The organism is Streptomyces sp. NBC_01508, assembly GCF_045040315.1.
Classification (GTDB): domain Bacteria; phylum Actinomycetota; class Actinomycetes; order Streptomycetales; family Streptomycetaceae; genus Streptomyces.
This window is the reverse complement of sequence record NZ_CP109419.1, coordinates 6172237-6227927: the sequence shown is the minus strand read 5'-3', so window position 1 is coordinate 6227927 and position 55691 is coordinate 6172237. Positions and strand designations below refer to the sequence as shown.

Genomic DNA, 55691 nt, shown 5'->3' with positions numbered 1-55691 from the left:
CCGCCCGTACCTGGTCGAAGAGGCTGTCGCCGGATCCGCCGCTCACGGCGACGGTGCGCACGAGGGCGTCGGGGTCGCCGGCCACCCGGATGCCCTGCGCGGTGGCGGGCAGCCGGTGCGCGGCACGCGCGGCGAAGTCGCGGAGGGTCGCCGGGCGGTCGAGTTCACAGATCCGGCCCAGACCCCGGCGGCCGGCCGGGTCGGTCGGGTCGGGCACCAGGGGGCGTACGACACGCAGGTCGAGCGCGCCGGCGAGGGCGTCGGAGACACCCGGGTCGGCGCTGTCCGCGTTGGTGTGCGCGACGTGCAGCGCGATGTCGTGCTTGATGAGCGTGTGCACGACGCGGCCCTTGAAGGTGCCGGCGGAGACCGTCGTCGTCCCGCGCAGATAGAGCGGGTGGTGGGTGAGGATCAGATCGGCGCCGAGCCGCAGGGCCTCGTCCACGACGTCCTGGACGGGGTCGACGGCGATCAGCACACGGGTCACCGGGGCGTCGGGATCACCGCAGACGGTGCCGACGGCGTCCCACTGTTCGGCTCGCTCGGGCGGCCAGAGGGCGTCGAACTGGGCGAGGACTTCGGACAGGCGGGGCACGGTGCAAAGGCTACCTGCCGGCCATGGTGCTCCCACCATGGCCGGTGGCACGCATTCGCCCCGCCCGCGTCACTTCGCCAGATACCCGCGCAGGTCGTCCAGCACCAGCTCCGCCGCCGTGACGCCGAGGCCCAGGTACCAGGTCTCGTCCGGTACGTCCTCGGCCTGTCCCGACTCGACGGCCTTGAGGTTCTTCCAGAGCGGGTTGGAACGCGCGGTGTCCCGCTGGGTGGCCTTGGGGTCGCCGTACACGCCGGTGAAGATCCAGTCGGCGTCCGCCTCGTCGATCTTCTCGGGGCTGACCTCGACGGCGAGATCGTTGATCTGCTGGTTCGCGGGCCGCGGCAGGCCGGCGTCGTCGAGGATCGTGCCGATGAAGGACGCCTTGGCGTACAGCCGGATCTTGCCCGGCATGTAGCGCACCATCGAGACGGTCGGCTTGTCGGCGCCGATGTCGGCGGACAGCGCCTTGACCTTCGTGTCGTACGCGCCGAGCGCCTTCTCGGCCGCCGCGCCGCGGTCGAGCGCCGCGGCGTTGAGCCGGAAGTTCTCCTTCCACGTGAAGCCGGGGCGGATGGAGAACACGGTGGGGGCGATGGCCGACAGCTCGTCGTACTTGTCGGCGGCGCGGAGCTGGCTGCCGAGGATGAGGTCGGGCTTGAGGGCCGCGATGGCCTCCAGGTTGAGGCCGTTGATGGTGCCGACGCTCGACGGGCTGCCCGCGCCCTTCTTCAGGTAGGCGGGTATGCCCTCGTCGCCCTCGGTGGGCGCGTAGCCGACCGGTTCGACACCGAGCGAGACGACGTTGTCGAACTCGCCGACGTCGAGCACGATGACCCGCTCCGGCCGCGCCTTCAGGACGGTCTCGCCCATGGCGTGGGTGACGGTACGGGGGAACTCGCCCGGCTTGGCGTCGGTGCCGTAGCCCGCGGTCTTCTTCGCCGCCTCCGCGAAGTCCTCGCCGCCCTGCGCGACGGCCTTCTTGTCCGCGCCGGCGCCGGGGGCCGACTTCTCGTCGGACCCTCCGTCGCTTCCGCAGGCCGCGAGGGAGAGGGCGGCGGCGAGGGCCACGAGTGCGGCGGTGCCGCGGCGTCTGACGGACATCTGCGCTCCAAGCATCTTACTTAGGGGTACCTTACTTACGGTCCACAGGAACGTAGCAGGTCAGGACGGCTACGCGACAACCGCTCCCCCGTCTGCCGACGCCGGGAGCGGCCGGGTCCGCGTCCCGTGCCACCGGCGTCCGTAACGTGGTTCGTCAACTCGCCCGGAGAACGGCGCACATCACCACAGCGGAAGGGCGCTGCGCCCTACCCTGGAAGCGACGAAGCTGCGCAAGGAGAGGCAAAGCCGTGATGTCTCCAGATGCCACCCCTGACCCGTACGCCGATCCGTTGGTCTTCGGCCAGCGCCTTCAGATCCTCCGCACGCGCAGGGGCGTGACCCGTGAACAGCTCGGGGGGTTGCTCGGGCGCACCGGATCGTGGGTCAAGGGTGTGGAGAGCGGACGGCTCAAGACGCCCAAGCTCGCGGTGATTCTGCGGATCGCCGAGATCCTGCGGGTTCGGGAGCTGTCCGAGCTCACCGGGGATGAGAGCGTCCGGATAGATCTGTTCGCCGGCCCGGGACACCCACGGCTTGGCGCCGTCAGGGCGGCCGTCGACGCGTACCCCTTCGCCGCTCCGCAGGCGGAGGCCCCACCCACCGCGCACCTTCGCGCACGGCTCGCCCGTGCGTGGGCGGCACGGCACTCGGCCCCCAATCACCGAGATGTGGTGGGGGCTCTGCTGCCCAACCTCATCCGGGACGCGCAGTTGGGCGTACGACAGGCCGAGCGGGCGGTGGAACGGCGCGCGGCACAGGCCGTGCTGTCCGAGGTCTACTCGCTGGCGCAGTTCTTCGTCGCGTACCAGCCGGACGCGCCCCTGTTGTGGAGGGTCGCCGAACGCGGCCTGGTCGCCGCTCAGGAGTCCGACGATCCGCGCGCCATCGGCGTAGCCGCGTGGCTCGCCGCGCAGGCGCATCGGGACTCGGGTCCCGCGCACTTCGACGCGGCCGACGCGGTGAACCTGGAGACTCTGCGGTACTTGGAACCCCTTTTGCCTGACGCACCGCACACTGTGCTGGCTATCGCGGGAGCGCTCACCTTCGAAGCCGGATACACGGCCGCACGGCGCGGTGAGACGGGTACCGCATGGCGCTACTGGGACCAAGCGCGGGACATGGCAGCGCGTTTGCCGACCGACTACTTCGACCCGGTCACGTCCTTCTCCCGGCCGATCATGGCCGCCCACGCGGTGACCGTCGCTGTCGAGCTTCACGCGGGCGGCGAGTCCGTACGGCAGGCGGCGGCGACCGACGCCGCCACCATTCCGTCCCGCCCTCGCAGGGCGCGGCACCGTATCGAGGTAGCGCGCGGCTATCACCTCGACCGGCAGCCTGACGTCGCACTGGCCACGCTCGACAAGGCGCACGAGGCGGCACCCGAGACGATCAAGTACAACGGCTACGCGAAGCGGATCGTGCTGGAAGAGGCAGAGTCGAAGAGCCCTGAGCGCAGGCGCCGTGCGGCCACTCTCGCCGTGAAGATGGATCTTCTCGCCGCATGAGCGAGGGGGCACAATCCGTGCCCCCATCAGGTCCCTCACGCTCCTAGGGCATGTTTCGAAAGTCCCGCCTGGCCGACGACGCCTGGCACGCGCACTCGCCGCGTTGTCGGAATCATCCAAGTACGTCCAGTACGAGAACGATCCTCCGCCTTGCGATCGCACGCACCAGACGCCGTCGGCCCCGCCCTTCGGGCGGACGGCGCTACTTTCGCAACACGCCCTAGCGTTGATGGCCAGCAGACCCCCGCAGCCGCGCCACGGCGGTTGGGGGCATGGCCAACGCCTCCGCAGGAGCGATCGACGTGTACGACAGCCATCTGGTCCCACGTGACCGTGAGTCACGAACACCCCCGCCTCCCCCGCTCCAACAACCGCTCACCGGGGCCGAGTTGGTGATCGCGCATCGCGGGTTCTTCCGGGAGCGCCAGGTACCGGCGTGGGTACCGAGCACGTACGCCGTGCCGACACCCGGGATCCTGCGGGCCGTTGAGGCCGCCCTGCGTCGGATGTCGGTGTGACCGGCGGGACGTTCAGCCAATACCACCAACTGGCCGCGCTGCGAGCCGTCGGCGAACAGGCGCTCACGGACTGCGTGAACCACTCGCAGGGGTGCCCGCACTGCCGCACACCCGGAGTGATCTGTCTGACGGCCGAGAACATCCGCGCCGCCTGGCTGGATTCCAAGCGCGCCGCCGACGCCTTCGCGTGGACCGGCTTCCTCTCCCACACGCAGAAGTGCGCCGTCTGCCGGGCCACCGACAGGCTCTGCGGGATCGCCACCGAGTGGAAGGAGACCGTCCGCGTTACTCAGAAGGCGGTGGAGGCGGACGGATGAACGACCGACTCGCGGCGATCGCGGCCGGGTTCCGTGTGTTCGGCGTCGCCGTCTTCTGTGGCGCGATCGCCGCCCTGGTCGGCAGCGGTCGCCTCTGATCCCGCACCCAGACCCTGTCGCACACCGAGGGCCACCGCCTGCGCGTGGCAGTGTGCCAGCGCCGCCGTCACCTCCGGCCGGTCCGGGCCCGCGTCGTTCGCCAGTAGTTCGCCGGCCGTCGTCATGGCTGCCCAGAAGTCGGGCGGCGAGCCCCGCCCGTCCCGGAACCGGGTCTTGGCGAAGTACAGGAAGATCTTCCTGAGCTCCCCGCCGCGAAACCACCCGAGCAGGCTGCCGGGCCAGCCGCCGCGGGCACCGGCGGCGGTGCCCAGCAGGTCGCGGATACGCTCACCGCGCTCGTCAAGTACTCGGTCCACGACGAACATGTGCCCCCAGCGGAGGACGTCGGCGACGAGTTCTTCCTCTCCCACCGCGAACTCCACGAAGATCGGCTGGAGTTCGCGCAGCCGGGCTTCGGCTTCCGGCCGGGGTATGCCCAGGGCAGAGCACACGGCCAACGCGCAGACACCCCACTCGCCCGTCCGCGCGGCCAGCTCGGCGAAGACCTCCTCCTCGCTCCGCCCCGCGGCAAGCATCTCCTGGGCCGCCAGGGCCGGCGCATCCTCGTCCGCCCCACTGTTCATGGCGCGAGGTTACTCGGCCCGGTGGCGAGTGGTCCGGGGCGGCTCCTGCGGCACGCGCTCACCCCTGGCGGCCGGCGGCCAGAGGGTCACCCCGGGTGGCCCGCTCACGGGTACGCGCCCCGCCTCCGAGCACAACCACCCCCTCTCCCACAGCCGAACCCTCGACCGGCCACCCGTACGTGTGAAGCGAGTGGTCACGTGTTGTTCGGCAGCGAGTGCGAACCTAGCGTCGTCGCCGGAGGTGACGGAGCGATGACAGTCTGTGTCATTGACGGCGTGCAGAGCGTGCAGGGTGTCGCGGCGGACGGAGACGTCCCGCGGGCGGGGCTCGCGATCGCGGCGGACGGTTCGTACGCGGCCCGGCTGACTCTCGGTAACGGCCCTTTCGACGGCGCCGCGTGGTTCCCCGAGCGGTGGACGCTCGACGGGCCCGAGCCGTACGCGGTGCCGCTCCCCCTCAATCAGCCCGAGGAGCCCGGCACCGACGTGCTGCCGCTGGCCGACGGGCGGGTGCTGATCCATCGGCGGGTGGCGGAGCGGCAGGCGTTCTCGCTGCTGTATCCGACCGGGCCGGGGACGGGTGAGCTGCCGCTGGGGGCGGTCGAGTGCCCGGAGTTGACTCTCCTGCCGCCGTCGCCGGACGGCACGAGCGCCTACGCGCTGGCGCCCGGCGACGGCGGCACGACCGTCTGGCTGGTGGCGGGCGGCGCCTTCGGGCCGGAGCCGGTCGCGACCGTGCGCGGGCGCTGTACGGGCGGCGTCTGGCTGGACCGTACGGGGCGGCTGCTCACCGTCGACCGTGAACTGGACGGTGTGGTCAAGGCGGTCGCCGTCGATCTGGAACGGGGCGGCGAGGTCAGCCCGTTGCTCCAGATCGCGGAGGGCAGCAACGACCGGCTGCTGCTGGCCGACGCCGACAGCGGTCTGCTGCTGATCCGTTCGGACGCGCCCGGCCGCGACCTGCTGGGCTGGGGCGTGTTGGGCAGCGCGCGGCCGGTGCGCTTCCCGGAGTGCCTGCGGCCGGCCGGCCGCGTGGTCACGCCTTTCGCCGTGCAGCCGGGGCAGGTTCTGATGCCGGAGAGCTGCGCGGTCGCACTGCGGATCGACGGACCGGACGGTACGCGGGTGGGGACATGGCGGCCGTCGGTGCGACAGCTCCGGGAACAGGCTCCGCCCGAGGGCTGGTTGACGGGGACGGGGCTCTGGTCCAGGGACGGCGTGCTCCAACTGCCCTACGCCACCGGCACGATGCCGTGCGGCGTGGCCCGGCTGGGGGTGCCGCGCGAAGCCCCCCGCGACGTACCGATGGACACCTGGCACGGCGCGGCGCAGAACCTACGGCCCGAACAGAACCTACGGCCCGAGCAGAACGTACGGCCCGAATTGACCACACAACCCGCACAAGTGGAAGCCGCAGGTGGGAATGGGTCCCCACGTCGGCCAACTCACCTGGTCCGCAAGCCGGTTCCGTTGCAGCAGGCCCCTCTCACCGGGCGTACGGCCCCCGGATAGGGCTGGTTAGTATCTTGGCTCGGGTCCGGCCGGTAAGAACGGGGACGGCCGGTTCCGTGTGCCAGAGAACAGCCACAGCAGCGATGCTGCGATTTATCGGAGTGACTTCCCACATGTCTGAAAGCCGAACAGACACGGCCCAGGACCGTCCGCATCAGGCGGCCGGCGACCGGGACGAAACCGGCCACGGAAAACATCGGGGCGGGGCCGCCGCGACGGACGACTCGCAGTCGTCCGCACATGGCCGCCACCGCCGTCCCGGGAGCAGCATCGAGACGCTCTGAGTCTCGCCCTCAGCCACCGGACGGGGCGAACAGCCCCGTCCGGGGCCGGGGCAGGACATTTGTCCCGGCCGGGTCCGTACATGCGCATCTGCCGAGGCCCGGCCACTCTGCGTAGCGTCGTCGGCATGACACAGCCAACGGCAACGGCAACACCAGCAGCAATGACGGCGACCACGCCGCCCGCACCCGCGGTGAGCGTCGAAGGAGCCGTCAAGTCCTTCGGCACCGTACGCGCGGTGGCCGGCGTCGATCTGCGCATCGCACGCGGCGAGACCATCGCCCTCCTCGGACGCAACGGCGCCGGCAAGTCCACCACGATCAGCCTGCTGCTCGGCCTCGACGAGCCCGACAGCGGACGCGTCCGTCTCTTCGGCGACACCCCCGAGCGCGCCGTGCTCTCGGGGCGGGTCGGCGCGATGCTCCAGGAGGGCGGGCCGATCCGCCGTACGAAGGTGCGCGAGCTGGTGTCGTTCGTCGCGAGCACCTACCCGCACCCGCTGCCCGTCGCCGAAGCCCTGGACCTCGCCGGGCTCACCGAACTCGCCGGGCGCCGCGTCGACAAGCTCTCCGGCGGCCAGTGGCAGCGCGTCCGCTTCGCGATCGCCCTCGCCGGCAGCCCCGAGCTGATCGTCCTCGACGAGCCGACGGCGGCACTCGACGTGGCGGCCAGGCGCGCGTTCTGGACATCCATGCGCGCCTACGCCCGCCGGGGCAACACCGTCCTGTTCTCCACGCACCACATGGACGAGGCGGACGACAACGCCGACCGGATCGTCGTCATCGACCGCGGCCGGATCGTCGCCGACGGCAGCGGCGGGCGCATCAAGCGCGCGGTCGGCGGCCATCTCGTCGCCTTCGACCTCGCGGGGCGCGGCACGGAAGGGCTCGGCACGCTGCCCGGAGTCGTCTCGGTGGAGGTACGGGGAGACAGGGCCCGGCTGCGTACGGACAACTCCGACGCGACCGTCATGGCGCTGTTCGGCCTCGGCAGGGTCAAGAACCTGGAGGTCGCCCACGCCACGCTGGAGGACGCCTTCCTCACGCTCACCGCCGCACAGGACGCGAAGGAGACGGTGTGATGCCCGACTACGTCACGCTCGAAGTACGGCGCACACTGCGCGACCCGGGCTTCGTGATCTTCAGCGCCGGGATGCCCGTGCTGATGTATCTGCTGTTCACCAACCTCGGCCCGGCGGGCGACGACACAGACGCCTGGAAGACGACCGCCATGGTCGGCATGGCCGCCTACGGCGCGCTCGGCGCCGCCGTCAGCGTCGGCACCGGCATCGCCGACGACCGTTCGCTCGGCTGGCTGCGCCAGTTGCGCATCACCCCCATGCGGCCCCGTCAGGTCGTACTCGGCCGCGCGGTCACCAGCTCGGTGACCGTCCTGCCCGCGATCCTGGCGGTCCTGACGGCCGGTGCCGTGACCAACGGTGTACGGCTCGACGCGTGGCAGTGGGCCGTGCTGGTGCTGCTGCTGTGGGCGGGCACGCTGCCGTTCACGCTGTTCGGGATCGGCAACGGCTACCGGCTCTCCGCGCAGACCGCCGGAGTGATCAACATGGCCGCCCTGATGGGGCTGGCCGTGCTCGGCGGGCTCTGGTTCCCGATCGAGGCGTTCCCCGGCTGGCTGCGGAGCGTCGCCGCGTACACACCCGCCCACAGCTTCGCCGAACTCGGCTGGGCCACCACCGCCGGCCACGCCCCGGGTATGGCGGCGGTCGCGGTACTCCTCGGCTGGCTGGCCGTGTTCGGTTCGTACGCTGTGACGTCCTACCGCAAGTCTGCGAGGACGGTATGACCGGCAAAGGAATCAAAGGAATCAAAGGGACCAAGGCAAATAGAGCGACCAAGGGGCGGCGCGGGCAGCTGCCGGGGCCGCCCTCCGGCTACGCCCTGCTGCCGTGGCTGCTGCTGGGCCTCGGCTCCTTCTCCAACCTCGTCCAGGGCGAGACCCCCAACCCCTGGTTCGGCGCCATCGGTCTGCTGGTCTTCAACTCCCTCTACATCAACGTGGTGTTCCGCGCCTTCCACCCGGTCTCGCGGCACAGCCGGGGCACCTGGTGGGCGCTGGCCGGGCTGGCCGCGACGACGTTCGGTCTCGGCGGCACCTACGGCGGGAGCTGGCTGCTGTTCTTCCCGCTCTTCGGACTCGCCTGCGGCACCGTGCTGCGCGGCCGGAACCTCGTCCTGGTCGGTGCGCCGCTGACGGCGACGGTCGCGGTCATCGCGGCGCTCCACGACGGCTGGGGCGCGATCACCATCGCGTACGGCACGGTCATCTCGATGTCGGTCACCGCGGCGATCCTCGCGCTGTCCGAGACGGTCGTCCAACTGCGCGCCACCCGGCAGGAGTTGGCGCGTTCCGCGGTCGAGGAGGAGCGGCTGCGCTTCTCGCGTGACCTGCACGATCTGCTCGGCCACACCCTGTCCGTGATCGTGGTGAAGTCGGAGGCCGCGCGCAGGCTCGCGCCGCGCGACATGGACGCGGCGCTGGCGCAGGTCACCGACATCGAGTCCGTCGGCCGGCAGGCGCTGACCGAGATCCGCGAGGCCGTCACGGGCTACCGCGACGGCAGCCTGTCGACCGAGCTGGACCGGGCGCGCTCCGCGCTGACCGCCGCCGGGATCGAGCCCCTCGTACGGCAGTCGGGGCCGCCGCTGGGGCCGCGTACGGAGGCGCTGCTCGGCTGGGTCGTCCGGGAGGCCGTCACCAACGCCGTACGCCACAGCGGGGCGACGCGGTGCGAGATCACGGTGGACGGCGCGCCGGAACAGGTCCGGCTGGTGATCACGGACGACGGTCGCGGCGTACGCTCTGGACCGGCCGAGGACGTGGGTGGGGGGACGAGCGGCGGTACGGGGCTGAGGGGCCTCACCGAGCGGCTGGCCGTGGCGGGCGGTTCACTCGAAGCGGGCTCGGCGGGCTCGGCGGGACGCGGCTTCCGGGTGACCGCCGTACTCCCGGTGGATCCCGCGACGGACGTGCCGACGACAGCGACAGCTTCACCCCAATCACCGACTTCACCGACTTCACCGACGGAATCGGAGCGACCGGCATGATCAGAGTCCTTCTCGCCGAGGACCAGGGCATGATGCGCGGCGCCCTCGCACTGCTGCTCGGCATGGAGAGGGACATGGAGGTGGTGGCCCAGGTGGCCACCGGGGACACCATCGTCGCCACCGCCCTCACCGCACGCCCCGACGTGGCGCTGCTCGACATCGAACTCCCCGGCCGCAGCGGTCTCGACGCCGCCGCCGACCTGCGCGAGGAGGTCCCCGACTGCCGGGTGCTGATCCTCACCACCTTCGGACGGCCCGGCTATCTGCGCCGGGCCATGGAGGCGGGGGCCGCCGGCTTCCTGGTCAAGGACGGGCCGGTGGAGGAGCTGGCCGAGGCGATCCGGCGGGTGCTCGCGGGCGAGACCGTGATCGATCCGGCCCTGGCCGCCGCCGCGCTGAGCGCGGGGCCGAGCCCCCTGACGGCGCGCGAACGGGACGCGCTGAACGCCGCCGTGGACGGGGCGACCGTCGCCGACATCGCGGCGAAGCTGCATCTGTCCGAGTCGACCGTACGGAACTACCTCTCGTCGGCGATCGGCAAGACGCACACCCGTAACCGCATGGAGGCCGTACGGGCGGCCCGCCGGCAGGGCTGGCTCTGAGGCGCGCGCCAGGCACGTGCGCCGGACGGGTGCGCCCGACGCGTGCGCCGGACGGGTGCACCGGGCGCGTGCGCCGTTACGTGTCCGAGTGCCGCGGCAGCCAGAAGAACATCAGCACCGCCGCCGCGAGCAGCAGCCCCGCCCCGGTCAGGAAGGCCAGCGCGTACCCCTCGGTGAGCGCCACGGGATCGGTCCCGTGGGACGTGCGCGCCGCCGCGACCGTCGAGAGGACCGCGAGGCCGATGGCTCCGCCCATGGTCCGCGAGGTGTTCACGAGGCCGGAGACCAGACCCTCTTCGCCGGGTGCCGCGCTCTCCGTCGCGAGGGCGGCGAGCGGTGTCATGGCCAGTCCGGCGCCGGCCGTCATGAGGATGCCGGGCCCCAGGATCGTCCCGAGGAAGGTGCCGTCGGCGGTCATCATCGACTGCCAGCCGAATCCGGCGGCGCCCACGAGCGCGCCGATGACCGCGACGTGCCGGGCGCCGACGCGCCGCATCAGCAGGGGCGCCAGCTTGGAGCCCAGTACGACACTCAGTGAGCTGGGTATGAGCGCGAGGCCCGCCTGGAGGGGCGTGTAGCCGAGAACGTTCTGGGCGTAGACGGTCAGGAAGAACCACATCCCGAACGACGCCGAACCGGTCACCACCATCCCGGCGTTGGCCGCCGAGACCGCCCGCACCCGGAAGAGTCTCAGTGGCATCAGCGGCGTCCTCGTGCGCGCCTCCACCACCAGGAAGGCCGCGAGCAGCAGCAGTCCTCCGAGCAGCGGCACGAGGGTCGCCGCGGCTCCCCAGCCCGACTGCTCGGTCTGCACGATGCCGTACGCGACGACGGCGAGGCCGCCGGTGACCAGTACGGCGCCCGGCAGGTCCAGCCTGCGCCGCGCCTCCTTCGCCCGGCTCTCCGTCAGCCACAGCACGGCGGCGACCAGCACCAGCGCGCCGGCGGGCACGTTGATCAGCAGCACCCAGCGCCAGGACAGCAGGTCGGTCAGTACGCCGCCGACGAGCCCGCCCGCCGCGCCACCGGCCGCGCCGACCGCCGCCCAGGTGGCTATGGCCCGCGTCCGGGCCGGCCCTGCGGGGACGGCGGCGGTCAGGATGGTGAGTGTCGCGGGAGCCAGTACGGCGGCGCCGAGGCCCTGCACGCCCCGGGCGGCGAGCAGTTGCCAGCCCTCCTGCGCGAGACCGCCGGCCAGGGACGCGGTCGTGAAGACCGCGAGTCCGGCGAGGAACATCCGCTTGCGCCCGAAGATGTCGGCGGCCCGGCCGCCGAGGAGCATGAAACCGGCGAAAGCGATCGTGTAGGCGTTGAGCACCCACTGGAGACCGATGGTGCTGAGGCCGAGGTCGGTGCGCATCGACGGCAGCGCTACGTTCACGACGGAGACGTCGAGGACGACGAGGAACTGCCCGGCGCACGCGGCGAGAACGACGGCCCAGGTGCGGGCCGACCGGGTGGCGGCGGCACCGGGTTCGGCCTTGACGGGTTCGACGTCGGCGGGTTCGTGCTCGCCGGGTTCGGGGGTGGTTTCGCTGTCGGTGACTGCCGGGACGTGGACCATGGCGGTAATAGTCGCAGCGCCGACCCAGCCCCGTACATCGGGAATTCGATGTACGAACACCGGGCGCGCGATGTAGGACAGGTTGTAGGCGGCAGGACGAACCCACGTACCGGGACCGGAATACCGGGCCACCGCCAAGCGTTCTATTCCCGTCCACTCCTACCGCCCCGCCCACCCTTCCCCTGCCCGGAGGCTTCACCTATGCCGCAAGCGACGCCCGACAAGTACTCCGGATCCGGCCCCGTCCCCGGGGCCGTTCCGCGTAAGCGGGGGACCGGCGGCGTCGTCCCTGTGCTCGCCTTCACCGGGATCACCGTCGCCGTCATGCAGACGCTGCTCGTCCCGATCATCAAGGACCTGCCGGCGCTGCTGCGTACGTCGCCCGACAACGCGACATGGGTCATCACGGCGACCCTGCTGGCCGGTGCGGTGTCCACCCCGATCGTGGGGCGGCTCGGCGATCTGTACGGCAAGCGCCGGATGTTGCTCGCGAGTCTCGCCGTCATGGTCGTCGGCTCGCTGGTCTGCGCGTTCACCGACAACTTGACGGTGATGATCGCCGGCCGTGCCCTTCAGGGCGTCGCGATGGGCGCGATACCCCTGGGCATCGGCATCATGCGTGACGAGTTGCCGCGCGAGAAGCTCGGTTCGGCGATGGCCCTGATGAGTTCGTCGATCGGGGTCGGTGGTGGGCTCGCCCTGCCCGGTGCCGCGTTGGTCGCCCAGCACGCCGACTGGCACACCCTGTTCTTCGGCGCCGCCGGGCTCGGTGTGCTGTCGATGGTGCTGACGGTCCTGGTGGTGCCGGAGAGTTCGGTGCGGGCCGGTGGCCGGTTCGACTGGTTCGGCGCGCTCGGGCTCTCGGCGGGTCTTGTCGCCCTGCTGCTGCCGATCACGAAGGGCAGCACATGGGGCTGGACGTCGTCCACGACGCTCACTCTGTTCGGGGTGTCCCTCGTCGTTCTCGGACTGTGGGGGTACATGGAGCTGCGCCTCAAGGCCCCGCTCGTCGACCTCCGTACCAGCGCGCGCCGCGAGGTGCTGCTCACCAACCTCGTCGCGATGATGGTCGGCGTCGCGTTCTACGCGGTGTCGCTGATCCTCCCGCAACTGCTTCAGCTCCCCACGTCGACCGGTTACGGCCTCGGCCAGTCGATGGTCGTCGCGGGCCTGTGCGTCGCCCCGCTCGGTCTGACGATGATGCTCGTCGCCCCGCTGTACGCCCGGATCTCGGCGCGGCGCGGCCCCAAGGTGTCGCTGATGATCGGCATGGCAATCATCGCGGTCGGCTACGGCGCCGGGCTGGTCATGATGAGCGCCGCCTGGCAGACCGTCGTCATCTCGGTGATCATGGGCGCGGGCATCGGCCTGGCGTACTCCTCGCTGCCCGCCCTGATCATCGGGGCCGTCGACCCGAAGGAGACCGGCGCGGCCAACGGCCTGAACACGCTGGCGCGTTCGATCGGTACGTCCGTGTCCAGCGCCGTCATCGGGATGGTGCTGGCGCGTACGGCGATCGGTACGGGTCCCACGGCGGTGCCCAGCCTGCACGGCTTCCGCATCTCGTTCGGGATCGCCACCGTCGCCGTGCTCGGCGGTCTGGTGCTGGCGGCGTTCCTGCCGGCCCACCGGGCGTCGGCCCGGACCGAGTTGCTGGCGAGCAGCGAGGGCGACGCGGCCCTTTCCGGCGGCGTTCGGGGTTTCCACGGCCGGGTGCTCGCCGCCGACGGCACCCCCGTCGCACGGGCGAACGTCACGCTGATCGACCCGCGCGGCCGTCAGGCGGGCCTCACCACGGCGGACGGCGAGGGCCGGTACGCGCTGGCGGCGCCGGCCGCCGGAGGGTACGTCCTGGCGGGCTCGGCCACGGGCTACGCACCGCACGCCCACCCGGCGACGTATCTCGGTGGGGCGCTGTCGGTGGATGTCGATCTCGTGCTGGCTCCCCGGGCGGCGGTCCGCTCGTAGGACGGCGTACGGCAGCATGGGCGACCGCAGCATGGGCGACCGCAGCCGCGTGAGCACACGCGACACCACGCAGGAGGAACAACAGATGACCGCCGGGACCACCCCGTCCCTTTCCCTCTCCTCTTCCCTCTCTTCTTCCCTCTCTTCTTCCCTCTCCCCTTCTCCCTCCCCCGACGTCCTCGCCGCCTTCGAGCGCGCCAAGGGCTTCATGCCGGCCGGCGAGGGCCTTGCCCTGTACGCCGCCGCCACCGAGGCCGCCGCCCTCGGGCTGCCGCTGCTGGAAGTCGGCACGTACTGCGGCCGTTCCACGATCCTGCTCGCCGACGCCGCCCGCGCCGCCGGTGTCACCGCGCTCACCGTCGACCACCACCGCGGCAGCGAGGAGCAGCAGCCCGGCTGGGAGTACCACGACCCGGCGGTGGTGGACCCCGAGGCCGGCCGTATGGACACGCTGCCGTCCTTCCGCCGCACGCTCCACGCGGCCGGTCTGGAGGACCATGTCGTGGCGATCGTGGGCCGCTCGCCGCAGGTGGCCGCCGTCTGGGGCGGCCCGCTGGGCCTGGTGTTCATCGACGGCGGCCACACCGACGCGCACGCGAACGGCGACTACGAGGGCTGGGCCCCGCATCTCGCCGAGGGCGGGCTGCTGGTCGTGCACGATGTGTTCCCCGACCCGGCGGACGGCGGCCAGGCCCCGTACCGGGTGTGGTTGCGCGCGCTGGCGTCCGGCGCGTTCGCGGAGGTCTCGGCGTACGAGTCGCTGCGTGTCCTGCGACGTACCGGCGCAGGAACCTGACGCTCCGGCCTTCACGCACTAGCATCGCCGGGTGTCGTACGACGAGAGCCAGCCCTCTGCCCGCCGCCGCCGGACCTCGCGGCGCACGTTCACCATCGCCCTCGCCGCGCTCGTGCCGGGCGCCTTCGCCGGGTGGCTGATCTGGCAGGCCACCGGCGGGGCCGACGGCGGGGCCGCCCCCGCCGGGCTCCCCGCGCCGGGCGCGAGTACGTCCGCCGCCGCCCCGGCCGAGCGGCCGGGGTCGTCCGGGCCCGAGCCGAGGCCGTCGCTCCCGAAGTCACCGTCGAAGACCCCGTCGAAGTCCGCGTCCGGCGACGACGCCGCTCCGGGGGACGCGCGGCCCGCTCCCGGAGACGGGCCGCTCGCGGGGCGGACCGTCGTCATCGACCCCGGGCACAATCCGGGCAACTTCAAGCACACGGCCGAGATCAACAAACTCGTGGACATCGGAACCAACCGCAAGGAATGCGACACCACGGGCACTGCGGGCAACTCCGGTTACACCGAGGCCGAATTCACCGCCGATGTTTCACAGCGCCTCCGCACTCTCCTCCGCAAAGAGGGCGCGACGGTGAAACTCACACACGAGAACGACCGCGCGTGGGGACCGTGTGTGGACGAGCGCGCGGAAATCGGCAACAAGGCCAAGGCCGATGCCGTGATCTCCATCCACGCGGACGGCTCGGCCGTCGGCAACCGCGGCTTCCATGTCATCCTCCCCGCCCTGGTGAAGTCGGGCGGAGCCGACACCACGAAGATCGTGGGTCCCTCGCGCGAACTCGGTGAACGCGTCGCGGGCAATTTCGTACGCACGACCGGAAGCGCTCCGTCCAATTACCTCGGCGGGGGCACGGGACTTGATGTGCGCGACGACCTCGGCGGGCTGAATCTGTCGACCGTGCCGAAGGTGTTCGTCGAGTGCGGCAACATGCGTGACGCGAAGGACATCGCCCTGCTGACGAGCGCCGACTGGCGCCAGAAGGCGGCGCAGGGAATGGCGGACGGCATCAGTAGTTTCCTGAACCGATAGCCGTACGGCGGGAACAACGGTCGCAAGCGCGTACACGAGCGCGGACACGAGCGCGGACAAAACTCGGGGGAACGCGGGAGAACGCCGGGGAACACCGTCCGAACTGCCGGAAACGGCAACGGATTCACAACGAAAAGACGGGGATCGATTCTTCGGCGCGCACTCCCGCAACCGTTGGAGGGCCCGCCGTGGTCCTCTCCTGAGGTGGCCCGGAACCAAGGAGACGCCCCGCTCGGGCAGACGCTAGATTTATCCGTACGATAGGGAGCCGCCCCCGAGCTTCGCACTCCGCACCGTCGCCCTCGCGCCGGTGGCGACCGCCCCGACGAGACGATCTACGAAGGACTCTTCACGTGAACATCCGCTCCCTCACACGAGGCGATGGCGTGGTGATCGGAGCAGCGGTGGTGCTGTTCATCGCCTCGTTCCTCGGCCTGTCCAGCATCGACTGCCCGCAAGGTGTCGACTGTTCGGGCTTCGACAGCCCGAACGCCTGGGACGTGCTCGGCCTGGTGATGAGCATGTTCATCACCGGCATCATCGGTGCCGCGCTGATCGTCGTCGGACGTGGCATGCCGGGCCGCAAGGTGGCCGGGCTCGACATCGGCCAGTTCGGTGTCGCCCTGACCGTCTTCGCCCTGTGGACCGCGTTCTGGAACATCATCGACGCGGACAACGCGGGCGCCGGCATGATCCTCGGCCTGCTCTCCGCCATCGTCCTCGCCGCGGGCGCCCTCGCCACCCCGCTCGTCCCCGCCCTCAAGGCGCCCCTCGTCGGCGCCCCGAAGCCGCAGGTCGCGTCGCCGTACGGCCAGCCGGGCCAGCCCGGCCAGGGTTACGGCTACCCGGGCGCCCAGCAGCCGCCGTTCGGTGGCCAGCCGGGTCAGCCCCAGCCCGCGTACGGCGGTGCCCAGCCGGGGCAGCCCGGCCAGCCGGGCCAGCCGGGCCAGCCCGGTCCCGGCCAGCCCTCGCAGGGTGGACAGCCGGGGGGCGCGCCCGCCGGTAACTTCGAGCCGTTCTGGTTCGCCGTGCCGGTGGCCCGTCCCCTGTACGGCGAGGACGGCTCGCCGTCCCCGATCGCCGAACTCGCGCCCGGTACTTGGTACTTGGCGGTCGAGCAGCGCGGTCCCGGTCTGATCGCCCAGACGCAGGACGGCCGTCGTGGCCTGCTCCAGGACACGACCGGCATCCAGCGCGGCTGAGCACCCCGCGCCACTCACCACGCACACCCGCAGCACCGCGGCCTCTCGCCCTCCCGGGCGGGGGGCCGTTGGCGTGTACCAGACACAGCAGGTGGGTCCGGTAGGGGTTTCACCCGCCTCGGAGCGGCAACACGGACGTCATGGCCTCACGTCAACGCAGTGGAAGCAGCGCAGCAGCCACGATCCTCATAGTGATCGCGGATGTCATGGCCTTCATCTTGGGCCTGTGGATTTTGATGTACCTGCTGGACGCCAACCGCGCCAACGACCTGGTGAACTTCGTCCAGGACGCGGCACGCTGGCTGGCCGGCTGGTCCTACGACCTGTTCACCTTCGACGAGGCATGGGCGCGGGTGGTGTGCGGCTACGGTCTCGCGGCCGTGGTGTACCTGTTCGTCGGCCACGGGCTGGCCGGTCGGATCCGCCGGGTCTGACGGACCTGCCGGACCCGCCGGATCCGAACGCGCGGCCGACGTCCGTCCTCAGCCGACCCGTTCGCAGCAGTCCGGGTCGAGTCCGGACGGCAGCCGCTCACCGCTGAAGACCGCCGTGGTCGCCTCGTCCCCCCCGAGCGCGGCCACGGCCAGCAGCAGTGACGCGGCGGTCCAGCTCGTCAACTCCTCGGGCCAGAAGGCAATTTGCCCCTCGAAGACGTAGCCCGTCCAGTACATTCCGCCGTCCGCGCGCAGGTGGCTGATGGACTGGAGTACGTCCAGCGCCCGGTCGGACTCGCCCACCACCCACAGCGCCAGGGCGAGTTCACAGCTCTCGCCGCCGGTCACCCACGGATTGGGCAGCACACAGCGCACCCCCAGCTCCGGTACGACGAAGCGGTCCCAGCCCTCCTCGATCCGGGCCTTCGCCCGCGGTCCGCTCATCGCGCCGCCGAGTACCGGGTAGTACCAGTCCATCGAGTAGCGGCTCTTGTCGAGGAACCGCTCGGGATGCTCCTGGATCGCGTGCGCCAGCGATCCGGCCGCCAACTCCCAGTCGGGCTGGGCCTCTTCGCGTTCCTCGGCGATGGCGAGCGCGCAGCGCAGCGCCTGGTGCACGGACGAACTGCCGGTGAGCAGCGCGTCGTTGACGGGGGTGCCGTCCGCCTCGCGCTTCCAGCCGATCTGCCCGCCGGGCCGCTGGAGTGCCAGGACGAACTCGACGGCGGAGCGCACCACAGGCCACATCCGGTCGAGGAACGCCTCGTCGCCGGTGGCCAGGTAGTGGTGCCAGACGCCAACGGCCGGATACGCGCAGAAGTTGGACTCGCGGCTCAGGTCGGTGGGCCGGGCGGCGTCGCCGTCCGCGTAGGCGGCGTACCAGGACCCGTCCTCGTTCTGGTGCCGGGCCAGCCACTCGTACGCCCGCGCCGCCGCCTCGTGTTCGCCGGACGCGTCGAGCGCCATGGCGGCCTCGGTGTGGTCCCACGGGTCGAGGTGGTGGCCGCGGAACCAGGGGATGGCGCCGTCCGGGCGCTGTACGGCGAGGATGCCCGCGACGGTCTCGTCGGCCTGATCAGCCGTCAGGACGCCGGGCAGGACGAGGTGTTCGGTGCGGTCGGGGCCGCGACCGGGCAAGGTCACTTGCCCTCCGCGGTCGGCAGGTGCGGCTTGGTGGCGTAGGCGACGAAGCTCTTGCCGACGACGGGGTTGAGCAGTTGCTCGGCGAAGCGGGTCGCGAAGGGCTTCTTCATGATGTCCCAGACGAGCAGCTTGTGGTACGCGCGGACGGGCAGCGCCCGGTCGTTGTCCACGCCGAAGGCGCACTTGAGCCACCAGTAGGGCGCGTGCAGGGCGTGCGCGTGATGGGTGCCGTACGGCCGGAGCCCGGCTTCCCGCATCCGGCCGAGTAGTTCGTCGGCCCTGTAGATGCGGATGTGGCCGCCCTCGACCTCGTGGTACGCGTCGGAGAGCGTCCAGCAGACCTTCTCGGGGCCGTACCGGGGCACGGTCACGGCGATCCGGCCGCCGGGCCGCAGGACGCGGACCATCTCGGCGAGTACGCCCTTGTCGTCGGGGATGTGCTCCATGACCTCGGAGATGATCACGACGTCGAAGGACTCGTCGGGGAAGGGGAGGTTGAGCGCGTCGCCCTCCATCGCGGTGGCGGTGGCGCCGGGTGGCGCCTCGCCTTCCTCCTTCATCGCGGCGAACCAGGTGGCGACCTCGCGGATCTCCGCGCCGTTCCGGTCGAGGGCCACGACTTGGGCGCCGCGCCGGTAGCACTCGAAGGCGTGCCGGCCCGCGCCGCACCCCAGATCGAGCACCCGGTCGCCGGCGGCGAGCGGGAAACGGGAGAAGTCCACGGTCAGCACGGGTTCCTGCTTTCGCGGTCGGGGTTCAGAAGGCGAGGGGGGACGGGGTCGGGCCGGGGTGACGGGGGGACGGGGTCGGGCCGCGAACTGCGGACCGCGGGCTACGAGTCGGGGCGAGGCCCCATCAGCGGGCCGCCCCCGCGCGTGCGGCGACGGCCGCGCGGTACAGCTCGACGGTGCCCTCGGCGGCCCGCGCCCAGGTGAACCGGCGCAGCACGCGCTCGCGCCCCGCCGCACCAAGCCGTTCGCGCAACTCCCGGTCACCGAGCAGCCTGTTGAGCGCGCCGGCCAGGGCGTCCGCGTCGCCGGGCGGCACGGCCAGACAGCTCTCGCCGTCGGCGCCCGCCACCTCGGGGATCGCGCCGCCGGTGGTGGCGACCAGCGGGGTGCCGGTGGCCATGGCCTCGGCGGCGGGCAGCGAGAACCCCTCGTACAGCGACGGCACGCACGCGATCTGCGCGCCGCGCACGAGGTCGACCAGCTCGGCGTCGGAGATGCCCTTGACGAACTCGACGGCGCCGCCGAGCCCGTACCGCTCGATGGCCCGGTAGACCGGCCCGTCCTCGGCGCGCCTGCCGACAACGACGAGACGCGCCGCCGGATTGGACGTACGGAGCTTGGCCAGCGCCTCGACCAGGTGGACGAGTCCCTTGAGCGGTACGTCGGCGCTGGAGGTGGTGACGATCCGGCCCGGGATCTCGGGTACGGCGGGGTCCGGCGAGAACAGGCCCGTGTCGGCGCCGATGGGGACGACCCGTATCCGGTCGGGCCGTACCCCGAGGTGGTCGGTGATCTCCTGCTTCGAGCTGCCGGAGACGGTGACCACGGCCGGCAGCCGGCGCGCGACGCGCTCCTGCATGCGGGTGAAGCCGTACCAGCGGCGTACGGAGGCGCGGGCGAGTCTGCTGCCCGCGGCGTCGATCTCCAGGCGCCGGTCGACGGTGATGGGGTGGTGAATGGTGGTGACGAGGGGGGCGCCGAGGTCGCCGAGGAGCCCGTAGCCGAGGGTCTGGTTGTCGTGGACGATGTCGAACTCGCCCCGGCGGGCGGCCAGATGGCGGCGGGCGCGGAGCGAGAAGGTCAGCGGTTCGGGGAAGCCGCCGGTCCACATGGTGGCGACTTCGAGTGCGTCGATCCAGTCGCGGTACTCGCCGCGCTTCGGTGTCCGGAAGGGGTCGGGCTGCCGGTAGAGGTCGAGACTGCCGAGTTCGGTGAGCGGGACGCCGTCGTCGAGTACGGGGTAGGGCTGGGCGCCGATGACCTCGACGCTGTGCCCGAGGCGGGCCAGCTCGCGGGAGAGGTGCCGTACGTAGACGCCCTGGCCGCCGCAGTAGGGGTTGCCCTTGTAGGTGAGGAGCGCGATGCGCAGCGGCCGGTCCGCCGCCGCGGGAGTGCCGGTGGACCGGCCGGTGGACCGGTCCGTGGGGGTACCCGCCTCTACGGCCTCAGCGGTCACTCTCGGCCCTCACTTCTCACTTCACTTTTGCCGGAGCGTAACCGCTCGCGTCAATCCGGAACAAGTTCCCGCCGGGTGGTCGGGACGACACCGCGAGCCTCGAATCTACCGGCAGGTAGCGCGGCCCAGCAGGGCGGGCCGGGTGATTCGCACCACCAACGGACCGTGCCGCGCCGCCGGAGACGGTGCGGCGGCACGGTCGCTGACGGGGCGTCAGTTTCCGGCTGTCCGCCGTCGCCGCACGAGCTGCCGGGAGCCCGCCCCGCGACGGCGGACGCGCCCGGTCCGGGAAGCCGCGCGAGGGGACCGGCGCCCGGGGTGCGACCACCGGCGGCGGCGTCCGGACCGGCCGAAAAGGGGCCGGTAGAGTGAGCGCGTCGTCATCATGCCCGTACGGGGGGAAGCCGGTGCGAATCCGGCGCTGACCCGCAACCGTGAGCCGCCCTCACCGGCGGCGAGTCGGAACACCCCGGACGCGGACGTGACCGGCTCGCGCCACCGGAAACCCCCGGTGGCCGGCACCGTCGAGGCATACGGAGCCGGAGCCCGGTGCCTGCGTGCGCCTGCCCGGTTCCGCGTTCTCGCGTTCCGCGTTACAGCAGGAGAGGCCCCACCCGCCATGAACACCGTTCGCCGCCGCGCGGCGCGCAGCGCCGCCGCGTTCGCCGCAGCCGCCGTCCTGTGCGTGGCCGCCGCCCCCTCCACGGCCACCGCCGCCGCACCGGCCACCGCCGCACCGACCGCCAAGCAGGCGCCGTCCGCGCCGCCGGTCGAGCTGCCCGCCGGGATGTACGGCACCACGGACCCGACCTACGACGGGGTCTGGCGCCAGTCGCTCGCCATGCTGGCGCAGCGCGCCGTGAACGTCATGCCCGCCGACTCCGCCGTCAACTGGCTGCTCGGCCAGCAGTGCGACAGTGGCGCGTTCCCGGCGTACCGCCCCGACGCCACGAAGCCGTGCGACGCGACGACGGTCGTGGACACCAACTCCACGGCCGCCGCCGTGCAGATACTGGCCGCGCTCACCACCTACCCCGACGCGATGAACAACGGGCTGAGCTGGCTCACCTCTGTACAGAACGAGGACGGCGGCTGGGGCTACAACGCGGGCGCTCCCAGCGACGCCAACTCCACGGGCCTGGTGATAGGAGCACTGGCCGCGGGCGGCGCCCCGGTGGGCACCCGGCTGTCGACGGATGGCAGGTCCCCGTACCAGGCGCTGAACAGCTTCGCGATCCCCTGCGACGCGAAGGAGGGCGGCGGCGCGTTCGGGTACCAGCCGGACAAGTCGGGCAAATTGCTCCCCAATGCCGATGCCACGGCCGCCGGTCTGCTCGGCGGGATCGGGAAGCGGATGGTCACGACGGGCGTCGAGCCCGGCCCCGCGCCCGTCTGCCAGGACCTGCACCCGCTCACGCCGGAGCGCGCGGCGCGCAACGGCGCGGCGTATCTGGTGAAGGCGCTCGCCAAGACCGGCCATCTCGACCAGCCGCCGATGCCCGGCGCCGCCGACTCGGCGCCGCTGCCGGACCACGGCAACACGGCGGAAGCCGTGGTCGCGCTGACGACCGCCGGATACGGCAAGCAGGCGGCGGCCTCGATGAAGTGGCTGGAGAAAAACTCGGCCGCGTGGGCGAAGGAGAACGGCCCCGCCGCGTACGCCCAGTTGATCTTCGCCGCGCACACGACGAGCACCGACCCGCGCACGTTCGGCGGCACCGACCTGGTGAAGGCCCTGAACGCGACCGGGCCCGCGCCCAAGTGGATCGGGCCCAAGCCGCTGACGACCGACGAGCAGCAGAAGGTGCTGGCGGAGCAGAAGGAAGAGAAGAGCAGCATGTCCGGGAACCTGTGGACGATCGGGATCGGGCTGTTCGCCGCGCTCGCGATCGGGGCACTGTTCGTGGTGCGGGCGAAGCGGCGCCGGTCGTGAGGCGGGCGCCCGCACGCGCCCGGATACGGGCCGCGACACGGGGCGGGGTACGAGCCGCGACACGGGGCGGGGTACGCGCCCGGCGGGTCCTCCCGCTGGTCGCCGTCCTGCTCGCGTTCACCGGCGCGCTGACGGTGCCGGGCACGGGGACGGCCCACGCGGCCGGCTACCGCTACTGGTCGTTCTGGGAGAGCGACGGCGCGACGTGGACGTACGCCACGCAGGGACCGGCCCTCGCCCGCCCCGCCGACGGCGCGGTCAACGGGTTCCGCTTCGCGGTCAGCGCCGACAGCCAGGACGCGGCGAAGCCCCGCGAGACACCGGACTTCGCGGCCGTCTGCGGGTCCACGCCCGCGAAGGACGGCAGCAAGCGGATCGCGGTGGTCGTCGACCCCGGTACACAGGCGGACGCCCCGGACGGCGAGACGCCGCCGGCGCCGCGCGCCGCGTGCGCGCGGGTGGACCCGGAGGCGACGAGCGCGGACGCCCTCGCGGCGGTGGCGAAGCCCCTGCGCTACAACAGCGAGGCGCTGCTCTGCGGGATCACGGACTACCCGAAGTCGGGGTGCGGCGAACAGATCGCCGACGGACCGACGCCCACGGAGTCCCGCGCCACGGGCGCACTCCAGAAGAAGGACGACGAGGACACCGGCGGCTCCCCGTCGGTGGGCATCCTCGTCGGAGCCGCAGCGGTACTCACCCTGACCACGGCCGCCCTCTGGCAGGCCCGCCGTCGCCGCGCCTGACCGCCCGGCCGGAGACCCCCGGCCGGGCGGGTCGACGGACGACGCCCTGGCGTCGGCCCTCACGACGCCGAGCGTGCCGAACGCGCCGTCCGCCACCGAGGCGGGCGCGGTCGACCCCACCGACCGGAAGGCGGGCGCGCCGACCGGCACGGACCCGGCTCCGGACGGACCCGCCGAAGCACGCGCGGGCGCGAACGACCCCACCAGTGCGCCCCCGGACGTACCGACCGGCAGGAGCACAACCGGAAACCCGGATCCCGAACGCGAGACCGGCACCGGCCTCGTACCGAAGCCCTCCGCCGAGGCGCGCGTGCGCGCGGACGCGGGCGCGGGCGCCCCCATCGGCCGGAACACTGGCGCGCCGGGCGGGACACGTCCCGCTCCCGGCAATGCCGCCGGAACACGCGCCGGCACCGGCGCGGGCAGCGCCATCGGCGTACCACCAGGCACCGACCCACGCCGGGACGCCAACCCGAGCACGCATCCCTCCCCGGGGCGCCGGGCCGGGCGGCTCCCCCGCCGGGGCACCCTCCGGGCGCCCGAGGCCACCCGCAGCAACGCCCTGCACGCCGGGGCGTGGTGGCTGTGGGCGCTCGGGCTGGCCGTGGCCGCTTCGCGGACCACCAATCCCCTGTTGCTCGGGCTCCTCGTCGCGGTGGCGGGATACGTCGTCGCCGCGCGGCGGACCGACGCGCCGTGGGCCCGGTCGTACGGGGCGTTCGTCAAGCTCGGACTCGCCGTGATCGTCGTCCGGCTCGTCTTCTCCGCCTTTCTCGGCTCGCCGATCCCCGGCTCGCACCTGATCGTCACCCTGCCCGAACTGCCCCTGCCCGACTGGGCGAAGGGCATCCGGATCGGTGGCCGGGTGACGGCCGAGCAGCTGGTGTTCGCGCTGTACGACGGCGCCAAGCTCGCCACGCTCCTCATCTGCGTGGGCGCGGCGAACGCGCTCGCCAACCCGGCCAGACTGCTCAAGTCCCTGCCGGGCGCGCTGTACGAGGCGGGTGTCGCCGTCGTCGTCGCCATGACCTTCGCGCCGAACATGGTGGCCGACGTGCTGCGCCTGCGCACCGCCCGCCGGCTGCGCGGCCGGCCGGCCGGCGGGGTGAAGGCGGTCCTCCAGATCGGACTGCCGGTCCTGGAGGGCGCGTTGGAGCGGTCCGTCGCCGTCGCCGCGTCGATGGACGCACGCGGCTACGGCCGGACGGCCGCCGTACCGCCCGCCGTCCGGCACACCACCACCGCGCTGACCCTCGGTGGCCTGCTGGGTGTCTGCGCGGGGTCGTACGGGCTCCTCGCCGCCGAAGGCGCCGTCTACGGGCTGCCGCTCCTCGGCATCGGCCTCGCCGCCGCGCTCGCCGGTCTGCGGCTCGGCGGGCGCCGTTCGGTCCGTACGCGCTACCGCCCCGACCTGTGGGGCGTCCGGGCCTGGCTGGTCGCGGGGTCGGGCGCGGCCGTCGCCGCGCTGATGATCCGGGCCGGCGCGGCCGACCCGGCGGGCCTGCACCCCGGTGTCGTCCCGCTCGTGGCACCCGGTCTGCCGCTCTGGCCCGCCGCGGGCATCCTGCTCGGCCTGCTCCCGGCCTTCGTCGCACCCCTGCCGCCCGCCCTCACGAACAAGGAGAAGACCCGGTGATCCGGTTCGAGCAGGTGTCGGTGACCTACGCCGACGCGCCGGCCCCCGCCCTTCAGGGGGTCGATCTCACCGTCACCGAGGGCGAGTTGGTGCTGCTCGTCGGCCCCTCCGGCGTCGGCAAGTCCACCCTGCTGGGCGCGGTGTCCGGGCTCGTCCCGCACTTCACCGGCGGCACGCTGCGCGGCCGGGTCACCGTCGACGGCCGCGACACCCGTACCCACAAGCCGCGCGAACTCGCCGATGTCGTCGGCACGGTGGGCCAGAACCCGCTCGCCCACTTCGTCACCGACACGGTCGAGGACGAACTGGCCTACGGCATGGAGTCGTTGGGGCTGGCCCCCGACGTGATGCGGCGCCGGGTCGAGGAGACCCTGGACCTGCTGGGCCTGGCCGAGCTGCGCGACCGCCCGATCGCCACCCTCTCCGGCGGCCAGCAGCAGCGCGTCGCGATCGGTTCGGTACTCACGCCGCACCCCAGGGTGCTGGTCCTGGACGAGCCGACGTCCGCGCTCGACCCGGCGGCGGCCGAGGAGGTGCTGGCCGTACTGCAACGGCTCGTGCACGACCTGGGGACGACCGTGCTGATGGCCGAGCACCGGCTGGAGCGGGTCGTGCAGTACGCGGACCAGGTCATCCTCCTCCCCGGTCCCGGCGAGGCGCCGGTCGTCGGCGAACCGGAGCGGATCATGGCCGTCTCCCCCGTCTGTCCGCCGGTGGTGGCGCTCGGCAGGCTGGCCGGCTGGGACCCGCTGCCGCTGTCCGTACGGGACGCCCGCCGCCGGGCGGGCGAGCTGCGCGCCCAACTCGCGACAACGGTGCCCCCGTTGGCGGCGTTCGAGACGCCACCCGCCGCACCCGGCCCCCGACCCGGCGGCGGCCCCCGCACCGCGCTCGGCCGCCTGCTGCACCGCCGGCCGGAGCCGGAGCCCCAACTCCCGCGCGCCGAGGTCGCGTCGGTCACCCGGCTCGCCGTACGGCGCGGGCGCGTCGAGGCGCTGCGCGGCATCGGCCTGACCGTCACCCCCGGCGAGACCGTCGCGCTCATGGGCCGCAACGGCGCGGGCAAGTCCACGCTGCTCGCCACCCTCGTCGGCATGGTCGAACCCTCGTCCGGCTCCGTCACGGTCGGCGGGCGCACCCCGCACCGTACGCAGCCACGCGAGCTGATCCGCCGGGTCGGGCTCGTCCCACAGGAGCCGCGCGACCTGCTGTACGCGGACACCGTCGCCGCCGAGTGCGCGGCGGCGGACGCCGACGCGGGCGCGGCGCCCGGCAGTTGCCGCGCCCTGGTCGACGAGCTGCTGCCGCACGTGCCCGACGCGACGCACCCGCGCGATCTGTCGGAGGGGCAGCGCCTCGCGCTGGCGCTGGCGATCGTGCTGACGGGCCGGCCCCCGCTGCTGCTCCTGGACGAGCCGACGCGCGGCCTGGACTACGCGGCGAAGGCCCGCCTGGTGGACGTACTGCGCGCGCTGGCCGCCGGGGGGCACGCGATCGTGCTGGCCACCCACGACGTGGAGCTGGCCGCCGAACTCGCGCGCCGGGTGGTGATCCTGGCGGACGGCGAGATCGTCGCCGACGGGCCGACGCCCCAAGTGGTCGTCTCCTCACCGGCGTTCGCACCGCAGGTCGCGAAGATCATGGCGCCGCAGGAGTGGCTGACGGTCTCTCAGGTGCGCCGGGCGCTGGCACCCGGCGCCGGGGAGGATCCGGCACCGTCCGGCGCCGGTACGACAGAGGATCCGGCATGACCACCGCACCCGACCCCCAGGCCCGCGCCGTACGCCTCGGTCCCCGTTCCGTCGCCGCGCTCACCCTCGTCAGCGCGATCGGCGTGATCGCCTTCGGGTGGCCGCTGCTCGCCGACTCCGCCTCCGGGCTCGCCCACTCCCAGGACGCGCCCTGGCTCTTCGCCGTACTGCTCCCGCTCCTGGTGGCCGTCGTCGTCGCGACGATCGCCGACTCCGGCCTGGACGCCAAGGCGGTCGCCATGCTGGGCGTGCTCGCCGCCGTCGGCGCCGCGCTGCGCCCGCTGGGCGCCGGGACGGCCGGTCTGGAGCCGATGTTCTTCCTGATGGTGCTGAGCGGCCGGGTGCTGGGCCCCGGCTTCGGTTTCGTGCTGGGCTCCGTCACCATGTTCGCCTCCGCGCTGCTGACCGGCGGCGTCGGGCCGTGGATGCCGTTCCAGATGCTGTCGATGGGCTGGTTCACGATGGGCGCGGGGCTGCTGCCGGGCGCCGACCGGCTGCGCGGGCGCGCGGAGCTGCTGATGCTCGCCGCGTACGGTGCCGTCGCCGCCTTCGCGTACGGCACGATCATGAACCTCCAGGGCTGGACCTATATCGGCGGGCTCTCCTCCGGGATCTCGTTCCTGCCGGGCGACCCGGTCCACGAGAATCTGGTGCGCTTCCTCGCGTACTGCGCGGCGACGTCGTTCGGCTGGGACCTGGGGCGGGCGGCGCTCACCGTCGTACTGGCGCTGACGATCGGCGCCACGGTCCTGAAGGCGCTGCGCCGGGCGACGCGGCGGGCCGCGTTCGACGCGGAGGCCACCTTCGAGGAGCCGAAGCCCCCACAGCCGGAGTTCGGCGCGTCCCCGCAGTTCAACGCGGCAGCCCCCCGCGCGGAGTGATCCCGTGCCGCGTGCGCGGCCGCCGGAACTCCCACAGCGCCACGGCGGTCACGGACCGGGACCCGGACCCCACGGCGCGCCGCCCCCGCCACCACTCATCGTTGCGTGCGCCCCCCTGTCCCACCGCGTACGAGTCCAAGGCCCGCACGGAGCGGACACGGTGAGCCAGAGGTCAGGAGGTCCGGGCCGGTTCCAACTCCAGCTCGGCCACCTTCTCGCCCCCGCTCGTCTCCCCCGTCGGCCGGAACCCGAGCCTCAGGTAGAAGCGTTCGGGCCCGTCATCGCCGAGCTCCCAGCTGGTCGTGAGCCGGGTGCCGCCCCGGCGGCGGATCTCGGCGGCCACGGCGTCGACCGCGAAGCGGCCGTAACCACGGCCCTGTTCACCGGCCGCGATGTTGAGGCGCCACAGGCCCGAGCGGATGTCCTTGCCCGTCCCGTCGCCCGCGAAGTCGATGTCGATGAAGGCCATCAGAAAGCCGACGGCCCGGTCGCCGTCGAGGATGAGCCGGGGCCAGGCGACGTCCCCGTGGACGTACGCCTCGGCGAGGGACTTCACGACGGGGGCGACCAGACGCTCCTGGTCGGGGCGGACCTTGACGCCGAGCGCGGCGTCGAGGTTGTCGACGGTGATCTTCTCCAGCCGGAGCGTGGTTGTCATGCGAAAACGATAGGACGGCGGATCAAGTGGTTTATCGCGCCGCCGACTTCTCCGCCCCGTCCCGCGCCCCCGGCACGACCGTGCCACCGGGGTCCGCCCCGTCCCCGGCCTTCAACCCCGCGACGGCCCCCGGGGCTTCCACGGCCCCCGGCGCCGGCCGCACCGGCGCCACCGCCCGCCGGAGCCCGCGCGGCCCCGCCAGGACGTACGTGAGGGCGAAGCCCGCGCCCACGACCACGGCGCCGCCCGCCGCGTCCAGCACCCAGTGGTTGGCCGTGGCGACGATCGCGCAGACCGTGAAGAGCGGGTGCAGCAGCCCCAGGAGCTTCATCCACAGCTTGGGCGCCAGCAGCACGATCATGATCCCGCACCACAGCGACCAGCCGAAGTGCAGCGACGGCATCGCCGCGTACTGGTTGGTGATGGTGGTCATCGGACCGTAGTCCGGGTTCGCGAGGTCCTGCGGGCCGTGCACCGTGTCGATGTAGCCGAGGCCCGGCATCAGGCGCGGCGGCGCCAGCGGGTAGAGCCAGAAGCCGAGCAGCGCGAGGAGCGTGGCGAAGGCGAGCGAGGCGCGCGCCCAGCGGTAGTCGGCGGGCCGTCGTACGTACAGGACGGCGAGGATGGCCAGCGGCACCACGAAGTGGAACGAGGTGTAGTAGAAGTCGAAGAATCCTTCCGCCCAACTCGCCTTCACGACCGCGTGGTTGACCCAGTGCTCGATGTCGATGCCGAGGGCTTCCTCGATGGCGATGATCTGGTGCGCGTGCGACTCGGCGGCCTCGCGCCCGCCGGTGGCGGCGGCGCGGATGTGCGAGTAGACGGAGTAGCCGACGCGGATCGCGAGCAGTTCGAGCAGCAGGTTCGGCCGGGTGACGAGCCGCCGCCAGAACGGCACGAGCGGGATCCGTCTGAACCGCGCGGCGACGGGCTTCGCGTACTCGGTCGCGATCGGCCGGGTGAAGTACGGCGACGTACGGGTCTGGAACGGTACGGCGCAGGCGGCGGCGAGGGCCGCGATCAGCAGCACGTTGTCCCGCACGGGGTGCAGGAGCTCCATGTTCGGCAGCATCATCCTGCCGGGCAGCGTCATGACTATCACCACGACCACCGGCCACACGGGCCGGTCGGCGGCGCGCGTGCCGACCCGGCCGACGACGGCGAGCAGCAGCCACAGCAGCTGGTGCTGCCAGGCGGTGGGCGAGACGGCGACGGCCACACAGCCGGTGATCGCGACGGCCAGCAGCAGTTGCCCGTCCAGGGCGTAACGCGCGGCGCGGCGCAGTCCGACGAAGCAGACGGCGGCGGCCAGCACCACGAACAGCGCGATCTCCAGCGGCCCTTCGAGGCCGAGCCGCAGCAGCGCGCCGTGCAGGGACTGGTTGGCGAGGCTGTCCGGGCTCTCGCCGAGGCCCGCGCCCGCGACATGTCGTGAGACGTACGTCCACGAATCGCTCGGCAGCGCCACCCAGGCGAGCGCGGTACAGGCCGCGAAGGTGCCGGCCGTGGTGAGGGCCTGGCGTCTGCGGCCGGTCAGCCAGAGCAGCGGGGCGAAGAGCAGCACGGCGGGCTGGAGGGCGGCGCCGAGTCCGATGAGGATGCCGGGGACCGGCTGGCCCCGGTCGCCGCGCGCCACGAAGAATCCGAGCAGGACCAGCAGCACCGGGATGATGCTGGTCTGGCCGAGGTGGAAGCTGTTGCGGACCGGCAGGGACAGCATGAGCAGGCTGATCGCGACCGGCGCGGCGAGCAACCGCGTACGGCGTGACACCGTGCCCGGCAGGGCGCGCGCCGCGACGAGGCCCAGCGCGACGACGAGCAGCAGGGTGCCGAGGGTCCAGACGACACCGAGGGCCTGTTCGGCGGTCCGGCCCAGTGGTTTGAGCACCAGCCCGGCGAAGGGGGTGCCGGTGAACTTCCCGCTCTCGTACAGCGAGCCCGACACACGCAGCACGCCGTTCTCCCCGATCCAGGTCTCCAGATCGAGCAGCCGCTCGCCGGGCGGCAACCGCAGGACGGCCACCGCCTGCCGTACCGCGAGGCCGGCCGCCAGTGCCCAGAGCACCGCACGCGCGGCCCCGAATCCATTGCCTGCCACCGTGCTGCCCCGCACACCCTGCTCCGCATTCGCCACGCCGCGCCGACCCTCCGCTTCCAACCCTCGACCCTGGGTCATGAGCCTCGCATTCCCCCACTGTGGAGACTCAGGCAACCCCCTCTTCGCCTGAGTGTCATCCCTGTTCTGTCCAAATGCCGATGAAAGCACCGATGACACCACAGTCGGCCGACCTCGGCACCGGGACCCCCGGGAGCAGGGCCAGGAACCGTACCAGCGGCCGTGCCGTCTGAGGCGTTGTGTTGACGCGCCGGGCTGACGGCGGGCGACGAGGCGTGGAGGGGTACGGGGGATGAGAAAGGCCCAACGGGCGCTTCTTGTGGTGTGCGCGCTGCTGTTGACGCAGTTGGGGTCACTGATCGCCCCGGCGTACGCGTGCGGCTGCGGCGCGATGGTGCCCGGCCGGCAGTCCACGATGGGGGTCGACCGGGAGACGTCGGTGGTCCGCTGGGACGGCACCACGGAGCAGATCGTGATGCGTTTCACGGTGAACGGGAACGCGCCGGAGGCCGCGTGGATCATGCCGGTGCCGAGCCGCGCCGAGGTGGAACTGGGCGATCCGGACCTCTTCGGCGAACTCGAAGACCTCACGGCACCGCAGCGTCGCACGCGCCACTACTTCTGGCCGCGCGACAACGACTGGCCGTTCTCCCCGGACACCGACGGGGCTTCGGCCGCCGCGCCGCCGGAGGCCGGGGAGCCGCCGGTCGGCGTCGTCGGCCGCGAACGGCTCGGCGACTTCGACGTGGCACGCCTGACGGCGACGGACCCCGACGCGCTGCGGAACTGGCTCGAAACGAACGGCTTCGAACTCCCGGCGGACCTCGCGGCGGGGCTCCAGCCGTACGTGGACCAGAAGTGGGAGTACGTCGCGGTGCGACTGACCCCGCAGGACGAGGGCACGCCCCTGCGCGGGACGCTCGACCCGCTGCGGCTGAGCTTCGACAGCGACCGGCTGGTCTACCCGATGCGCCTGTCCCGCCTGGCGGACCAGCCCCAGTCCCTTGGCCTGTACGTCCTGGCCGACCACCGGATGGAGCCCCGCGCACCGATCGGCGGGGACGAGCCAAAGGTCCGCTTCGCGGGCCGGGTCTCGCCCGAGGACGCACCGGCGCTGGGTGAACTGACGGGCGCGGGGCGGACGTTCCTCACGGCGATCGACCAGCACTTCCCGCAACCCGAACGCATCGACGCGGACCACGAACTGCGCGCGACCCCGTCGGACACGCCGTACCAGCAGGTGTACTACGACGACGAGCTACGCATGATCGCCGGGGTCCCGGCGTGGCTGGCGACCGTGGGCGGGGTGTCCATGGTGCTGGTGGTGGGCGGGGCGGTGCTGCGGGTACGGCGTCGGCCCGGAGCCGTCCCGCCGCCGCGCCGGGTGACGTGACGACATCGTCCGATGCCCGAACTGACCAATCCCCGCTCCCTCCTCCGCCTTCACCGCATGGCGGTGTCCCCGCTCGGCGCCCGCCCCTGCCGTCGAACGGTCGACGGATGGACCTGGGCGGGCGACACGGTGAGGCTGCCGACGTATCCGGTGCGGGTGATCGCCCAGACCGTGCCGTCCGGGCCGATCGCGGTGGCGATCGGTGCGTCCGGCAGGTCGGTGGTTCCCAGCAGCCGCCCGGTGCCGATGTCCCGCACTCGCAGGGAGTCTTGCGCCGTACCCACGAGGACGGCCCGCCCGTGCACAAGCCCGACCTGGGGGTGCGACAGACCCAAGTCACCGCCCAGCCCAGGGCCCAGGGGCTCCCGACGTGCCAGATCCCACACCTGACAGTCACGCCGGCCGCCGACCTCGAACAGGGCCACAGGCCGTCCGTTCAGACCCCAGAGCCCGCAGTCGAAGCCGCGCACCAGCAGTGGAGCGCCGACGGGAACACCCGAGGTCACGTCCCAGAGCCAACGGCCGTATGTGTCGGCCACACGCCACCGCTCCTCCGGCGGGGTCTCCTCAGGGACGTGGAACTCCAGCCAGGCGTACGACCGTTCGCCGGTCGTCACCAGACGGAAACACCTCCATCCCTCGGGAACACTCCAGGACCCGAGCGTCCGATCGTCATGACCGATCCCGTCGCGGAACGTCGCGGTGCGCGAAGGGTTGTCGAATTCGCAGGTCAGGATGGCCAATTGCCCATCGAGGCCCGCGGGTGCCACGGCGTCGACGAAGCTGTCGTCGTCAGCCGGGCCGGGGACGACGTGCCCAACAGACTCGAAGCCGTCCCGGGTCACCCGCAAGACGCGACAGCCACGCGGACGGCCGGTGATGTGCAGCACAAACGTGCTGCCTTGCCAGGTGAAGCCGGTGAAGTGCTCAGCGGGGTCGTGCCACCATTCCTTGTCGCCGAGGCCGTGGACATCGACCACCTCACCCGTGGAGGCGTCGCGCAGGTCCACGCGCTGGTAACCCTCCTCGGCGCAGTACATCCCCGCGAGCAGGGTTCGGCCGTCGACGACGAGGACCTGAAGTGCGCCGGCGCAGTACTCAAAGGCCCGTGTCTCCCTGCCGGGGACCGCCCAGCGTGTCTGTCGCATCGGGGAAATGTAGCGCCGCTGCGCCGCCGCCTCCGAACAGTGCCGTGGCATCACGTCTCGCGTAGTGTCGGATGCCATCGCGTGGCCGATGTACCCGCCGAGATGGACCAGCGTCACACCACTCCCACCTGCGAGCAGTCCGGATACAACCCTCGCGGCCCGTCGCGAGTCAGACACCGAGATGAAGCGAGGGTCTTCGCACAGCCGGGCCACAGGAATGGCATACGATGCGCGAGACTCGCATAAAGATCACATAAGAGGATGTACGAACCATGACAGCCCGCGCCCCCCATCGTTCATTTCGCGGCATATCAGCCGTTGCCGCCCTAGTCGCGATCGGCGCGGTGGGCTGCTCGGACGTCACCGACGCCGTCGACAGCGCCAAGGACGGCGCGAAGACGGTGGCCCGCCAGCGCTCGGTGTTCTCGCTGGACGTCGGTGACTGCTACAACCAGAGCGGCAAGGCCGAGGGGACGGCGTACACCGTCGAGATCGTGCCCTGCGACGAGGCGCGCGAGGGCCAGGTCGTCGGCGAGTTCGCGATCGACGAGGGCAAGGCGTACCCCGGCGACGAGAAGATCTCGTCGATCGCGGACAACCGCTGCCCGGTCGAGGCACAGAAGTACGCCCCGGACACCTGGGCGCTCCCCAAGGGCGTCGAACTCTTCTACTACACCCCGACCAAGGAGAGCTGGGCCACGGGCGACCGCGCGGTGAGCTGCACCTACACCGCGGAGGGCAAGTTCAGCGAATCGCTGGCCACCGCGAAGTCCCTCAAGCCCGAGCAGAACACGTACCTCAAGGGTTCGAACGCGGTCTACGACGCCCTGTGGGCGAACCAGCCCGTAAAGGACACCGTCGAGGACGACCTCGCCGGCTACAAGGCACAGGCCAAGGCCGTCGCCGACGCCCTCGACGCACACGTCAAGGGCCTGGACGACATCAAGGGCACCGAGGTCGGCAAGCTCCGCACGACGCTGACGAAGGCGGCGGGGAACTGGGAGAAGGCCGCGAACGCCGCGAACACCGACGCGTTCTACCTCACCTACGACCCGGCGTTCACCGACATCGACCCGACCAAGTCGGTCGCCGCCCGCAAGGAACTGGGCCTGGCCACCACCGTCCCGGCCGACGACGCCGAGGTCTGGGCGGGCTGACGCTCACGCCCCACCGGATCAGCGGGGCCGCGGCCACCAAGGCGCGCCCCCGCTTCCTGGGCGTCCGGCGGGCGCGGTGTCCCCCACCGGGAGATCGACCGCTGTTCCCGGGCGCCGGGACAAGACTCAGAGCGCGGCGACGAAGGCTCGCCAGCCCCTGGGCGAAACGGTGAGGACGGGGCCGTCCGGGTCCTCGCTGTCCCGGACGGGGACGACGCCGTGCGCGTCGGCGAAAGTGGGCGACCACTCGACGCAGTTGCCGCCTTCAGGGCTGCTGTAGGAGGACTTGACCCACGTCCTTGTGCCGGCGGAGCTACAGCGCCGCGACGAAGGCACGCCAGCCCCTGGGCGAAACCGTGAGAACGGGGCCACCAGCCAACTTGCTGTCCCGGACGGGGACGACACCGTGGGCCTCGGCGAAGGCGGGCGACCACTCGACGCAGTTGCCGCCGTCCTGTCCGCTGTATGTCGACTTCACCCAACCATGCTGCGCGACGACCAATGCGGTCATGATGCCTCCATGAGTTCACGGATCAAGCCTGCGGACGCAGTTGGTGACAGAGCCGATGCAGTCAGCACATCGTAGGCCCGCTCCAAGTCCCGAACCACAGCCAATTCGTCAGTGATCGTAGCGGACCGAACTCCCTCGGCGTAGACGATAGAGGTCCCGTCAGAACTGGTCAGGACCGACATTGAGCCGTCCATGAGACCGTGCGTCGAGGCGTGCAGCGGCAAGACTTGAAGCACATTGGTGTGCACGGCTGCTCGCGTGAGTAGAACCCCGAGCTGTTCCCTCATCACTTCCCGGCCACCGACGTTGCGCCGGAGCACCGACTCGCAGACGACGACTGACAGGTAGGGCGGACTGCTTCCCTTCAGCACGTCCTGGCGAGACATCCGAGACCCGACCATCGTCGCGATCTCCCGGTCGCTGGCCCGGAGATCACCGTTCCTCAACAGTTCACGCGCGTAGGCCGCCGTCTGGAGCAGCCCAGGGACGACGGTTGGTGACCACTCGGTGATCTTGACCGCGCGCAGCTCTACCTCCATCCGGCGTCGGGAATGCGCGGGAAAGTCGTCCGCCCGCGACTTCTCGTACAGAGACTTGAACAGCCCGTCCGTATCAAATACCTGGTCGAACAGCGGCGGGAGGTTGCTGGGAATCGGCCCCTCTCCGCGCTCCAGGCGCGAAATCGTCGACGCGGAAGTACGCACCTCTCGTGCGAGTTGCTTCTGCGTCCACCTACCCGCCGGGCGCAACTCACGCGCGTCGCGCAGGGCCTCGCCGAACTCCTGTCGGGGACTGGCCATCGTATTCGTCCACCCTCCGTCAACTTCGCGCTTCCGCCACGAAGAATTCCGCCGCAACCACCGCCCCGGAAAATCTTGCTGGCCATGACATCAGCGCAGGTCAGAGCGGCCCACATATGCCGTTGCAACCAGAGCGCAGGTTGAACCGCGATTGCCTTCCAAAGGTACAGCGCCCTGTCGCACTCTGAACATCCCCAGTTACTCCCCGTAGAAGGGTGCGACGTGGAACCAGATCCCCCCGCCCCGGACGACCAACTGACCGTCCTCGTAAAGGAAGGCGCCTTCTACCGGCTCCGCCCCCATGACCCGCCCGCCGCAGGCGAATACGCCACGGTGACGGCAGACCTTCTCAACAGCGTTCTTCACGGACTGAAAGGGCTGCCGGAATGACCCGCAGCAAGGCGCGACAATTTCTGTCCCAGCTCTCCGAAGTCATCGGCGCGGACGGCGTCGTCGTGGTACGGAAAGTCGAACCGGGCGCGGAAGGCGCCGACTTGAGCCCCGGGTCCGTGCTCAGTTGGCCGCCGTGCGAATGCGGGCACCCCAAGTGCCCGGACTACACGTCCGGTTCACCCGCCGAAGAACTCCGCTCGCGCCTGGCCGAGAAGAACAGGCTCAGCCGGCGCGACGGCACGTAAAGACCCGCGACGGAGCCCGGCCGGCCGCTCAGTCGCCGGGCCCCGTCCCGACGTCGGCGTCGGATCCGCGGCCACCCAACCGGGCCGGAGGCCGCTACCCCCCGGTCACCGGCCCGCGCGGCGTGTCCGCCTGCCAGCCGGCGAACAGGGGGACCTCGCCCGTGCCGTCCAGGACCACCACGCCGAACGGCCGGTCGAAGGCGATCCGCAGCACGCGCGGGGGCCGGGTCGGGGGCATCCCTCCCGGGGTCATCACGACCACCGTCACCGCCGCCGCCTCGACACCCCGTTCGGCGACCTTCACCACCGCTTCCTGCACCACCTTGTCGATCTTGAGCCGTTCCGGGGACAGCCCGGAGAAGTCCGCGTGGTCGGTCGTCGCGTATGTCACGCCGAGCGCCGGTAGTTGGGGCGTGACCTCGACGGTCGTACGGAGTTCGAGCCGGGGCAGCGCGAGGGAGATGAACTCGGCGTCGACCGGGGCGCGGCGCTCCTCGGGCGCCCACGCGGCGGGCAGCACGTCCGCCGCCCTCGCCCCCCGCGCACCCAGCACGAACCGCACGCGTACGGCGGACCTGCCGCCCTCGCAGCGCAGTTCGACCACGTGCGCGCCGTCCACCGTCCATCCGGAGGTGGCGGCGAGGTGCTGGTGCATGGTCGGCACGTGACGTACCGATCCGGACGCGTCCGTGAAGGGCCGGTCGGTGGTGGCGCTCCCCTCGAAGGGCACGTACCAACGCGCTTTCAGTGCGAGGACGTTGACGAGCGCGAGCATCGTGTTCTCGTCGATGTCCGTCGGCAGTCTCTCGATCAGCCCGCCGGTCGCCTCCCGTACCCACGCGTCCATCTCGGCCGGGTCCATGGGCCCGAACCCGATATCGGACAGCACTTCCCGATACGCGCGGTAGACCGGGACGCGGCTCCATACCCGTGTGGCCACGCCCAGTTGGTCGGTCTCGGCGAGCGCGCGGGCGGTGTCGGTCACCGCCCTGGCGACGTCCGCCCCGCCCAACCCCAGCAGCGCCCCCAGCTCGTTGGCGGTCTCGCCGCGCGCTCCCGCGGTCACCGCGCCGAGCGCCAGCCACAACCCGGCGGGCGAACAGACGAAGTCACCATCGACGCCGCCCTGTTCACCCTCGCCGCGCACGCGAAGCCATCGCTCGGCGAGCGCTCGCATCGCCCCGGCGTGTGTCGTCCGTGCTATCGGATGTCCCTGTCCCTGTCCCATGCGGTGAGCGTACGGCGGGCTCACCCCTTCCACGCCGCCGCCGGCCGGTCCGCCGTCGCGGCCTGTTCCCACAACTCGGCCGAGTCGTCTGGCATGGCGGCGGCGTAGAGCTCCGGACGGGCCAGCGTCGGTATGCGACGGAACCAGTCGCGGGCTGTCGCGGCGTCCGCCACCTTCAGGCCCAGGTAGCTGAGGCACAGAGAAATCGCCGTACGGGCTGTCACGAGCCCGTACGGCGATTTCAAGGAGCGCCGTGTCCCAACACGGCGTCCTCGGCTTCTCAGATCCGGAGCAGCCGCTCCGTGACCTCGCGGTAGCTCCGCAGCGCGAGCCGCAGATCCTCGGTGTCGGCCGCCGAACCGCCGCTCTTGTCGCCGCCGGCGTCCCAGCTGTCGCGCAGGGCGCGGGGCCGTTCGGCGAGAACCGTCGCGAGGCGCTCGGCGGTCTCCTCCAGTACGCCCGCCGCTTCCTCGACCGAGCGCCTGGGCCCGTCGATGAAGGTGGACAGGGCCTCCTGGAGGCGCAGGTTCAGCCTGTCGCACTCGTCCTGCGGGATCAGGCGGGGCGTCTGCGCCGGGGCGGACTCCGGCGTCCGGCCGGGCGCGGTCTCCCGCGCCGGTGCGGGCGTACTCCTCGGCGCCGATTCCGCCCTCGTGTCCGGCGCCTTCACCGGGTGCACCGGGTCCTGGACCGGACCGGCCAGCGGGTCCCTCTTCGGATCTCTGGCCGTCGCGGGCGCGGGCGCGCTCTTCGGGGGCATCGCGGGCGCCGTCGCGGGCGCCGTGCCGGGCGGCGTCATCGGCGGGGTCGTGGGCCGCACGGGCCGGCGCCCGGCGTCGGCACCGACCGCGGTGGCGGCGGGGTCGGACTCGCTCAGCGGCACAACAGGCGTCGCGGGCTTGCTTCCGCGCTCGCTCCGCAGCGCCTCCTCCCCCTTACCGGTCTTCGCCCGCTGGTCCTGGGAATCGTTGGAGTCGTACGGGTCGTACGTCATCACGCACCACTTCCTTTGGGCGTCAGTGCGGAGTTCCGGCCGGGGATACCGGGAAGGTGCCGGGGGTTGTCCTCCTTGGAGTCGAGGACCAGCCGCTCGAAGAGCCGACGCGCATCGACCATCGCCTCGCGCAGTTCCTCGGTGCTCGCGCCCCGGCCCGCGTCCGAGGCCGCGTGGTGCACCCTGCGGTAGCCGTCGACCTGGTGCGCGTGGTGCACGGACAGGGCGTCGATGTGCTCGGAGTGCTCTCCGGCATCCGGGTCCGGGTCCGGGTAGCCCCGGTCGGAGGCCAGCCGGGCGATCAGCTTGTCGGCCTCGACGACGGCCTGTCGCGGGGAGTCGACGAAACGCTCCTGGATACCGGCCCAGTGGGCGACGTACTGGTCGCGCGCTTCGGCGGGCAGCGGGCGCGGGCGCAGTTCGCCGTGGCGCTTGACCCGCTCGGTCAGCTCGTTCTCGGCGGCCTTGGTGTCGCCGTGGTGCCGGTTGACGGCGCGCTCGTACTCGGGGCCGAACCGCCGCTTCAGCCCGGCACGTCCGCCGCCCTTGCCGGTCCCGTACAGGACGGCGGCGGCAGCGACGGCGATCACCACGATCAGCGCGACGACGATCAGGACAGTGGACATGATTGCCTTCCTGGTTTCGACTCGTGTCTGGTGAACGGGCGCCTCATGGAGTCGGGTTGCCCGGAATCGGCCGGCCAAACAGGACAGGGCCGGACCACCCCACCCCACCGCCCCCGCCGATCTCGACCCGCCGGTCGACTCGCCGGCGGAAATTCCCTACCGCGACGGCCGGAACGGGCGGAGACTCGTCCCATGCCTGACATGTCGTCGTTCCGGGAGGCGGTCACCGCGTGGGCGGCCGGTGGCCCGAGCGACCCCCCGCGCCGGCTGGCCGCCCGGCTGCCCGTCCGGGCGGTCGTCCTGCTCGAAGGGCCGAGCGACGCCGCGGCGGTCGACGCGCTGGCCGCGAGCCGTGGCCGGGACCTGGCGGCCGACGGAGTCTGCGTCCTGCCGATGGGCGGTGCGATGAGCGTCGGGCGCTTCACCCAGCTCCTCGGGCCACCCGGCCTGGGCCTGCGTCTCACGGGACTCTGCGACGAGCGGGAGCGTCCCTACTACGCCCGCGCCTTCGAGCGGGCCGGCGCGGCACAGCAAGAATTCTTCGTCTGCGCGGCGGATCTGGAGGACGAACTCATCCGCGCGCTGGGCGTGACACGGGTCGAAGAACTCGTCCGGGCGGAGGGTGACTTGCGCGCCCTGCGGACCTTCCAGCACCAGCCCGCACAGCAGGGGCGCACCCCGCAGCGGCAGTTGCGGCGCTTCCTCGGTACGAAGAAGGGGCGGAAGATCCAGTACGGCCGCGTCCTCGCCAAGGCCCTCGACCCCGACCATGTACCCGCCCCGCTCGACGGCCTGCTCGCCAGCCTGCGCACCAGCTGATCCCGACTTCAGACCGCGTGACCACCTCACACCGTGTGATCGCCGCGCGGCTCCGCCCCGTTGGGCCGTTCGCCGTCCGACCCGCAGAACTCGGCGCTCAACTCCTTTACCAGCTGCACCAGATCGGTCGGCCGGTCCGGCCCCCACCAGTCGCCCAGCAGCTCCGACAGCGACTCCTCCCGCGCCCGCGCCAGTACCTCCGACACCTCCATCCCGTGTTCGGTGAGGACCAGTCCCAGGCCCTCGCGGCGGGCGAGGCCCCGCTCCTCGATCTGCCGGGACGCGTCGTTGACGACCTTCAGCGGTACGGGTGAGGCGTCGGCGAGGCGGGCGGGCTCGACCACGCCGTGCCGCCTGATGCGCAGCAGCATCCAACTGGCGGCCGGGAGCAGGTCGTACCCCGCCTTCGCGGTGATCGTCTCGTAGATCCGCCGGCGCCCTTCGCGGGTGCCGAGCACGGACAGCATGCGGGCGCACTCGTCGCGCGAGGAGCGTTCGACGGGGTTGCTGGCCAGGGTCTCGCTGATCTCGGGGGCGGTCACCGAGCCGCGCAGCGTGTCCTCCCTGAGGAACCAGGAGAAGGCGAAGGCGACCAGGACCACGGGCACGGCGTACAGGAAGACACTGGTGATCGACGACGAGTACGCGTCGAGCACCCCGGCGCGCATCGCGGGCGGCAGTTGGCCGACGGAGCGGGGGTCGGCGGCGAGCTCTCCGGGGCTCACGCCGGGCGGGAGCCGCTGTCCGGCGAGCGAGTCGGTGAGCTTGTTCGTGAGCAGGTTGGCGAAGATGGTGCCGAAGATGGCGACACCGAACGAGGCGCCGATGGAGCGGAAGAACGTCGCGCCGGAGGTGGCGACGCCCAGATCCTCGTAACGGACGGCGTTCTGCACGACCAGCACGAGCACCTGCATGACGAGGCCGAGACCCGCGCCGAAGACGAAGAAGTACGCGCTCATCTCCCAGGTGCCGCTGCTCACTTCGAGCCGGTGGAGCAGCAGCAGCCCGATCGCGATGATGCCCGTGCCGGCGATGGGGAAGACCTTCCAGCGGCCGGTACGGCTGACGATCTGGCCGGACGCGGTGGAGGTGATCAGCAGCCCGAGCACCATCGGCAGCATGTGCACGCCGGACATGGTGGGGGTCACGCCCTGCACGATCTGGAGGAACGTCGGCAGGTAGGTCATGGCGCCGAACATGGCGAAGCCGACGATGAAGCTGATGACGGAGACGAGCGTGAAGGTCCTGATACGGAAGAGACCAAGGGGCAGTACGGGCTCCGCGGCCCGCCGCTCGACCCGGATGAAGAGGATCAGCAGGACGACGGCGAGGACGGCGAGGCCGATGATCTGGCCCGATCCCCAGGGCCAGGTGGTGCCGCCGAGCGAGGCGACGAGGACCAGGCAGGTGGCGACGGCGGCGATGAGGAAGGTGCCGAGGTAGTCGATGGTGTGCTTGGTGGAGCGCACCGGGATGTGCAGGACGGCGGCGATGACGAACAGCGCGACGGCGCCGATGGGCAGGTTGATGTAGAAGACCCAGCGCCAGCTCAGGTGTTGGGTGAACAGTCCGCCGAGCAGCGGGCCCAGCACGCTGGTGGCGCCGAAGACGGCGCCGAACAGGCCCTGGTACTTGCCTCGTTCGCGCGGCGAGACGATGTCGCCGACGATCGCCATGGACAGCACGATGAGCCCGCCGCCGCCGAGACCCTGGAGGGCGCGGAAGCCGATGAGCTGGACCATGTTCTGGGAGATTCCGCACAGGGCCGAGCCGATGAGGAAGATGACGATCGCCGTCTGGAAGAGCTTCTTGCGGCCGTACTGGTCGCCGAGCTTGCCCCACAGCGGGGTGGCGGCGGTCGAGGCGAGCAGATACGCGGTGACGACCCAGGACAGATGGTCGAGGCCGCCGAGGTCGCTGGCGATGGTGGGCAGTGCGGTCGAGACGATGGTCTGGTCGAGCGAGGCGAGCAGCAGACCGAGCAGCAGAGCACCGATCGACACGAAGACGGTCCGGCGGCTCTGGCCCTCGCCGGGTACGGGATTCGTGGGCGGGGTGCTCACTTCCTGAGCCATCGGCATCTCCTCGGGTGTACGTCTGCCCCCATCCTTAGTGTTCTGCTCTCTTATGGCCTGTTATGTCCTGCCGAACGCGGTCTCCGTCGGGGCGGCGGGCGGCTGGACGGTGGACATGGCGCCCGGCGGCTCGGGACCGGGCTGCATAATCGCTGACAGCCCAAGGGGAGGGGACCCACGTTGACCGGACAGCACTGTCCCGAATGCGGTACGCCGCGGGACGCGTACGGCCGATCGGGCGGCGGCTGCGACTGCCCGGAGCGGGCGGCGGCAGCGGCGAACGCGGCGGCCGAGGACTTCGAGCCGCTGCGAATACGGCCGTATGTGGTGCTGGCGGAGCCGGACGGCGCCGTACCGTCCATCCCGCCGCCTCCGCCGCCGTACGACTCCATGCCGTTCGCCACGCCGCCGTCGCCGCCGCCCACGCCATCGTCGATACCGGCGCCGCCGCCGCCACCGCAGGGCGGCGACCGGTCGGAGGGGACCGACCCCGCCGAGACGATGCGGCTGTCGCTGCCGGGGCTGCGGACGACGGCGCCGCTCGGGGCCGCGGCTGATCCCGAACGGACCGGTGGGCGCAGGACGTTCGTCATGGTGGCGCTGGCGGCGGCCGCCGTGGCGGTGATCGGTACGGCGTCGTTCGCCGGGGGGCTGTTCACCGGTGACGACGGCGGTGACGAGGCGACGTCCGAGCTGAATTCGGGGCTGTCGACGGTGAGCGCGGAGCCGGACGCGTCGGCGTCCGCCTCGGCGTCGGGGCCGGCGTCTGCGTCGGCGAGCGCGTCCGCCACTGCGAGTGCGTCCGCGCCGAAGCCGGCCGCGAGCGGGCCGCCGTCGCCGTCCGCGAAGCCCGCCGCGCCGAGCACCGCCCCGACGAAGGCGCCGCGGCCGGACGGCACGGCGACGACGAAGGGGGCGGGGGCCGAGGCGGGGTTGCGGCGCGGGGACAGCGGGGCGGAGGTCGAGGAGCTTCAGCGCAGACTGTCGGAGATCTGGCTGTACAACGACGCATACGACGGTCGGTACAGCGACCGCGTGGAGGCGGCGGTCCGGATCTACCAGTCGTACAAGAGCATCGAGGGCGATCCGAGCGGGGTGTACGGCCCCAACACCCGGCGCGCGCTGGAGGCGGAGACCAGCGGGCAGGGCCGGGAGCAGGGCGGCGGCGGACCGGGTGGTGGTGGACCGGGTGGTGGACCGGGCCGGGGAGAGGACGGCCGGGACTGACGGGAGGCCGGAGGCCGGGAGGAGTGTGGGGAAGGGCCGGGGTGGCGTGACCCCTCACCGACTTTGTATAGTCGTTGAACAAAGCGGTTCCCGTCCGTATCCCTGACCGGCGGGCGGGAGCCGCTCTTGTCCGCGCCTTCCCCCGCGCTTCCCCCTGCTTGGAGTCCGCCGATGCCGGCCAACGCCCCGACCACGACGACATCCGTCCTGACCGTCCGCGCACTACTGCTCGACATGGACGGGACCCTCGTCAACTCCGACGCCGTCGTGGAACGCTGCTGGCGCCGCTGGGCGATCGAGCACGGCCTGGACCCGGAGGAGGCGTTGAAGGTCGTCCACGGCCGCCAGGGCTATCTGACGATGGCGGTGCTGCTGCCGGACCGGCCGATGGAGCTGAACCACGCGGACAACGACGTGATGCTGGCGGAGGAGACGGCGGATCTGGACGGGGTGGTCCCCATCGCGGGCGCGCCCGCGTTCATGGCGGCGATCGCGGCCCTGCCGCACGCCCTGGTCACGTCGGCCGACGAAGCCCTCGCCACGGCGCGCCTCACGGCGTCCGGCCTCCCGATCCCGTCGATCCGCGTCACGGCGGAACACGTCTCCGAGAGCAAGCCGGACCCGGAGGGCTTCCTGAAGGCAGCCGCGGAACTGGGCGTCGACCCGGCGGACTGCCTGGTCCTGGAGGACTCCGACGCGGGCATCACGGCGGCTCGCGCGGCGGGGATGCGGGTGCTGGGGGTGGGTCCGCGGGCGGTTTCCCTGTCCCCGACGGCCCACACGTCGGACCTCACGGACGTCGCGGTGACAGCACTGCCGGACGGCACGATCGAGGTCCGCGTCGGCGCCTGACTTCCCGCGCCCCCTCGCCCCCGCGCCCGGCCCCCCGCCACTGAGCTGGGGGCCACGGCCCGTTCCCGCGCCAGCCGGCGCCGCTCAGCCGTCCCCACTCAGCCGGCCCCGCCTTCGCGCCCCGCGCCGTCGGCCCCGCCGAGCCCGTACAACCGCGCCGACGCGTCCACATGCGCCAGCCGCCGCATCGCGTTGAACACCGCCTCCCCCAGTACGGTGCCGATCACCACGCTCTCCACCAGATCCTCGACCGCCACCCGCCGGCCCACGTAGCCGAGGTCGGCACGGGCGACCGCCTCGGCGGCGTCGGCGTACGTGTCGAGCAGTTCCGTGAACGCGCCGTGGCCGACTCTCGCCATGGCGGCCAGGGCCCGTGAGAGATCGTCGGCGGCCGGGTTCGACTCGTGGGTCCGCCAGCCGCGGCGCGCGATGAGCTCATCGACCGCGGCGTGCGCGGCCTCCGCCTCGGCGTCGTCATCGGCGGCTCCCGCCGGACCGAGCCGGTCCGCGGCGGCGCCGAGCACCTTGTGCAGCGGGCGGTCGGGGTCGTCCACCGCGCCGAGCACCTCCGCGATCGCGGCCACCTTGAGACCGCCCACGTCCAGCAGCGCGCGGATGAGACGCAGCCTGCGCTCGTGCGCCGCGCCGTACTGAGCCTGGTTGGGGCTGCTCAACTCGCCCTGCGGCAGCAGCCCTTCACGGACGTAGTACTTGATCGTCGGCACCGGCACACCGGTCCTGCGGCTCAACTCGCCAATACGCACGGCCTGTTCACTCTCCTGCTCACTGCCCCGCCCACTGCTCTCCGCACTGCTCCGCGCACCGCTCTGTTCGCGCGCCCACTCGCCACTCCGGCGCGGGCCGCGCCCTTGTTCAGCGCCCTTGCCATCCCCGCTTCCCATCATAGATACTCGCGCTATCGGATAGCGGACAGTGCCACTATCCATTTTCCAAGATCACGAAAACAAGGGGATTCCTGTGTCTTCATGGCGCTCTTGGCACCGGCCACTGGTGGTGTTCTCCGCGTCGATGGCGGTCCTGGCCGTCCTGTCCGGCGTAGGGCTCGTCGTGGACGACCGCGAACTCACGGGAGCGCGGATCTGGTTCAAGCCGCTCAAGTTCGCGGTGTCGTTCGCCGCGTACGGACTCTCGCTCGCCTGGATGCTGTCGCTGCTCGACCGCGGGCGGAAGGCGGGCTGGTGGGCGGGCATGGTGGTCGTCACGGCCAGCGCCGTGGAGATGGTGATCATCATCGGGCAGGTGGTGCGCGGGAAACGCAGCCACTTCAACCGCCAAACCCCTTTCGACGAGGCGCTGTTCAACGTGATGGCCATCACCGTCGTCATCCTGTGGCTCGGCACCCTGGTCATCGCCATCCTGCTGCTGCGCGCCCGGATCGCCGACCGCACGTCCGCCTGGGCGATACGGTGCGGGATCGCTCTGGCGCTCGCCGGGGCCGCCGTCGGGTTCCTGATGACCCGGCCGACGCCCGATCAGCGAAGGGACACGTCCTCGATCGTCGGCGCCCACAGCGTGGGAGTACCGGACGGCGGCCCCTCCATGCCGCTGACCGGATGGTCGACCACCGGCGGCGACCTGCGGATTCCGCACTTCTTCGGCATGCACGCGCTGCAACTGCTCCCGCTGGTCCTCATGGTGCTGCTGGTGCTCGCGTCGCGCCCCCGGTTCGGCCGCCTCACCGACGAGCGCGTACGGGCGCGCCTCGTACTGATCGCGGCGGGCGCGTACGCCGCCCTCCTCGGCCTGCTCACCTGGCAGGCGCTGCGCGGCCAGCCGCTGATCCACCCCGACGCCGCGACGCTGACGGCGGCGGGACTGATCCTGGCCGCCACGGTGGGCGGGGCGTACGTGGCCCTGCGGGCCGGGGTGGCCCCAACCACCCCTCATCGCACTCCGATTGACGACAACAGCGACGACACCAGCGGCGAAAACGGCGACGCCGACGAGAACACTGACGACACGAAGGAACTCGTGGCATGACCGGCTTCCTCTTCGAACTCGCCTTCTGGCTGGCCGCCCCGGTCTGGCTGCTCATGATCTTCGCGCCCGGCCGGCGGACGACCGCCCGCGTCGCCGCGTCGCCACTGACCGTCGTCCCCATCCTGCTCGTCCATCTGGCGATGGCGCTCCCCGTCCTCCCCGAACTCTGGGCCGCGGTCAGCAGCCCCGACATCGACGGATTCCGCGAACTGCTCGTCCTCGCCGACGGTGCCGGTGCGATCTGGGCCCAGATCATCGCCTGGGACCTGCTGATCGGCCAGTGGATGTACCGGGAAGCGCGACGGATCGGCGTACATCCGCTGATCATGGGGCCGCTCCTGGTCCTCACCATCCTTCTGTCGCCGTTCGGGCTGCTCCTCTTCCTCCTGCTGCGCGCGGCGAAGTCGGGCGCCTCCCGGCCGAGCGAGGACCGGGCGGCGCACCCCGGGACCGGGTAACAGGTGCGGGAGGCGTGCTATACAAAGCCGGTGCCCAAGCGAGAAGCCGAAGTGGTTCGCCGCGAAATGCTCCAACGCCCGGTGGACCAGAGCCGATACCGGGGCGTGGTCCGGTCGGACAAGACCGTGCGGTGGGCGGTGGACGAGCTGCGGAAGGTCGAGCAGTTACGGGGGCGGCCCTCGGACTCATGGCCCACCACGACCGCGTTGCCCGGGTCGCTGGACCAACTCGCCGATGTGCTGACGGAGTTGGGGTGGGACGACCTCGCCTCACTGGCGCGCCGTGAAGAACTCGCGGCGTATCGGGGGCTGGCTGCCGACCGGCCGGGCGCCTTCTCCGGAGAAATCGCCGCTGCGCTGTCGGCGCTGCGCGGCAACCTCATGACGATCGAGCGCTACGAGGAGGCGCTCGAAGTCGTCGATGAGCAGCTGCGGCTGTCGGGTACCGGCCGAACCGACCAAGGAAGGGACAGCGAGGCCCCGTACTGGCGGACGGAGATCCTTGCCAGGCTCGGCCGCCATGGGGCGGCGGTGGAGGCCGCGGCCATGGCGGTGGACGAGATCCGAGGGCGGCTCAAGCGCCCCGGTGACGTTTCGGTGGACCTCGGCCACGCGCTGGCGGCCTACGCGGATCAACTCGACGCCGTCGGCCGTGTTTCCGAGGCAGCGGATGTGACCGCCGAGGTCGTGGCGTACTGGCGGGAGCATTCGGACTCCACGGCCCAGTTCCTCTTCGCGGTGGACCGGCTCGGCGAACGACTGGTTCGAAGCGGGCGGACCGAGGAAGCGGGCGCGTGTATCACCGAGGCGATACGGAAGGTCCGGCGCCGTAAGCCTCAGCACGAACTGGCAAGAATCTGGCACGACTTCAGCGTCCGTCTGCTCTCGCTGGATCTGCCGACGAATGCCCTGGAGCCCGGCATGAAGGCGGTGAAGCTCCACCGTGAACTCGCCTACTGGGCACGGGAGCATCACCGGAAGGTGGAGACCGCGGACGACTGGGACGACGACCATCGCTACACCTGGGCGTATCTGCTCCAGCGGCGACGCGAAGAGCTGAAATCGTCGCACGACGACGTCCGCCGGGCCGAGCGGAACCTGCGTGAAGGGTTGCTCACCCTGAGCGCCTGCCTGCGCCGGCTCGACCGCCTTGACGAGGCCACGGCCGCGGAGGCGGAGGCCGCCGCGGTCGCCGAGTCCCTGGCACGTTCGTCGGACTACGTTCCGCCGGACCCGGACTGGGCCTGACAGGTCAATGCCGGCGGTTCCGGCAACGGGCGACGTCCCGATGCGTTCGGCCCCGGGCGACGTCCCGATGCATCCGCCCCCGCGCCACCAGCTCCAGCACCACGCTCACCGCCACCGCCTGCACCGCCATGAGCGCCACCAGTACGAACAGTTGGACCGCCCCCGCGAGTACCGGTGACGCGCCTCCCAGCAGCATGCCGACGAACGCGCCCGGCAGCGTGACGAGGCCCACCGTGCGCGTCTGGTCGAGCCCCGGCAGCAGCGCGTCGGCCGCGGCGGGGCGGGCCACCTCCAGGCGGGCGTCCCGTTCGGCCAGGCCGATCGCGAACCCGGCCTCCACCTCGCCCCGGCGAGCGCCGAGTTCGTCCAGCGCGCGCCGCCCGCCGAGCACCGTCGCCGTGAGCGCACCGCCGATGAGGATGCCGGTGACGGGGATGAGGGCGATGCCCTTGACCGGTACGAGTCCGGTGAGCAGCAGCGCAGCGACCACCGGCGCCACTCCCGCCCCGATGGGCACCGCGGCCCACCACCACGTCCCGTTGGCCGTGACGCGGCGCCCGGCGGTGCGTACCGCCACCGCGTACATGAGCGCGACGAAGGCCAGCAGCGCCGGTACGGACCCGACGACCCACCCGATCACCAGGGCGACCACGCCGAGTTGAACCGCCGCCCGCACCCCCGCCGTCGCGATCTCGCGCGCCCGCCCGAGATGCGCGAGCGCCGCGGTGCCGGCCGCGGCGACGAGCAGAACGGCCAGGACGACCCCGAATGTGACATCGACCTTCAGCAGCATGTGCCCACCCCAACCCTGATCCGCAGCGGACATATTCCCGGTATGTCAGATAACACCCATACGCGGGACGTTGACACCTCCCCGGCCCGGTACGAGTAATCCCCAAACTCTTGATGTGACGTGCCCATGTCGTCACCCTGTTACCTGGCGCCCACCTCGCGGCAATGCGGCGCCACCACCATGGGCGCTCGGGCCCCGACCCCACAACGGTTTCCGAACGGCTCACTTCCCCCCACGACAAGGGAGTTCGCATGTCAGGTATCTACGCGCGTCAAGCCCGTCCCGCCCGCCGAATAGCCGTCATCGCCGCGACCGCCGCCCTGGTGTCGGCCACCGCGCTGCTCGGCGCCCCCACCGCCCAGGCCGCACCGCCCACACCCGTCAGCGCCGCCACCGCCCGCACCTACCTCAGCCAGCTCACCGTGTCCGCTGAGGGCTCCACCAGCGGCTACAGCCGCGACCTGTTCCCGCACTGGATCACCCAGTCGGGAGCCTGCGACACCCGCGAGACGGTACTCAAGCGCGACGGCAAGAACGTCGTGCAGAACTCCAGCTGCCAGGCCACCAGCGGCAGTTGGTACTCCGAGTACGACGGCGCCACCTGGACCGCCGCGAGCGACGTCGACATCGACCACATGGTGCCGCTCGCCGAGGCGTGGACCTCCGGCGCGAGCGGCTGGTCCACCGCCCAGCGCCAGACCTTCGCCAACGACCTCACCCGCCCGCAGCTGATCGCGGTCACGGACAACGTGAACCAGTCCAAGAGCGACCGTGACCCGGCGGAGTGGATGCCGCCGAGCGCCTCGTACCACTGCGTGTACGCCCGGATGTGGGTCGACGTGAAGCACCACTACGACCTGCGTGTCGACTCGGCGGAGAAGAGCAAGCTCCAGAGCGTCCTGAACGGCTGCTGAACAGCTGCTGGGCGGCTGCTGAGCGGCTGCTGAGCGAGAACGGCCACTCACGACATCACAGGCCGGAACCTGGTCCGTCCCCTCCGTCGTTCCGTACCGTACGGGGCGACGGAGGAGGCACCATGACCGGGCTGCGCCTGGGACCACTGCTGCGCTATGTCGACGGGGAGTCCGCCGGCACGGCCACGATCTGGGTCGAGACGGACCGGCCGTGCACGGCCGAGGTCCGCTGCGAGGGCGGCGCGTACGGCTCGTCGCGTACGTTCCTGATCGCCGGGCACCACTACGCCCTGATCCCGGTGACCGGGCTGACCCCCGGCACGGCGGTCGCGTACGAGGTGCTGCTCGACGAGCTGCGCGTCTGGCCGCCCGAGAACTCGCCGTTCCCGCCGAGCGTGATCCGTACACCGGCCGCGCCCTCCCCGGCAGCGGGGGCGGGGGCGGGGTCGGAGAACGCCACCCCCGCCGAGGTGACCCCCGCGCCCGAACTCCGCGTCTCCTTCGGCTCCTGCCGCTGGGCCTCCGGACCGGTCGGCGAGCCCGACCCGGTCGGACCCGACGCCCTCCAGACCCTCGCCGCGACCCTCGCGGCCGACCCCGGAGCCGTACGCCCGGACGTCCTGCTCCTGCTCGGTGATCAGGTGTACGCCGACGAGACGTCGCCCGCCACCCGCCGCCGGCTGGCCGAGCGCCGCGATCTGGCCGAGCCGCCGGGCGCGGAGGTCGCCGACTACGAGGAGTACACCCTCCTGTACGACGAGTCGTGGAGCGATCCGCGGGTCCGCTGGCTGCTCTCCACCGTCCCGAGCTGCATGATCTTCGACGACCACGACGTGATCGACGACTGGAACACCAGCGCGTCCTGGGTGGCCGGGATGCGCACCGAGCCGTGGTGGCGCGAGCGCATTCTGAGCGGCCTGATGTCGTACTGGGTGTATCAGCACCTCGGCAATCTCTCCCCCGCCGAGCTGGCGGCGGACCAGCTGTACGCCGCCGTACGGGCGGAGCCGGACGGCACCGGCCGGCTCCGGGAGTTCGCCGCCGAGGCCGACGCCGACCCGGCACGGGTGCGCTGGAGCTACCGCCGCGACTTCGGCCGGACGCGACTGCTGATGGTCGACTCACGGGCGGCCCGCGTCCTGGAGGAGGGACACCGGGACATGCTGGACCCGGAGGAGGCGGGGTGGGTGCGCGACCAGGCGCTGACCGATCCGGGCGACCGTGACCACCTCCTGATCGGCACCTCCCTGCCCTGGCTGCTGCCGCCGCTGGTGCATGACGCGGAGAGCTGGAACGCCGCGCTGGCCCGGGGCGAGCGCGGGAAGCGGTGGGCGCGCTTCGGCGAGAAGCTGCGCCGGGCGGCGGACCTGGAGCACTGGGCGGCGTTCCCGACGTCGTTCGAGAAGCTGGCACGGCTGATCGCGGAGGTGGGCGACGGGCCGGACGCACCGGCGACGGTCTGTGTGCTGTCGGGCGATGTGCACCACGCGTACGTCGCCGAGCCGGCCTGGCGTAAGGGGCGGCAGCCGCGCTCCCGGGTCGTCCAGCTGACCTGCTCCCCCGTGCACAACTCCATCCCGCTCACGATCCGCCTCGGTTTCCGGTTCGGCTGGAGCCGGGTGGGGCGGCGGCTGGGGCGCGCCTTCGCCCGGCACGGCCGGGTGGCCGCACCGTCCGTCACGTGGGGGAAGACCGGCGGCCCGTGGTTCGGGAATCAGCTGATGACGCTGACGCTGCGGGGCCGGGCGGCGCGGCTGAGTCTGGTTCAGGCGCGAGCGCGGGACAGCGGGCCGGAGTCGGGGGCGCGGCTCATGACGGTCGACGAGCGGGAACTGACCTCGGAGTGACCTCCGCGCCGCCATCTCGCCCTGATTGACGGCGTTTTGGTGGCTCCCGTCCCACCATGCCTGGTTCCTCCGTACCGTCCACTGGTCTGCCCATGCCCCACCCAAGGGGACCTCCGCCCCAGTCGCGACATCACCAACGAAAGAAGCAGGTCAGGCGGCACGGACCGAATTCGCTCCGGAGAACGGGGGCGGGGCCGAGAAACACCCGTCGACTGGATGTTGAACTTGCAAGCATTCTTCAGGGCTGCCTACCGTGAAGGTCTCGTCGGTTACGTCCCGAACCGAAGGAGTCCCACCCCCCATGTCAACACGTCTCAACCACGCGCAGCCGTACGCCCTCGGACTCTTCCGCATGGTGATCGGACTGCTCTTCGCCTGCCACGGCGCCGCGACACTCTTCGGCGTCCTCGGTAAGGACACCGCCCAGGCCGGCACCTGGCCCGGCTGGTACGCGGCCGTCATCCAGCTCGTCGGAGGCAGCCTGGTCCTCCTCGGCCTGGGAACCCGGATCGCCGCGTTCGTGGCCTCGGGGTCCATGGCGTACGCGTACTTCAACGTCCACCAGCCCGACGGGCTGTTCCCCCTGCAGAACGGCGGCGAAGCCTCGGCGATCTTCTGCTGGGCCTTCCTGCTGATCGTCTTCAACGGCCCCGGCGCGCTCTCGCTGGACCGGCTCATCGGCGCACGCGGCACACGTGAGCCGGAGCGCCGGGAGCAGCCGACGGCGGTAACGGCCTGACCGACCGTCAGACGGTTCGGAAAGGCGGCGCACACACGGCGCCCGGATCCCGTTTCGACGGGGTCCGGGCGCCCGCGCGTGAGGGAGACTCGGCCGGACACCCACATTCGGCCATTCCTCGATCCCGGTAATCGAACAAACAGGAGGTGGACAACACCCGCCCCGTGGGAAGGTGGTCCACCACACGGGCGTACGCTGTATGGCTGGCAGCCACCCCCATTCGCCTCGCGCGAGGGCGGGCGGCGGGCAGGGGGATACGAGGCCGGGGGATTTCGGCTTCGTCACGGAAACGGGGAATGTAAAAGTGCTGGAGAGTCTGGGCGCGCTGACCGGCAGCCCATGGATCTACGCCGTCGTGGCGCTCTCCGTGCTTCTGGACGTGTTCCTGCCCGTGCTGCCCAGCGGTGTGCTGGTGATCACGGCCGCCACGGCGGCGGCAGCGGGGACCTCGGCGGTCGCCGACGCGGCCGGCAAGGTGTCGCACGTGGCCCATGTGCCGCAGGAAGTGCCGTCGTTGCTCGTGCTGATGGTGTGCGCGGCCGTCGCCTCCGTGATCGGCGACTTCGTCGCGTACCGCCTCGCCTGGCGCGGCGGGGACCGGCTGGCCCGCGCGATCGCGCGCTCACGCAGACTGACCACCGCGCAGGAACGCCTCGGCGCGTCCCTCACCGGCGGCGGGATCCTCGTCGTGATCGCGCGCTTCGCACCGGCGGGCCGCTCGGTGGTCTCGCTCAGCGCGGGCGCCGCGCACCGCAAGATGAAGGAGTTCCTGCCCTGGTCCGCGCTGGCGGCCGTGGCATGGACGGGATACAGCGTGGGCCTCGGCTACTTCGGCGGCCAGTGGCTGGGCGCGAGCTGGTCCGGCGCGGCGGTGTCCGTGCTGGCGCTGTTCGTGGCGGGGACGGTGGCCGCGTACGTCGTACGCCGCCCGACGCGCGGACGCGCCGCAGCGCGGGAGCAGGCACCGGCCCCGACGACGGCGCCCTCGCCGGCCGTCTGAGGCGGATCGGCGCCGCCCGGTGCTCGTCAGGTACGGGCCGCGCCTCGTACCTCGATGCCGTCGAGCAGCCGCATCGTCGAGGCGGCGATCTCCTCGACGGCCCGGTCAAACACCTCACGATTGTGGGCCGCGGGCGCGCGGAAGCCGGAGACCTTGCGTACGTACTGGAGGGCGGCGGCCCTGATCTCCTCCTCGGTGGCCTCTTCGGGGATGACGGGCGGACGGAGAGTCTTAATGCTGCGGCACATACGTCAAGTGTCACCGATCACGGCCCATCGGGGCCACTTGGTCCATCTCTCATACACCGTGACCGTCGAATCGGTTCCACGCCGCTGGTTCGAGCAGGCGGTCGTCACGCCGTACGCGTGCGGGAGTGGGACCGGCATGTGGCGCTGCGCGCCGTCCAGAGCGTCACCGACGACGCGGTGACGGCGGAGATCGAGGCGGCACTGCGGAACGACCACCACCCACGGGCGGCCACACCGCGCGGCTCGACCACCGTCCCGGCCGGATGTCCGTACGGGCGACGCCTCGCCAACTGCCCCACGGGCGCTGGGAGACAAGGGCCTCGCTGACGGCCAACGGCCGTTCCGCGCTGCGCATCGCCGCCCGCCCCCTCCGCCGGAACTTCGCCGGCGCGCTGGACACGATGGCCACGCGCCGGAACGACGTGGTCCCCGGCCTGGTGGCGCGGAACATGCCCCGGCTGCGCGAACGGCTGGCCGCGGCGGTGCTGGAGACACCACCGCCCCGTCCGGCACCGGAGGACGCACGTGGCCCACAAGACGGGTCCTAAGGCATGTTGCGAAAGTCCCGCCTGGCCGACGACGCCTGCCACGCGCACTCGCCGCGTTGTCGGAATCATCCGAGTACGGCCCAGTACGAGAACGATCCTCCGCCTTGCGATCGCACGCACCAGACGCCGTCGGCCCCGCCCTTCGGGCGGACGGCGCCACTTTCGCAACACGCCCTAGGGACGCACCGCGACGCCCCAGCCCGGGTTGTACGTGTCCGGCACCCGGCGGTGCGGCCAGTCCCGTGCCCAGCGCGGCGGGTCGGCGCGGCGCAGGATCACCGCCGTGGCGGGTGCCGGGTCGTCCATGGCCGCCGACGCGCAGCCCATGGTGTACGCGACGGGGATCGCCAAGCTGTTCCCCTTGATCAGGCACGGCGGCCGCACCCCCTCCTCGCGCAGTACGGCGCTGATCCGCAGCCAGTCACCACGCGCCCGTTCCTGGACGCCCACATGTGTCCGTACCTGCGTGAGCTGTACGGCTCCGTGCCCCAGCAGCACGACGACGAGCGCGACCGCGACCGGTCGCGAGCCGCGCGCCCGGTCCGCGACGGCGAGCAGGCCGAGAGCGGCGGGCAGCACCAGCAGCGCGTAGCCGGGCAGCAGGAAGCGGGGCGCCGCGTAGGGGACGAGGAAGAGGTACGGCAGCGAGGCGGACGCCGCGACGGCCACCGCGAGCCACATCGGCGCGGTCGCGTGCCCGGCGCGACGCGGGGTCCACAGCCCGAGCACGACCAGCAGCGGGAGCAGCAGCCACCATTCGACGACCCCGGAGGCGACGGTGTCGCCCGTACACGGCCGGCAGAGCAACGGGCCGTCCAGGGCGGTGAGATGGGCCTTCAGCGAGAGGACGGGCCGCATACCGCCCTGGGTGTCGCTCGCCTCGGCGAGCCGCCGCGAGACACCGCCGAACCGCAGCCACGCCTCCACGACCCACGGCAGCGCCCCCGCCGCGACGCCCGCCACCACGGCCATGAGCCGCCCCCGGCCGCGCCACGCGGGCACCAGCAGCGCGGCGACGGCCAGCGGAAGGGCCACGGCCGCACCGTCGTTGGGCCGCATCAGCGTGACGACGGCCAGCCCGGCGACGATCCCGGCGTACGCGCCACGACCGGGGTCCCGGCGCAGAAGACAGCCAGTTGCGGCAGCGGCGCCCATCGCCGTGTAGTGGTTGGGCATCGCGGAGTTGGCGTAGAACAGGGCGAACCACAGGCTCCCGTACAACCCCGCGGCCACCCACACACCCGCCGGCCGCCGCAGCACCCCCAGCCACGGCCGAAACCCCAGATAGAGCGCGCCACCCGCGAGCGCCGCCATCCACAGCCGCAGCAGCACGACCGAGTCGCTCCACGACGCGACGGGCACGAGCAGCAGCGGCACCCCGCGCGTACGCGGCGCGCTGAACGGCACGGCGGGTCCGTACGGACCGAACCGGCTGGCATAGACGATCTCGTCCCACCCGAGCGGCAACCCGAACGGAACGAGCACCCCGGCGACGACCACAAACCCCAGACACACCCAGGCAAGCCCCCACCGCGCCCGGCCCGCTCCCCGACCAGCCCCATCGCCGGCCCGCGGAACGGCAAGGCTGACGGACGGCATGACGTCGCTCTGCACGCGTGGCACTCCCCCGTGTCGTACAACGACGCACCGCGCCGCCACTGTCCCGCCGTGTTTCGGGCGGTGGTCAACCACCCCCTGCGGAACACCCCGCACAACACGACACTTCAGCCCAACTCAATCCAATTCCCGGCCATCCCATGGACTTTCCGTGGAATCGCTCATGGAAAACGGCCTCCCGTCCCTGACTGGACAGGAGGCCGGAACAGGTCTCACCTGTGGCTACTTCGGTGGGCGCGGACGGTTTCGAACCGCCGACATTTGCTTTGTAAGAGCAACGCTCTACCCCTGAGCTACGCACCCGTGGACGAGGCAACAGCGTACATGGCACACGGCCCCCGCTCACAAACGCCTTCGCGGGCGGGGGGATACCCCCACCACGGAGACGGTGGCCGACCGGATCGTTCGGTGGCGCCGGGATTCATAGGGTGATGGCACATCCGCAGGACCACCTTGGGGGACCGATCACCATGGAATCGCACCGCACACGTCACACACGTCGCACCCGCCGCGCCCGTACGCTCGTCGCCGCCGGCGGGGCCGCGCTCGCCGTGGTCGCCGTCAGTGGGTGCGGGAGCG

At 71.9% G+C, this 55691-nt stretch carries 56 protein-coding genes, 1 tRNA gene and 1 riboswitch (2 of these 58 only partly in view); of the genes, 34 read left to right on the top strand and 23 right to left on the bottom strand.

From position 1 onward, the window contains the following. Positions 1-595, bottom strand: partial view of a Nif3-like dinuclear metal center hexameric protein gene (locus tag OG700_RS28870; protein ID WP_405618584.1) — the 5' portion only. It extends 242 nt beyond the left edge of the window; 595 of the gene's 837 nt are visible here — the first part of the coding sequence; its start codon is at positions 593-595; its stop codon lies off the left edge, out of view. A gap of 69 nt (positions 596-664) precedes the next feature. Further along, a complete protein-coding gene (locus tag OG700_RS28865; protein ID WP_405618581.1) occupies positions 665-1699 on the bottom strand; it encodes an ABC transporter substrate-binding protein in 1035 nt (344 codons plus the stop codon). A 251-nt stretch (positions 1700-1950) separates the two neighbouring features. Between OG700_RS28865 and OG700_RS28860 the strand changes: the two genes are divergently transcribed. From OG700_RS28860 to OG700_RS28850, 3 genes are all read left to right on the top strand, one after another. Then, positions 1951-3204 carry a helix-turn-helix domain-containing protein gene (locus OG700_RS28860; RefSeq protein WP_405618579.1) on the top strand — a complete coding sequence of 418 codons (1254 nt, stop codon included), beginning with the start codon at positions 1951-1953 and terminating at the stop codon, positions 3202-3204. A 272-nt stretch (positions 3205-3476) separates the two neighbouring features. Further along, the gene (locus tag OG700_RS28855) at positions 3477-3722 is read left to right on the top strand and encodes a hypothetical protein (protein ID WP_405618577.1); all 246 of its coding nucleotides are present in this window, start codon (positions 3477-3479) and stop codon (positions 3720-3722) included. Continuing rightward, on the top strand, positions 3719-4039 hold the full coding sequence (locus tag OG700_RS28850; RefSeq protein ID WP_405618575.1) for a hypothetical protein: 321 nt from the start codon (positions 3719-3721) through the stop codon (positions 4037-4039). Before OG700_RS28855 ends, OG700_RS28850 begins: the two co-directional genes overlap by 4 nt. Here OG700_RS28850 and OG700_RS28845 read toward each other — a convergent pair. Next, the gene (locus tag OG700_RS28845) at positions 4012-4722 is read right to left on the bottom strand and encodes a hypothetical protein (RefSeq protein ID WP_405618572.1); all 711 of its coding nucleotides are present in this window, start codon (positions 4720-4722) and stop codon (positions 4012-4014) included. The genes OG700_RS28850 and OG700_RS28845 overlap by 28 nt on opposite strands. A gap of 252 nt (positions 4723-4974) precedes the next feature. Between OG700_RS28845 and OG700_RS28840 the strand changes: the two genes are divergently transcribed. From OG700_RS28840 to OG700_RS28820, 5 genes are all read left to right on the top strand, one after another. Beyond that, a complete protein-coding gene (locus OG700_RS28840; RefSeq protein WP_405618569.1) occupies positions 4975-6234 on the top strand; it encodes a hypothetical protein in 1260 nt (419 codons plus the stop codon). 445 nt (positions 6235-6679) lie between these two features. After that, positions 6680-7597, top strand: coding sequence for an ABC transporter ATP-binding protein (locus OG700_RS28835; RefSeq protein ID WP_405618567.1), 918 nt, complete (start codon positions 6680-6682; stop codon positions 7595-7597). Then, positions 7597-8322, top strand: coding sequence for an ABC transporter permease (locus OG700_RS28830; protein WP_405618564.1), 726 nt, complete (start codon positions 7597-7599; stop codon positions 8320-8322). The genes OG700_RS28835 and OG700_RS28830 overlap by 1 nt, the downstream gene beginning before the upstream one ends. Continuing rightward, on the top strand, positions 8319-9584 hold the full coding sequence (locus OG700_RS28825; protein WP_405618561.1) for a sensor histidine kinase: 1266 nt from the start codon (positions 8319-8321) through the stop codon (positions 9582-9584). Before OG700_RS28830 ends, OG700_RS28825 begins: the two co-directional genes overlap by 4 nt. Next, positions 9581-10186 (top strand): response regulator, encoded by a 606-nt coding sequence (locus tag OG700_RS28820; RefSeq protein ID WP_405618559.1) that lies wholly within the window; start codon positions 9581-9583, stop codon positions 10184-10186. Before OG700_RS28825 ends, OG700_RS28820 begins: the two co-directional genes overlap by 4 nt. 76 nt (positions 10187-10262) lie before the next feature. Here the strand turns inward: OG700_RS28820 and OG700_RS28815 are convergent, their stop codons facing one another. Beyond that, positions 10263-11750 carry an MFS transporter gene (locus tag OG700_RS28815; RefSeq protein WP_405618556.1) on the bottom strand — a complete coding sequence of 496 codons (1488 nt, stop codon included), beginning with the start codon at positions 11748-11750 and terminating at the stop codon, positions 10263-10265. 201 nt (positions 11751-11951) lie between these two features. On the opposite strand from OG700_RS28815, the gene OG700_RS28810 reads away from it, so the two are divergent. The 5 genes from OG700_RS28810 (at position 11952) to OG700_RS28790 (ending at position 17180) form a co-directional block, all read left to right on the top strand. After that, on the top strand, positions 11952-13718 hold the full coding sequence (locus OG700_RS28810; RefSeq protein WP_405618554.1) for an MFS transporter: 1767 nt from the start codon (positions 11952-11954) through the stop codon (positions 13716-13718). A gap of 208 nt (positions 13719-13926) precedes the next feature. Beyond that, a complete protein-coding gene (locus tag OG700_RS28805; protein WP_405622048.1) occupies positions 13927-14514 on the top strand; it encodes a class I SAM-dependent methyltransferase in 588 nt (195 codons plus the stop codon). 31 nt (positions 14515-14545) lie between these two features. Then, positions 14546-15544, top strand: a complete 999-nt coding sequence (locus tag OG700_RS28800; protein ID WP_405618552.1) for an N-acetylmuramoyl-L-alanine amidase — start codon at positions 14546-14548, stop codon at positions 15542-15544. A 353-nt stretch (positions 15545-15897) separates the two neighbouring features. Further along, a complete protein-coding gene (locus tag OG700_RS28795) occupies positions 15898-16746 on the top strand; it encodes a hypothetical protein (RefSeq protein ID WP_405618550.1) in 849 nt (282 codons plus the stop codon). Between the two features lie 140 nt (positions 16747-16886). Continuing rightward, positions 16887-17180: a hypothetical protein gene (locus OG700_RS28790; protein WP_405618547.1), complete on the top strand. Its 294-nt coding sequence runs from the start codon at positions 16887-16889 to the stop codon at positions 17178-17180. Positions 17181-17228: 48 nt separating this feature from the next. On the opposite strand, the gene OG700_RS28785 is transcribed toward OG700_RS28790, so the two are convergent. The 3 genes from OG700_RS28785 to OG700_RS28775 all read right to left on the bottom strand — a co-directional run bounded on the left by OG700_RS28785 (position 17229) and on the right by OG700_RS28775 (position 20510). After that, on the bottom strand, positions 17229-18317 hold the full coding sequence (locus OG700_RS28785; RefSeq protein WP_405622046.1) for a prenyltransferase: 1089 nt from the start codon (positions 18315-18317) through the stop codon (positions 17229-17231). A gap of 2 nt (positions 18318-18319) precedes the next feature. Beyond that, positions 18320-19054 (bottom strand): methyltransferase domain-containing protein, encoded by a 735-nt coding sequence (locus tag OG700_RS28780; protein WP_405618545.1) that lies wholly within the window; start codon positions 19052-19054, stop codon positions 18320-18322. Between the two features lie 124 nt (positions 19055-19178). Next, entirely contained in the window at positions 19179-20510 is a 1332-nt protein-coding gene (locus OG700_RS28775) for a glycosyltransferase family 4 protein (protein WP_405618543.1), read from the bottom strand. A gap of 397 nt (positions 20511-20907) precedes the next feature. Then, positions 20908-20980: riboswitch (cobalamin riboswitch) on the top strand. Between the two features lie 149 nt (positions 20981-21129). On the opposite strand from OG700_RS28775, the gene OG700_RS28770 reads away from it, so the two are divergent. From OG700_RS28770 to OG700_RS28750, 5 genes are all read left to right on the top strand, one after another. After that, positions 21130-22443 carry a prenyltransferase/squalene oxidase repeat-containing protein gene (locus OG700_RS28770; protein WP_405618540.1) on the top strand — a complete coding sequence of 438 codons (1314 nt, stop codon included), beginning with the start codon at positions 21130-21132 and terminating at the stop codon, positions 22441-22443. Next, on the top strand, positions 22440-23189 hold the full coding sequence (locus tag OG700_RS28765) for an SCO2322 family protein (RefSeq protein WP_405618538.1): 750 nt from the start codon (positions 22440-22442) through the stop codon (positions 23187-23189). The genes OG700_RS28770 and OG700_RS28765 overlap by 4 nt, the downstream gene beginning before the upstream one ends. 562 nt (positions 23190-23751) lie before the next feature. Beyond that, positions 23752-24825, top strand: coding sequence for an energy-coupling factor transporter transmembrane protein EcfT (locus OG700_RS28760; RefSeq protein ID WP_405622044.1), 1074 nt, complete (start codon positions 23752-23754; stop codon positions 24823-24825). After that, positions 24822-26576, top strand: a complete 1755-nt coding sequence (locus OG700_RS28755) for an ABC transporter ATP-binding protein (RefSeq protein WP_405618535.1) — start codon at positions 24822-24824, stop codon at positions 26574-26576. Before OG700_RS28760 ends, OG700_RS28755 begins: the two co-directional genes overlap by 4 nt. Then, positions 26573-27457 carry an ECF transporter S component gene (locus tag OG700_RS28750; RefSeq protein WP_405618532.1) on the top strand — a complete coding sequence of 295 codons (885 nt, stop codon included), beginning with the start codon at positions 26573-26575 and terminating at the stop codon, positions 27455-27457. The genes OG700_RS28755 and OG700_RS28750 overlap by 4 nt, the downstream gene beginning before the upstream one ends. A 172-nt stretch (positions 27458-27629) precedes the next feature. On the opposite strand, the gene OG700_RS28745 is transcribed toward OG700_RS28750, so the two are convergent. After that, positions 27630-28115: a GNAT family N-acetyltransferase gene (locus OG700_RS28745; protein WP_405618530.1), complete on the bottom strand. Its 486-nt coding sequence runs from the start codon at positions 28113-28115 to the stop codon at positions 27630-27632. A 31-nt stretch (positions 28116-28146) separates the two neighbouring features. Further along, positions 28147-30249, bottom strand: coding sequence for a bifunctional glycosyltransferase 87/phosphatase PAP2 family protein (locus OG700_RS28740; RefSeq protein WP_405618527.1), 2103 nt, complete (start codon positions 30247-30249; stop codon positions 28147-28149). 274 nt (positions 30250-30523) lie between these two features. Here OG700_RS28740 and OG700_RS28735 point away from each other — a divergent pair, with 274 nt between their 5' ends. Beyond that, positions 30524-31624, top strand: a complete 1101-nt coding sequence (locus OG700_RS28735) for a DUF2330 domain-containing protein (RefSeq protein ID WP_405618525.1) — start codon at positions 30524-30526, stop codon at positions 31622-31624. Between the two features lie 50 nt (positions 31625-31674). Here OG700_RS28735 and OG700_RS28730 read toward each other — a convergent pair whose 3' ends face one another. Next, positions 31675-32772, bottom strand: coding sequence for a hypothetical protein (locus OG700_RS28730; RefSeq protein WP_405618523.1), 1098 nt, complete (start codon positions 32770-32772; stop codon positions 31675-31677). 272 nt (positions 32773-33044) lie between these two features. On the opposite strand from OG700_RS28730, the gene OG700_RS28725 reads away from it, so the two are divergent. Further along, the gene (locus OG700_RS28725; protein ID WP_405618521.1) at positions 33045-33929 is read left to right on the top strand and encodes a septum formation family protein; all 885 of its coding nucleotides are present in this window, start codon (positions 33045-33047) and stop codon (positions 33927-33929) included. 126 nt (positions 33930-34055) lie between these two features. Here OG700_RS28725 and OG700_RS28720 read toward each other — a convergent pair whose 3' ends face one another. The 3 genes from OG700_RS28720 to OG700_RS28710 are packed head-to-tail and all read right to left on the bottom strand — an operon-like array spanning position 34056 to position 35240. Then, positions 34056-34265 (bottom strand): DUF397 domain-containing protein, encoded by a 210-nt coding sequence (locus OG700_RS28720; protein ID WP_405618519.1) that lies wholly within the window; start codon positions 34263-34265, stop codon positions 34056-34058. Further along, complete coding sequence (locus OG700_RS28715; RefSeq protein ID WP_405618517.1) at positions 34243-34440, bottom strand: DUF397 domain-containing protein; 198 nt, start codon at positions 34438-34440, stop codon at positions 34243-34245. Before OG700_RS28715 ends, OG700_RS28720 begins: the two co-directional genes overlap by 23 nt. Further along, on the bottom strand, positions 34437-35240 hold the full coding sequence (locus OG700_RS28710; RefSeq protein WP_405618515.1) for a Scr1 family TA system antitoxin-like transcriptional regulator: 804 nt from the start codon (positions 35238-35240) through the stop codon (positions 34437-34439). Before OG700_RS28710 ends, OG700_RS28715 begins: the two co-directional genes overlap by 4 nt. Before the next feature lie 222 nt (positions 35241-35462). Here OG700_RS28710 and OG700_RS28705 point away from each other — a divergent pair, with 222 nt between their 5' ends. Continuing rightward, entirely contained in the window at positions 35463-35630 is a 168-nt protein-coding gene (locus tag OG700_RS28705; protein ID WP_405618513.1) for a hypothetical protein, read from the top strand. Beyond that, positions 35627-35878 (top strand): hypothetical protein, encoded by a 252-nt coding sequence (locus OG700_RS28700; RefSeq protein ID WP_405618511.1) that lies wholly within the window; start codon positions 35627-35629, stop codon positions 35876-35878. Before OG700_RS28705 ends, OG700_RS28700 begins: the two co-directional genes overlap by 4 nt. A 94-nt stretch (positions 35879-35972) precedes the next feature. Here the strand turns inward: OG700_RS28700 and OG700_RS28695 are convergent, their stop codons facing one another. Genes OG700_RS28695 through OG700_RS28680 form a run of 4 tightly spaced genes read right to left on the bottom strand, consistent with a single transcriptional unit; the run spans position 35973 to position 38726 of the window. Further along, on the bottom strand, positions 35973-37106 hold the full coding sequence (locus tag OG700_RS28695; protein ID WP_405618509.1) for a serpin family protein: 1134 nt from the start codon (positions 37104-37106) through the stop codon (positions 35973-35975). A 20-nt stretch (positions 37107-37126) separates the two neighbouring features. Further along, a complete protein-coding gene (locus tag OG700_RS28690; RefSeq protein WP_405618507.1) occupies positions 37127-37351 on the bottom strand; it encodes a hypothetical protein in 225 nt (74 codons plus the stop codon). 35 nt (positions 37352-37386) lie between these two features. Beyond that, on the bottom strand, positions 37387-38100 hold the full coding sequence (locus tag OG700_RS28685) for a hypothetical protein (RefSeq protein WP_405618505.1): 714 nt from the start codon (positions 38098-38100) through the stop codon (positions 37387-37389). Then, positions 38100-38726, bottom strand: coding sequence for a hypothetical protein (locus OG700_RS28680; protein ID WP_405618503.1), 627 nt, complete (start codon positions 38724-38726; stop codon positions 38100-38102). The genes OG700_RS28685 and OG700_RS28680 overlap by 1 nt, the downstream gene beginning before the upstream one ends. Positions 38727-38918: 192 nt before the next feature. Between OG700_RS28680 and OG700_RS28675 the strand changes: the two genes are divergently transcribed. Then, positions 38919-39545: a TOPRIM nucleotidyl transferase/hydrolase domain-containing protein gene (locus OG700_RS28675; RefSeq protein WP_405618501.1), complete on the top strand. Its 627-nt coding sequence runs from the start codon at positions 38919-38921 to the stop codon at positions 39543-39545. Between the two features lie 26 nt (positions 39546-39571). Here the strand turns inward: OG700_RS28675 and OG700_RS28670 are convergent, their stop codons facing one another. Further along, on the bottom strand, positions 39572-41620 hold the full coding sequence (locus OG700_RS28670) for an MDR family MFS transporter (protein WP_405618499.1): 2049 nt from the start codon (positions 41618-41620) through the stop codon (positions 39572-39574). A 180-nt stretch (positions 41621-41800) separates the two neighbouring features. On the opposite strand from OG700_RS28670, the gene OG700_RS28665 reads away from it, so the two are divergent. After that, a complete protein-coding gene (locus OG700_RS28665; protein WP_405618497.1) occupies positions 41801-42847 on the top strand; it encodes a peptidoglycan-binding protein in 1047 nt (348 codons plus the stop codon). A gap of 171 nt (positions 42848-43018) precedes the next feature. Beyond that, positions 43019-43699 carry an HAD-IA family hydrolase gene (locus OG700_RS28660; RefSeq protein WP_405618495.1) on the top strand — a complete coding sequence of 227 codons (681 nt, stop codon included), beginning with the start codon at positions 43019-43021 and terminating at the stop codon, positions 43697-43699. Between the two features lie 98 nt (positions 43700-43797). Here OG700_RS28660 and OG700_RS28655 read toward each other — a convergent pair whose 3' ends face one another. Further along, positions 43798-44463, bottom strand: coding sequence for a MerR family transcriptional regulator (locus tag OG700_RS28655; protein WP_405618493.1), 666 nt, complete (start codon positions 44461-44463; stop codon positions 43798-43800). Between the two features lie 265 nt (positions 44464-44728). On the opposite strand from OG700_RS28655, the gene OG700_RS28650 reads away from it, so the two are divergent. The 3 genes from OG700_RS28650 to OG700_RS28640 are packed head-to-tail and all read left to right on the top strand — an operon-like array spanning position 44729 to position 47406. Further along, positions 44729-45700 (top strand): hypothetical protein, encoded by a 972-nt coding sequence (locus tag OG700_RS28650; protein ID WP_405622042.1) that lies wholly within the window; start codon positions 44729-44731, stop codon positions 45698-45700. Then, complete coding sequence (locus tag OG700_RS28645) at positions 45697-46158, top strand: ABA4-like family protein (protein WP_405618490.1); 462 nt, start codon at positions 45697-45699, stop codon at positions 46156-46158. Before OG700_RS28650 ends, OG700_RS28645 begins: the two co-directional genes overlap by 4 nt. 30 nt (positions 46159-46188) lie before the next feature. Continuing rightward, positions 46189-47406, top strand: coding sequence for a hypothetical protein (locus tag OG700_RS28640; RefSeq protein WP_405618488.1), 1218 nt, complete (start codon positions 46189-46191; stop codon positions 47404-47406). A gap of 4 nt (positions 47407-47410) precedes the next feature. Here OG700_RS28640 and OG700_RS28635 read toward each other — a convergent pair whose 3' ends face one another. Further along, positions 47411-48199 (bottom strand): ABC transporter permease, encoded by a 789-nt coding sequence (locus OG700_RS28635; protein ID WP_405618486.1) that lies wholly within the window; start codon positions 48197-48199, stop codon positions 47411-47413. Positions 48200-48450: 251 nt separating this feature from the next. Between OG700_RS28635 and OG700_RS28630 the strand changes: the two genes are divergently transcribed. The 4 genes from OG700_RS28630 (at position 48451) to OG700_RS28615 (ending at position 52699) form a co-directional block, all read left to right on the top strand. Beyond that, positions 48451-49113 (top strand): HNH endonuclease family protein, encoded by a 663-nt coding sequence (locus OG700_RS28630; RefSeq protein ID WP_405618484.1) that lies wholly within the window; start codon positions 48451-48453, stop codon positions 49111-49113. A 122-nt stretch (positions 49114-49235) separates the two neighbouring features. Then, a complete protein-coding gene (locus OG700_RS28625; protein ID WP_405618482.1) occupies positions 49236-50960 on the top strand; it encodes an alkaline phosphatase D family protein in 1725 nt (574 codons plus the stop codon). A gap of 301 nt (positions 50961-51261) precedes the next feature. Beyond that, positions 51262-51699 carry a DoxX family protein gene (locus OG700_RS28620; protein ID WP_405618480.1) on the top strand — a complete coding sequence of 146 codons (438 nt, stop codon included), beginning with the start codon at positions 51262-51264 and terminating at the stop codon, positions 51697-51699. Between the two features lie 304 nt (positions 51700-52003). Next, positions 52004-52699, top strand: coding sequence for a DedA family protein (locus OG700_RS28615; protein ID WP_405618478.1), 696 nt, complete (start codon positions 52004-52006; stop codon positions 52697-52699). Between the two features lie 26 nt (positions 52700-52725). Here the strand turns inward: OG700_RS28615 and OG700_RS28610 are convergent, their stop codons facing one another. Next, entirely contained in the window at positions 52726-52947 is a 222-nt protein-coding gene (locus tag OG700_RS28610; RefSeq protein ID WP_359809421.1) for a DUF2277 domain-containing protein, read from the bottom strand. A 263-nt stretch (positions 52948-53210) separates the two neighbouring features. On the opposite strand from OG700_RS28610, the gene OG700_RS28605 reads away from it, so the two are divergent. Further along, positions 53211-53495, top strand: a complete 285-nt coding sequence (locus OG700_RS28605) for a hypothetical protein (RefSeq protein WP_405618476.1) — start codon at positions 53211-53213, stop codon at positions 53493-53495. Positions 53496-53669: 174 nt separating this feature from the next. Here OG700_RS28605 and OG700_RS28600 read toward each other — a convergent pair whose 3' ends face one another. Beyond that, a complete protein-coding gene (locus OG700_RS28600) occupies positions 53670-55109 on the bottom strand; it encodes a hypothetical protein (RefSeq protein ID WP_405618473.1) in 1440 nt (479 codons plus the stop codon). 234 nt (positions 55110-55343) lie between these two features. Beyond that, a tRNA-Val gene (locus tag OG700_RS28595) sits at positions 55344-55415 on the bottom strand. Between the two features lie 167 nt (positions 55416-55582). On the opposite strand from OG700_RS28595, the gene OG700_RS28590 reads away from it, so the two are divergent. Continuing rightward, a protein-coding gene (locus tag OG700_RS28590) for a DUF4097 family beta strand repeat-containing protein (RefSeq protein ID WP_405618471.1) crosses the window boundary here: on the top strand, positions 55583-55691 show its 5' portion. Its footprint extends 686 nt past the window's final position; only the first 109 of its 795 coding nucleotides appear in the window; the start codon lies at positions 55583-55585; its stop codon lies off the right edge, out of view.

What these genes read in the sequence shown, in the direction of transcription:
- OG700_RS28860 (WP_405618579.1), top strand. Translation starts at nt 1,951, where the DNA reads ATGTCTCCAGATGCCACCCCTGACCCGTACGCCGATCCGTTGGTCTTC.
- OG700_RS28625 (WP_405618482.1), top strand. Translation starts at nt 49,236, where the DNA reads ATGACCGGGCTGCGCCTGGGACCACTGCTGCGCTATGTCGACGGGGAG.
- OG700_RS28620 (WP_405618480.1), top strand. Translation starts at nt 51,262, where the DNA reads ATGTCAACACGTCTCAACCACGCGCAGCCGTACGCCCTCGGACTCTTC.
- OG700_RS28810 (WP_405618554.1), top strand. Translation starts at nt 11,952, where the DNA reads ATGCCGCAAGCGACGCCCGACAAGTACTCCGGATCCGGCCCCGTCCCC.
- OG700_RS28790 (WP_405618547.1), top strand. Translation starts at nt 16,887, where the DNA reads ATGGCCTCACGTCAACGCAGTGGAAGCAGCGCAGCAGCCACGATCCTC.
- OG700_RS28685 (WP_405618505.1), bottom strand. Translation starts at nt 38,100, where the DNA reads ATGACGTACGACCCGTACGACTCCAACGATTCCCAGGACCAGCGGGCG.
- OG700_RS28610 (WP_359809421.1), bottom strand. Translation starts at nt 52,947, where the DNA reads ATGTGCCGCAGCATTAAGACTCTCCGTCCGCCCGTCATCCCCGAAGAG.
- OG700_RS28845 (WP_405618572.1), bottom strand. Translation starts at nt 4,722, where the DNA reads ATGAACAGTGGGGCGGACGAGGATGCGCCGGCCCTGGCGGCCCAGGAG.
- OG700_RS28660 (WP_405618495.1), top strand. Translation starts at nt 43,019, where the DNA reads ATGCCGGCCAACGCCCCGACCACGACGACATCCGTCCTGACCGTCCGC.
- OG700_RS28820 (WP_405618559.1), top strand. Translation starts at nt 9,581, where the DNA reads ATGATCAGAGTCCTTCTCGCCGAGGACCAGGGCATGATGCGCGGCGCC.
- OG700_RS28830 (WP_405618564.1), top strand. Translation starts at nt 7,597, where the DNA reads ATGCCCGACTACGTCACGCTCGAAGTACGGCGCACACTGCGCGACCCG.
- OG700_RS28700 (WP_405618511.1), top strand. Translation starts at nt 35,627, where the DNA reads ATGACCCGCAGCAAGGCGCGACAATTTCTGTCCCAGCTCTCCGAAGTC.
- OG700_RS28725 (WP_405618521.1), top strand. Translation starts at nt 33,045, where the DNA reads ATGACAGCCCGCGCCCCCCATCGTTCATTTCGCGGCATATCAGCCGTT.
- OG700_RS28745 (WP_405618530.1), bottom strand. Translation starts at nt 28,115, where the DNA reads ATGACAACCACGCTCCGGCTGGAGAAGATCACCGTCGACAACCTCGAC.
- OG700_RS28675 (WP_405618501.1), top strand. Translation starts at nt 38,919, where the DNA reads ATGCCTGACATGTCGTCGTTCCGGGAGGCGGTCACCGCGTGGGCGGCC.
- OG700_RS28635 (WP_405618486.1), bottom strand. Translation starts at nt 48,199, where the DNA reads ATGCTGCTGAAGGTCGATGTCACATTCGGGGTCGTCCTGGCCGTTCTG.
- OG700_RS28855 (WP_405618577.1), top strand. Translation starts at nt 3,477, where the DNA reads ATGGCCAACGCCTCCGCAGGAGCGATCGACGTGTACGACAGCCATCTG.
- OG700_RS28805 (WP_405622048.1), top strand. Translation starts at nt 13,927, where the DNA reads ATGCCGGCCGGCGAGGGCCTTGCCCTGTACGCCGCCGCCACCGAGGCC.
- OG700_RS28670 (WP_405618499.1), bottom strand. Translation starts at nt 41,620, where the DNA reads ATGGCTCAGGAAGTGAGCACCCCGCCCACGAATCCCGTACCCGGCGAG.
- OG700_RS28710 (WP_405618515.1), bottom strand. Translation starts at nt 35,240, where the DNA reads ATGGCCAGTCCCCGACAGGAGTTCGGCGAGGCCCTGCGCGACGCGCGT.
- OG700_RS28825 (WP_405618561.1), top strand. Translation starts at nt 8,319, where the DNA reads ATGACCGGCAAAGGAATCAAAGGAATCAAAGGGACCAAGGCAAATAGA.
- OG700_RS28815 (WP_405618556.1), bottom strand. Translation starts at nt 11,750, where the DNA reads ATGGTCCACGTCCCGGCAGTCACCGACAGCGAAACCACCCCCGAACCC.
- OG700_RS28680 (WP_405618503.1), bottom strand. Translation starts at nt 38,726, where the DNA reads ATGTCCACTGTCCTGATCGTCGTCGCGCTGATCGTGGTGATCGCCGTC.
- OG700_RS28650 (WP_405622042.1), top strand. Translation starts at nt 44,729, where the DNA reads ATGGCGGTCCTGGCCGTCCTGTCCGGCGTAGGGCTCGTCGTGGACGAC.
- OG700_RS28865 (WP_405618581.1), bottom strand. Translation starts at nt 1,699, where the DNA reads ATGTCCGTCAGACGCCGCGGCACCGCCGCACTCGTGGCCCTCGCCGCC.
- OG700_RS28695 (WP_405618509.1), bottom strand. Translation starts at nt 37,106, where the DNA reads ATGGGACAGGGACAGGGACATCCGATAGCACGGACGACACACGCCGGG.
- OG700_RS28835 (WP_405618567.1), top strand. Translation starts at nt 6,680, where the DNA reads ATGACGGCGACCACGCCGCCCGCACCCGCGGTGAGCGTCGAAGGAGCC.
- OG700_RS28840 (WP_405618569.1), top strand. Translation starts at nt 4,975, where the DNA reads ATGACAGTCTGTGTCATTGACGGCGTGCAGAGCGTGCAGGGTGTCGCG.
- OG700_RS28645 (WP_405618490.1), top strand. Translation starts at nt 45,697, where the DNA reads ATGACCGGCTTCCTCTTCGAACTCGCCTTCTGGCTGGCCGCCCCGGTC.
- OG700_RS28770 (WP_405618540.1), top strand. Translation starts at nt 21,130, where the DNA reads ATGAACACCGTTCGCCGCCGCGCGGCGCGCAGCGCCGCCGCGTTCGCC.
- OG700_RS28750 (WP_405618532.1), top strand. Translation starts at nt 26,573, where the DNA reads ATGACCACCGCACCCGACCCCCAGGCCCGCGCCGTACGCCTCGGTCCC.
- OG700_RS28605 (WP_405618476.1), top strand. Translation starts at nt 53,211, where the DNA reads ATGTCCGTACGGGCGACGCCTCGCCAACTGCCCCACGGGCGCTGGGAG.
- OG700_RS28630 (WP_405618484.1), top strand. Translation starts at nt 48,451, where the DNA reads ATGTCAGGTATCTACGCGCGTCAAGCCCGTCCCGCCCGCCGAATAGCC.
- OG700_RS28730 (WP_405618523.1), bottom strand. Translation starts at nt 32,772, where the DNA reads ATGCGACAGACACGCTGGGCGGTCCCCGGCAGGGAGACACGGGCCTTT.
- OG700_RS28715 (WP_405618517.1), bottom strand. Translation starts at nt 34,440, where the DNA reads ATGACCGCATTGGTCGTCGCGCAGCATGGTTGGGTGAAGTCGACATAC.
- OG700_RS28735 (WP_405618525.1), top strand. Translation starts at nt 30,524, where the DNA reads ATGAGAAAGGCCCAACGGGCGCTTCTTGTGGTGTGCGCGCTGCTGTTG.